General features: G+C 48.6%; 59 protein-coding genes, 1 tRNA gene and 1 pseudogene (1 of these 61 cut by a window edge). 34 read left to right on the forward strand and 27 right to left on the reverse strand.

Translation table 11 applies throughout. The features are described 5' to 3' along the window. Positions 1-384 (reverse strand): RpnC/YadD family protein (locus ACKRDP_RS06150; RefSeq protein ID WP_489685580.1); only part of this gene is annotated, 384 nt, incomplete at its 3' end. Positions 385-469: 85 nt separating this feature from the next. Between ACKRDP_RS06150 and ACKRDP_RS06155 the strand changes: the two genes are divergently transcribed. After that, complete coding sequence (locus ACKRDP_RS06155; protein ID WP_409153899.1) at positions 470-1003, forward strand: thermonuclease family protein; 534 nt, start codon at positions 470-472, stop codon at positions 1001-1003. Between the two features lie 4 nt (positions 1004-1007). Here the strand turns inward: ACKRDP_RS06155 and ACKRDP_RS06160 are convergent, their stop codons facing one another. The 8 genes from ACKRDP_RS06160 to ACKRDP_RS06195 all read right to left on the reverse strand — a co-directional run bounded on the left by ACKRDP_RS06160 (position 1008) and on the right by ACKRDP_RS06195 (position 10092). Beyond that, positions 1008-2174, reverse strand: a complete 1167-nt coding sequence (locus ACKRDP_RS06160) for a hypothetical protein (protein WP_409153900.1) — start codon at positions 2172-2174, stop codon at positions 1008-1010. A 36-nt stretch (positions 2175-2210) separates the two neighbouring features. Further along, on the reverse strand, positions 2211-2639 hold the full coding sequence (locus ACKRDP_RS06165) for a DUF2231 domain-containing protein (RefSeq protein WP_409153901.1): 429 nt from the start codon (positions 2637-2639) through the stop codon (positions 2211-2213). Next, on the reverse strand, positions 2626-5673 hold the full coding sequence (locus ACKRDP_RS06170; protein ID WP_409153902.1) for an efflux RND transporter permease subunit: 3048 nt from the start codon (positions 5671-5673) through the stop codon (positions 2626-2628). Before ACKRDP_RS06170 ends, ACKRDP_RS06165 begins: the two co-directional genes overlap by 14 nt. Then, a complete protein-coding gene (locus tag ACKRDP_RS06175) occupies positions 5670-6677 on the reverse strand; it encodes an efflux RND transporter periplasmic adaptor subunit (protein WP_409153903.1) in 1008 nt (335 codons plus the stop codon). Before ACKRDP_RS06175 ends, ACKRDP_RS06170 begins: the two co-directional genes overlap by 4 nt. Further along, positions 6659-7843 (reverse strand): TolC family protein, encoded by a 1185-nt coding sequence (locus ACKRDP_RS06180; RefSeq protein ID WP_409153904.1) that lies wholly within the window; start codon positions 7841-7843, stop codon positions 6659-6661. The genes ACKRDP_RS06175 and ACKRDP_RS06180 overlap by 19 nt, the downstream gene beginning before the upstream one ends. A gap of 88 nt (positions 7844-7931) precedes the next feature. Further along, positions 7932-9140 (reverse strand): sensor histidine kinase, encoded by a 1209-nt coding sequence (locus ACKRDP_RS06185; protein ID WP_409153905.1) that lies wholly within the window; start codon positions 9138-9140, stop codon positions 7932-7934. After that, positions 9137-9787, reverse strand: coding sequence for a response regulator transcription factor (locus ACKRDP_RS06190; protein WP_409153906.1), 651 nt, complete (start codon positions 9785-9787; stop codon positions 9137-9139). The genes ACKRDP_RS06185 and ACKRDP_RS06190 overlap by 4 nt, the downstream gene beginning before the upstream one ends. Further along, positions 9784-10092, reverse strand: a complete 309-nt coding sequence (locus tag ACKRDP_RS06195) for a hypothetical protein (RefSeq protein WP_409153907.1) — start codon at positions 10090-10092, stop codon at positions 9784-9786. Before ACKRDP_RS06195 ends, ACKRDP_RS06190 begins: the two co-directional genes overlap by 4 nt. 76 nt (positions 10093-10168) lie before the next feature. Here ACKRDP_RS06195 and ACKRDP_RS06200 point away from each other — a divergent pair, with 76 nt between their 5' ends. Genes ACKRDP_RS06200 through ACKRDP_RS06210 form a run of 3 tightly spaced genes read left to right on the forward strand, consistent with a single transcriptional unit; the run spans position 10169 to position 16144 of the window. Further along, positions 10169-10456 carry a hypothetical protein gene (locus ACKRDP_RS06200; protein WP_409153908.1) on the forward strand — a complete coding sequence of 96 codons (288 nt, stop codon included), beginning with the start codon at positions 10169-10171 and terminating at the stop codon, positions 10454-10456. 56 nt (positions 10457-10512) lie between these two features. Beyond that, positions 10513-15003 (forward strand): glutamate synthase large subunit, encoded by a 4491-nt coding sequence (gene gltB / locus ACKRDP_RS06205; protein WP_409153909.1) that lies wholly within the window; start codon positions 10513-10515, stop codon positions 15001-15003. 1 nt (position 15004) lies between these two features. Further along, positions 15005-16144: an MFS transporter gene (locus ACKRDP_RS06210; RefSeq protein WP_409153910.1), complete on the forward strand. Its 1140-nt coding sequence runs from the start codon at positions 15005-15007 to the stop codon at positions 16142-16144. On the opposite strand, the gene ACKRDP_RS06215 is transcribed toward ACKRDP_RS06210, so the two are convergent. Then, a complete protein-coding gene (locus tag ACKRDP_RS06215; RefSeq protein WP_409153911.1) occupies positions 16112-16687 on the reverse strand; it encodes a tRNA threonylcarbamoyladenosine biosynthesis protein TsaB in 576 nt (191 codons plus the stop codon). The genes ACKRDP_RS06210 and ACKRDP_RS06215 overlap by 33 nt on opposite strands. Before the next feature lie 14 nt (positions 16688-16701). Between ACKRDP_RS06215 and ACKRDP_RS06220 the strand changes: the two genes are divergently transcribed. Both ACKRDP_RS06220 and ACKRDP_RS06225 read left to right on the forward strand, forming a co-directional pair. Beyond that, complete coding sequence (locus tag ACKRDP_RS06220) at positions 16702-17262, forward strand: flavin reductase family protein (protein ID WP_409153912.1); 561 nt, start codon at positions 16702-16704, stop codon at positions 17260-17262. 25 nt (positions 17263-17287) lie between these two features. Beyond that, complete coding sequence (locus tag ACKRDP_RS06225; RefSeq protein ID WP_409153913.1) at positions 17288-17575, forward strand: 2Fe-2S iron-sulfur cluster-binding protein; 288 nt, start codon at positions 17288-17290, stop codon at positions 17573-17575. Here the strand turns inward: ACKRDP_RS06225 and ACKRDP_RS06230 are convergent. Then, positions 17572-17772 (reverse strand): YgaP family membrane protein, encoded by a 201-nt coding sequence (locus ACKRDP_RS06230; RefSeq protein ID WP_409153914.1) that lies wholly within the window; start codon positions 17770-17772, stop codon positions 17572-17574. The two genes, ACKRDP_RS06225 and ACKRDP_RS06230, sit on opposite strands and share 4 nt — an antisense overlap. A gap of 110 nt (positions 17773-17882) precedes the next feature. Here ACKRDP_RS06230 and ACKRDP_RS06235 point away from each other — a divergent pair, with 110 nt between their 5' ends. The 3 genes from ACKRDP_RS06235 to kdsB are packed head-to-tail and all read left to right on the forward strand — an operon-like array spanning position 17883 to position 19701. Further along, positions 17883-18650, forward strand: coding sequence for an iron-sulfur cluster-binding protein (locus ACKRDP_RS06235; RefSeq protein ID WP_409153915.1), 768 nt, complete (start codon positions 17883-17885; stop codon positions 18648-18650). Positions 18651-18667: 17 nt separating this feature from the next. Beyond that, on the forward strand, positions 18668-18985 hold the full coding sequence (locus ACKRDP_RS06240; RefSeq protein ID WP_409153916.1) for a hypothetical protein: 318 nt from the start codon (positions 18668-18670) through the stop codon (positions 18983-18985). Continuing rightward, positions 18982-19701, forward strand: coding sequence for a 3-deoxy-manno-octulosonate cytidylyltransferase (gene kdsB, locus ACKRDP_RS06245; protein WP_409153917.1), 720 nt, complete (start codon positions 18982-18984; stop codon positions 19699-19701). Before ACKRDP_RS06240 ends, kdsB begins: the two co-directional genes overlap by 4 nt. Here the strand turns inward: kdsB and lpxC are convergent. Then, on the reverse strand, positions 19626-20465 hold the full coding sequence (gene lpxC / locus ACKRDP_RS06250) for a UDP-3-O-acyl-N-acetylglucosamine deacetylase (RefSeq protein WP_409153918.1): 840 nt from the start codon (positions 20463-20465) through the stop codon (positions 19626-19628). The two genes, kdsB and lpxC, sit on opposite strands and share 76 nt — an antisense overlap. A 37-nt stretch (positions 20466-20502) precedes the next feature. Next, positions 20503-21201, reverse strand: coding sequence for a uroporphyrinogen-III synthase (locus tag ACKRDP_RS06255; protein ID WP_409153919.1), 699 nt, complete (start codon positions 21199-21201; stop codon positions 20503-20505). 21 nt (positions 21202-21222) lie between these two features. Here ACKRDP_RS06255 and dnaG point away from each other — a divergent pair, with 21 nt between their 5' ends. From dnaG to ACKRDP_RS06285, 6 genes are read left to right on the forward strand one after another with little or no spacing between them, the layout of a single operon-like run. Further along, a complete protein-coding gene (dnaG, locus tag ACKRDP_RS06260; protein WP_409153920.1) occupies positions 21223-22758 on the forward strand; it encodes a DNA primase in 1536 nt (511 codons plus the stop codon). Between the two features lie 13 nt (positions 22759-22771). After that, entirely contained in the window at positions 22772-24355 is a 1584-nt protein-coding gene (gene cimA, locus ACKRDP_RS06265; protein ID WP_409153921.1) for a citramalate synthase, read from the forward strand. Between the two features lie 4 nt (positions 24356-24359). Next, positions 24360-24737, forward strand: a complete 378-nt coding sequence (locus ACKRDP_RS06270) for a hypothetical protein (protein WP_409153922.1) — start codon at positions 24360-24362, stop codon at positions 24735-24737. A gap of 2 nt (positions 24738-24739) precedes the next feature. After that, positions 24740-25978: a S41 family peptidase gene (locus ACKRDP_RS06275; protein WP_409153923.1), complete on the forward strand. Its 1239-nt coding sequence runs from the start codon at positions 24740-24742 to the stop codon at positions 25976-25978. Continuing rightward, positions 25959-26963: a tRNA (adenosine(37)-N6)-threonylcarbamoyltransferase complex transferase subunit TsaD gene (tsaD, locus tag ACKRDP_RS06280; RefSeq protein ID WP_409153924.1), complete on the forward strand. Its 1005-nt coding sequence runs from the start codon at positions 25959-25961 to the stop codon at positions 26961-26963. The genes ACKRDP_RS06275 and tsaD overlap by 20 nt, the downstream gene beginning before the upstream one ends. Positions 26964-26989: 26 nt before the next feature. Further along, a complete protein-coding gene (locus tag ACKRDP_RS06285) occupies positions 26990-27757 on the forward strand; it encodes a hypothetical protein (RefSeq protein WP_409153925.1) in 768 nt (255 codons plus the stop codon). 2 nt (positions 27758-27759) lie between these two features. Here ACKRDP_RS06285 and fmt read toward each other — a convergent pair whose 3' ends face one another. Genes fmt through ACKRDP_RS06305 form a run of 4 tightly spaced genes read right to left on the reverse strand, consistent with a single transcriptional unit; the run spans position 27760 to position 30435 of the window. After that, on the reverse strand, positions 27760-28656 hold the full coding sequence (gene fmt / locus ACKRDP_RS06290; protein WP_409153926.1) for a methionyl-tRNA formyltransferase: 897 nt from the start codon (positions 28654-28656) through the stop codon (positions 27760-27762). Further along, a complete protein-coding gene (gene ribD, locus ACKRDP_RS06295; RefSeq protein ID WP_409153927.1) occupies positions 28653-29729 on the reverse strand; it encodes a bifunctional diaminohydroxyphosphoribosylaminopyrimidine deaminase/5-amino-6-(5-phosphoribosylamino)uracil reductase RibD in 1077 nt (358 codons plus the stop codon). The genes fmt and ribD overlap by 4 nt, the downstream gene beginning before the upstream one ends. Continuing rightward, positions 29729-30001 carry a TFIIB-type zinc ribbon-containing protein gene (locus ACKRDP_RS06300; protein WP_409153928.1) on the reverse strand — a complete coding sequence of 91 codons (273 nt, stop codon included), beginning with the start codon at positions 29999-30001 and terminating at the stop codon, positions 29729-29731. Before ACKRDP_RS06300 ends, ribD begins: the two co-directional genes overlap by 1 nt. Further along, a complete protein-coding gene (locus ACKRDP_RS06305) occupies positions 29998-30435 on the reverse strand; it encodes a hypothetical protein (protein WP_409153929.1) in 438 nt (145 codons plus the stop codon). The genes ACKRDP_RS06300 and ACKRDP_RS06305 overlap by 4 nt, the downstream gene beginning before the upstream one ends. A gap of 29 nt (positions 30436-30464) precedes the next feature. Here ACKRDP_RS06305 and ACKRDP_RS06310 point away from each other — a divergent pair, with 29 nt between their 5' ends. The 15 genes from ACKRDP_RS06310 to ACKRDP_RS06380 are packed head-to-tail and all read left to right on the forward strand — an operon-like array spanning position 30465 to position 42520. After that, positions 30465-30911, forward strand: a complete 447-nt coding sequence (locus ACKRDP_RS06310; protein ID WP_409153930.1) for a Na+/H+ antiporter subunit E — start codon at positions 30465-30467, stop codon at positions 30909-30911. After that, the gene (locus ACKRDP_RS06315) at positions 30908-31171 is read left to right on the forward strand and encodes a hypothetical protein (RefSeq protein ID WP_409153931.1); all 264 of its coding nucleotides are present in this window, start codon (positions 30908-30910) and stop codon (positions 31169-31171) included. The genes ACKRDP_RS06310 and ACKRDP_RS06315 overlap by 4 nt, the downstream gene beginning before the upstream one ends. Next, the gene (locus ACKRDP_RS06320) at positions 31158-31445 is read left to right on the forward strand and encodes a cation:proton antiporter (protein ID WP_409153932.1); all 288 of its coding nucleotides are present in this window, start codon (positions 31158-31160) and stop codon (positions 31443-31445) included. The genes ACKRDP_RS06315 and ACKRDP_RS06320 overlap by 14 nt, the downstream gene beginning before the upstream one ends. Continuing rightward, the gene (locus ACKRDP_RS06325) at positions 31438-32301 is read left to right on the forward strand and encodes a hydrogenase subunit MbhD domain-containing protein (RefSeq protein ID WP_409153933.1); all 864 of its coding nucleotides are present in this window, start codon (positions 31438-31440) and stop codon (positions 32299-32301) included. The genes ACKRDP_RS06320 and ACKRDP_RS06325 overlap by 8 nt, the downstream gene beginning before the upstream one ends. Then, the gene (locus tag ACKRDP_RS06330; protein WP_409153934.1) at positions 32298-32573 is read left to right on the forward strand and encodes a cation:proton antiporter subunit C; all 276 of its coding nucleotides are present in this window, start codon (positions 32298-32300) and stop codon (positions 32571-32573) included. Before ACKRDP_RS06325 ends, ACKRDP_RS06330 begins: the two co-directional genes overlap by 4 nt. Next, entirely contained in the window at positions 32573-34021 is a 1449-nt protein-coding gene (locus ACKRDP_RS06335) for a complex I subunit 5 family protein (RefSeq protein WP_409153935.1), read from the forward strand. Before ACKRDP_RS06330 ends, ACKRDP_RS06335 begins: the two co-directional genes overlap by 1 nt. Position 34022: 1 nt before the next feature. Continuing rightward, entirely contained in the window at positions 34023-35516 is a 1494-nt protein-coding gene (locus ACKRDP_RS06340; protein ID WP_409153936.1) for a proton-conducting transporter transmembrane domain-containing protein, read from the forward strand. Positions 35517-35537: 21 nt separating this feature from the next. Beyond that, positions 35538-36821 (forward strand): phosphopyruvate hydratase, encoded by a 1284-nt coding sequence (eno, locus tag ACKRDP_RS06345; protein WP_409153937.1) that lies wholly within the window; start codon positions 35538-35540, stop codon positions 36819-36821. After that, positions 36772-37092 carry a hypothetical protein gene (locus ACKRDP_RS06350; RefSeq protein WP_409153938.1) on the forward strand — a complete coding sequence of 107 codons (321 nt, stop codon included), beginning with the start codon at positions 36772-36774 and terminating at the stop codon, positions 37090-37092. Before eno ends, ACKRDP_RS06350 begins: the two co-directional genes overlap by 50 nt. 18 nt (positions 37093-37110) lie before the next feature. After that, complete coding sequence (locus tag ACKRDP_RS06355) at positions 37111-37857, forward strand: tetratricopeptide repeat protein (RefSeq protein WP_409153939.1); 747 nt, start codon at positions 37111-37113, stop codon at positions 37855-37857. 1 nt (position 37858) lies between these two features. Then, positions 37859-38539, forward strand: coding sequence for a polyprenyl diphosphate synthase (gene uppS / locus ACKRDP_RS06360; RefSeq protein ID WP_409153940.1), 681 nt, complete (start codon positions 37859-37861; stop codon positions 38537-38539). After that, on the forward strand, positions 38523-39239 hold the full coding sequence (locus ACKRDP_RS06365) for a phosphatidate cytidylyltransferase (protein ID WP_409153941.1): 717 nt from the start codon (positions 38523-38525) through the stop codon (positions 39237-39239). The genes uppS and ACKRDP_RS06365 overlap by 17 nt, the downstream gene beginning before the upstream one ends. 2 nt (positions 39240-39241) lie before the next feature. After that, on the forward strand, positions 39242-40558 hold the full coding sequence (locus ACKRDP_RS06370; RefSeq protein ID WP_409153942.1) for a TldD/PmbA family protein: 1317 nt from the start codon (positions 39242-39244) through the stop codon (positions 40556-40558). Between the two features lies 1 nt (position 40559). Continuing rightward, positions 40560-41174: a hypothetical protein gene (locus ACKRDP_RS06375; RefSeq protein ID WP_409153943.1), complete on the forward strand. Its 615-nt coding sequence runs from the start codon at positions 40560-40562 to the stop codon at positions 41172-41174. After that, complete coding sequence (locus ACKRDP_RS06380) at positions 41171-42520, forward strand: hypothetical protein (protein WP_409153944.1); 1350 nt, start codon at positions 41171-41173, stop codon at positions 42518-42520. Before ACKRDP_RS06375 ends, ACKRDP_RS06380 begins: the two co-directional genes overlap by 4 nt. Here ACKRDP_RS06380 and ACKRDP_RS06385 read toward each other — a convergent pair. From ACKRDP_RS06385 to ispE, 9 genes are all read right to left on the reverse strand, one after another. Then, a complete protein-coding gene (locus tag ACKRDP_RS06385; protein ID WP_409153945.1) occupies positions 42513-44252 on the reverse strand; it encodes an ABC transporter substrate-binding protein in 1740 nt (579 codons plus the stop codon). The genes ACKRDP_RS06380 and ACKRDP_RS06385 overlap by 8 nt on opposite strands. After that, positions 44249-45382 (reverse strand): 1-deoxy-D-xylulose-5-phosphate reductoisomerase, encoded by a 1134-nt coding sequence (gene dxr, locus ACKRDP_RS06390; protein ID WP_409153946.1) that lies wholly within the window; start codon positions 45380-45382, stop codon positions 44249-44251. The genes ACKRDP_RS06385 and dxr overlap by 4 nt, the downstream gene beginning before the upstream one ends. Beyond that, complete coding sequence (locus tag ACKRDP_RS06395; RefSeq protein WP_409153947.1) at positions 45379-46341, reverse strand: KpsF/GutQ family sugar-phosphate isomerase; 963 nt, start codon at positions 46339-46341, stop codon at positions 45379-45381. Before ACKRDP_RS06395 ends, dxr begins: the two co-directional genes overlap by 4 nt. After that, complete coding sequence (gene ppa, locus ACKRDP_RS06400; protein WP_409153948.1) at positions 46341-46865, reverse strand: inorganic diphosphatase; 525 nt, start codon at positions 46863-46865, stop codon at positions 46341-46343. The genes ACKRDP_RS06395 and ppa overlap by 1 nt, the downstream gene beginning before the upstream one ends. Before the next feature lie 21 nt (positions 46866-46886). Further along, entirely contained in the window at positions 46887-47456 is a 570-nt protein-coding gene (gene pth / locus ACKRDP_RS06405) for an aminoacyl-tRNA hydrolase (RefSeq protein WP_409153949.1), read from the reverse strand. Continuing rightward, positions 47453-48022, reverse strand: a complete 570-nt coding sequence (locus ACKRDP_RS06410) for a 50S ribosomal protein L25/general stress protein Ctc (protein WP_409153950.1) — start codon at positions 48020-48022, stop codon at positions 47453-47455. The genes pth and ACKRDP_RS06410 overlap by 4 nt, the downstream gene beginning before the upstream one ends. Positions 48023-48034: 12 nt before the next feature. Next, positions 48035-48970 (reverse strand): ribose-phosphate diphosphokinase, encoded by a 936-nt coding sequence (locus tag ACKRDP_RS06415; protein WP_409153951.1) that lies wholly within the window; start codon positions 48968-48970, stop codon positions 48035-48037. A gap of 27 nt (positions 48971-48997) precedes the next feature. Next, a tRNA-Gln gene (locus tag ACKRDP_RS06420) sits at positions 48998-49070 on the reverse strand. Next, the gene (ispE, locus tag ACKRDP_RS06425) at positions 49061-49873 is read right to left on the reverse strand and encodes a 4-(cytidine 5'-diphospho)-2-C-methyl-D-erythritol kinase (protein WP_409153952.1); all 813 of its coding nucleotides are present in this window, start codon (positions 49871-49873) and stop codon (positions 49061-49063) included. The genes ACKRDP_RS06420 and ispE overlap by 10 nt, the downstream gene beginning before the upstream one ends. A gap of 169 nt (positions 49874-50042) precedes the next feature. Between ispE and groES the strand changes: the two genes are divergently transcribed. Beyond that, the gene (gene groES, locus ACKRDP_RS06430) at positions 50043-50336 is read left to right on the forward strand and encodes a co-chaperone GroES (protein ID WP_409153953.1); all 294 of its coding nucleotides are present in this window, start codon (positions 50043-50045) and stop codon (positions 50334-50336) included. 24 nt (positions 50337-50360) lie between these two features. Further along, a complete protein-coding gene (gene groL, locus ACKRDP_RS06435) occupies positions 50361-51998 on the forward strand; it encodes a chaperonin GroEL (RefSeq protein WP_409153954.1) in 1638 nt (545 codons plus the stop codon). Between the two features lie 25 nt (positions 51999-52023). Here groL and ACKRDP_RS06440 read toward each other — a convergent pair. Continuing rightward, a pseudogene (locus ACKRDP_RS06440) lies at positions 52024-54054 on the reverse strand (SulP family inorganic anion transporter); the annotation flags it as partial. Between the two features lie 94 nt (positions 54055-54148). On the opposite strand from ACKRDP_RS06440, the gene ACKRDP_RS06445 reads away from it, so the two are divergent. Together ACKRDP_RS06445 and pyrG are read left to right on the forward strand one after the other, a co-directional pair. Next, a complete protein-coding gene (locus tag ACKRDP_RS06445; RefSeq protein WP_409153955.1) occupies positions 54149-54886 on the forward strand; it encodes a carbon-nitrogen hydrolase family protein in 738 nt (245 codons plus the stop codon). A 28-nt stretch (positions 54887-54914) separates the two neighbouring features. After that, positions 54915-54964, forward strand: partial view of a CTP synthase gene (gene pyrG, locus ACKRDP_RS06450; RefSeq protein WP_409153956.1) — the 5' end (the start) only. 1528 nt of this gene lie beyond the right edge of the window; 50 of the gene's 1578 nt are visible here — the first part of the coding sequence; the start codon lies at positions 54915-54917; its stop codon lies off the right edge, out of view.

Genomic DNA, 54964 nt, shown 5'->3' on the forward strand with positions numbered 1-54964 from the left:
CAGAAGCTCCCTGCAGTCTATCTGCCTTATGTCAAGCATGTCATACCTGAAGGTGAGGTTCTCAAGCTCCAGAGTGTTTTTCATGCTTAGCCTTTCGTTGCCCACATAGACAAGTAGTTGTTTTATGTTCTTTGTCTTATACCTCTCTGCTATGGATGTGTAGTATCGTAGCATTCTCCATGGCATGTCTGGGTCATTAAAAGACTGAAACTCCATGTGGAAGATGGTCTGGTTTTGGAGTTTTGCGAGGAAGTCCAGTCTGAGTTCAGAGGAGGGCAGGGTGGTAGGGAGTAGCTCTGTGATGGGAGCAGGGGATAGTATGTGGCTCAGTCTGAGGGGGAGCTCGTCAAAGATGCTTCTTAGGGTTTTGTCTTTTGAGGACATGGGAGGATTATAGCACTGGATGGATTTGACGCTTACAACTCCCCGAGGGTCAGATAAAAATGCATACAGTTTAAAATATCAACCTATGCGGAATAGCTTTTTGAGCCTTCTACTTGCTCTCCTGTTCTTATTTTCCTGCGGTAAGAGCCAACCCTCTAAGCCTCCAGTGGAAAACACCACGCCCTGTAAGGTAGCTTATGTGGTGGATGGTGATACCTTTCACTGCACGCTGGGCTCTGGTGAGGAGGTTAAGGTGAGGCTCATAGGGGTGGACACGCCTGAAAGCAGGGAAAACCCAAAGGCAAGAAGGGATGCAGAAAGGACGGGTCAGAGCCTCGAGGAAATAGTCAAGATGGGTAAGCTGTCCGCAGAATTCACAAAGAAGATGCTCCCGAAGGGTGAAACCGTTTATCTCGAGTTTGATGTGCAGAAAACAGACCGCTACGGGAGGCTTTTAGCTTATGTGTGGCTGTCTGATGGCAGGATGCTCAATGAGGTTCTTGTAAAAGAGGGCTACGCCATGGTCTACACCATACCCCCCAACGTGAAGTATCAGGAGAGATTTCTGCAGGCGCAGAGGTATGCAAGGGAGAACAGGAAGGGTCTCTGGGGCATGTAAAACCCTACAGGGAAAGAAGAGACCTGACTATATCCTCTTCGAAGGCCCTAAAGCCTGAGTGCATCTGGATAAGTCTCTCAAGTAGCTCCGAGTTAAGCCTCACATCTTTACCTACCACTCTGAACAGGTCAAATTTCTGGGCGAAGGCATCAATCTCCTCGTAGTAGCCAGGATTTCTGTAGAGGTAAAACACCTCCGGAAAGTATTTGGAGAGCGCCAGGATAATATCTTCCACAGATACGACCCTTCCCTCTATCTGCACGTCTATGTAGCCTTTTTCCTCCTTTATTAGCACATTATTTCCTCTTTTTTCAACAAGCATGAGTGAGGCCATTATAATAGCCACAAGGGTTGTCAGGTCTATCTCCTGAAAGTTATCCCCCAGTAGGTCCTTCTTACCGCTATAACTGACAGTTCCATCTCTGTCAAGGAAATAAACATGGTTCAGCCCCTCGGCAAAGCTAATATAATGGGCATCCTCCACGTGGGCATACCTTTTGCCCGTCTTCCCGTAAACTCCAAAATTTCTGTCTGTAAGAAGGAGAGTGTGATAGGCTCCATGCTCAGCCTTTACAAACTCACCTTCAAAGCTTCCACTGGAGAGAACCTCAAGGTCCTCTGTAAAGTAGAGGAGCTCCCCCTTCCTTATGATCACACATCCATCGTAGTGGGGGAGGACCTTAAGACCATCTGTGAGCGTCCTCTGGAATAAGAGTTCTCCATCTATGCTTACTCTGCAGATGAAGTTTCCAGCAAGAATATAGAGGTTTTTCCCCGCAAGAGCAAGAGACCTGAGAGGTTTATCTAAAAGGTCTGACACAGGCATTCTCACAACTTCTGCATCCGCAAACCTCTCTGCAGACACCCTGTAGAGGCCTTCCGCCGTGAGGAAGAAGACATTTCTGAGGTTGCTGGCCACATCCTTTATCTCATTTCCTGCCTCCAGCTCCACGCTCTCCCCGCTTCTTCTGTCCATCCTGAACAGCTTTGAGCCACCTGCGCCTAAAAGATGGTATCTTGTGCTGGTGAGTATCTTAGGAGTTTCAGAAAGCTTATTTGACTGCCATACAACCTCATACCTGGAGCTTTCCAGCAGTTCCTTCTTTGAAAATCCTTCAACTCTGTAGTTTCTTGAAAGGTAGACCCTTTCTCCATCGCAGTAAAGCTCCATATTCCACCTCCCGCCTTTAAATTCTAACACACAGAATCATTGCTTTTCAAGCCATGGCCTTACCATATGGTCATAAACTATTGAACCCCCCAGGTTTCCCTGAAAGAAAAGAAGAGAAACCCCCAGAAGGAGCATAAGGGTAAAGAGGTTTCTCATTAAGGGCTTTTTTGAAAGGACCAGCCTCACAACAAAGAGAAAGATAAAGTAAACTGCCAGCAAAAGCCCCATATTCTTGTGGGTTGAGAAGATGTTTATCTCATAGAGCTTTTCCTCTATGGGCTCGTAGGCTATCATTCCACTCACCGCAGCAGAAAGCACGGAGAGGCTGGCTATAAAACTAAAGAGCATGTGAAGGCTGTCCGGTTCCTTTCTGTTTATCCGGTAATAGAGGTCAATAACCAGAAGGGCAAGGGGCATGGCTATGGCAAAATGCGTAAAGGGTGGATGCAGTTTAATGAGCTCCATCTTTCTTCCTCCCAGCCACCAGCTCATAGACCAGTGGCAGAACTATAAGGGTAAGCATAGTAGAAGTAAATATGCCCCCTATGACCACTACTGCAAGGGGCTTTTGAACCTCTGAGCCTATGTCTCTGCTCAGTAGCATGGGAAGGAGTCCAAGGGAAGCGGCGGTGGCGGTGATAAGTATGGGTCTTAGCCTTCTTGAACCTGCCTGAAGGAGGGCTTCTCGCACGGGCACACCCTCTTCTATGAGGCTCTTTGCATAGGATATAAGCACCACTCCGTTCAGGGTTGCAATGCCAAAGACTGCTATAAAGCCCACTGCCGAAGGCACAGAAAGACTGTAACCAGAAAAATAGAGAGCAAAGACACCCCCAACCACCGCAAAGGGCACGTTCAGCATCACCACGAGGGCATCTCTGATGGAAGCGTAGTTAACATAAAGAAGCAGGAATATGAGGCCTATTGCCAGAGGCACTGCCACCGCAAGCCTTTTCATTGCCCTTTCCTGGTTCTCAAACTGCCCTCCAAAGGCTATGTAGTAGCCCTCAGGGAGCTTTATGTTCTTTTCTATCTTTGTTCTTATATCCTGCACAAAGCCTCCGAGGTCTCTTCCAGACAGGTTGCTCTGCACAAGGGCATACCTCATGCCGTTCTCTCTTCTTATCTTGTTATAGCCCTCCGCAATGTAGACCTCTGTCACATCCGAGAGCTTAAGCAAACTCCCATCCTGCATAAGCACGGGCAGAGCCTTTACCTCCTCAAGGGTCTTTTCCTTCAGGCTAAGAACCACCGGGAAGAGTATAGTTTCCTCCTGGAGCTGTGCAACCTCTGCACCGCCAAGGTAGTAGGAAATTACCTTCATTATGTCCTGAGTTGTAAGGTCGTATTTCTGGAGCATATCCTTTCTGGGAACTATCCTGAGCTGTAGCTTTCCTGCCTGAGCCTCCGTTTCCACGTCCACCGCACCCATTGTATGCGCCACAAGCTCTTCTATCTTTCCAGCCAGCTCGTTTATCTTCTGGAGGTCCTCCCCAAATATCTTTATGGCAAGGGTTGCCTTTACTCCTGAAAGAAGCTCGTCAATTCTCATCTGTATGGGCTGGGTAAAGCTGAACTCCACGCCGGGCACATTCTTGAGTTCTTCACGGAGGAGCTCCTCAAACTCCTGCCTGCTTTTAAAGCTCTGCCACTGGCTGGCAGGCTTGAGGATTATAAAGGTCTCTATGTAGCTCACATCCTCTGGCTCTCCCACCTCAGCCCTTCCTATGTTGGAAAAGGTGTGAACTACCTCGGGGTATTTCAGGGCTGTGCTCTCCACAAGGCTTGCCACTCTCTTTGCCTCTTCAAGGGAAACGTTGGAGTCAAGGAAGGACTTTACCAGCAGCGCCCCCTCCTCAAGGGGTGGGGCAAATTCTTTGCCAGTTCTCCATAGGAGAAAAAGGGAAAAGATAAAGGAAGCCAGAGTAAGAAGTAGCACTGCAGGTCTCACTCTAAAAGCCAGGGAAAGAAGGGAAACATACTTTTTGCGTAAGAAAGCAAAGAGAGCATTTTCCTCTTTTCCCCCTCTCAGAAGCCAGTAAGAGAGCACGGGCATAAAGAGGAGAGCCACTGCAAGGGAGGAGAGCAAGGCAAGTATTATGGTAAGGGCTAAGGGCTTGTAGTATTTGCCTTCCACTGACTCAAAGGTAAAGATGGGTAGAAAGACCACAGCAATGATGAGAATGGCAAAGGTCAGGGGTTTTATTATCTCCTGCACAGACTCTATTACAAGAGTGGTCTTTGAAGCCTGCCTGTTTTCTGAAAGGTGCCTGTAAATGTTCTCCACCACCACCACGCTGGCATCTGCAAAGAGGCCAAGCCCTATGGCAAGCCCTCCCATAGTCATCAGGTTTGCGGAGATGCCAAGGTTTTTCAGGAGGGAAAAGGTTATAAGAAGGGTAAAGGGAATGGACAGGACCACAAGCAGTGCAACCCTGAGGTTCCACAGATAAAGGGCTATGGCTATGGTTATGAGCACCATACCTTCTATAAGCGCCCTCTCTACGGTTCCTACTGCCTTCTGCGTGAGATAGGCCTGGTCGTATATGACCCTTATGTCCACACCCTGCGGTAGCACCTTTTTTGCCTCTTCGATGGCTCCCTTGAGCCTTTCCACCAGTTCCATGGTGTTTGTGCTGACCCTTTTAAGCACTATGTTGCCCTGCACCTCCTGTCCGTTAAAGGTGAAAGCGCCCCTTCTGTTGGGAAGCTCTCCCGGCTCCACGTCTGCCACATCCCGCAGAAGCACATAAGTATTCTCTGTTTTCTTTACTGGCACCCTGAGGAGGTCCTCCACACTTCTGAACCTTCCAAGACCACGGACCACCAGGTCCCCCTCTGGAGACTGAAGGAAGCCACCACCAGCTATCTGCCCGTATTCCTCAAGGGCCTTAATTATGTCCTGCAGGCTTAGGTTGTGCTGAAGCAGTTTCTGTGTGTCCACCTTTACCAGATATACCTTATCCGGTCCCCACTGAGATATTTCTTCAACGCCGTCAACTGCTTTTATGATGGGTTTGACTCTCCATTCCTGAAGGGTTTTAAGGTCTTCTAAGCTGTATATGCCTGTGGTATCCTGCAGGATGTAGAACATGACGTTTCCAAGACCTGAGGTGTTGGGACCCATTCGTGGAGCCATACCCTGAGGCAAGAGCCCCTGAACCTCCGAGAGCTTTTGAGAAACCAGATTTCTGGCAAAGTATATATCTGTGCCATCTCTGAAAAAGACAGTCACGTAGGAAAGCCCTGGCAGGCTTATGCTACGCACCAGCTGTGCATCCTTTATGCCAGAAAGAGCGGACTCTATGGGTTTTGTGACCAGAACCTCTGTCTCCTCTGCAGACAGGCCCGGAGTTTCCGTGTATATTACCACCTGAGTGGGAGTTGGGTCTGGAAAGGTGTCTACGGGTATTTTTAGGAAGCTGTAAACTCCATACACTACCACCACAAGAGCAAGAAGAAGCACAAAAAGCCTGTATACCAGGAGCTGTCTAATCATTTTTCTGCCTGTGCTCTGAGGAATATGACTCCGCTCACCGCCACCTCCTCTCCGTCAGAAATACCCTCCACCAGCACCTTCTCACCGGAGGAGAGAATAACCCTCACCTTTCTGACCTCAAAGCCATCCTGAACCCTCACAAAGACCACATGCTCTCCTCTTACCTTCTGCAAGGCGCTGGCAGGAAGCCAGACACCTTTCTGCTCCTTTCCCCTCAGGATTATCTGTGCCTTGAGGCCTTCCTTTAGCTTCCCGTCTGTGTTTTCCACCACAAAGCGAAGAACCTGTTTTCCCGTAGCAGGGTCAAGCCTCGGAGAGACCCACTCAAGAACTGCAGGATAAAGCTTGCCCTCGTATTCTAAATAGCTCCTGCCCTCTACCCTGAGACCTGGCTCTGCGTAGGCGTAAGCCCAGAGCCTTGAAAAGTCCTGAACCTTAAACAGAGGGCTCCCGAGGCCTACAGAGGAGCCAAGCACTGCCTTCTGCTCCACCATCACGCCAGCCCCCGGACTTCTCACAAGCAGGTTATCCCCCCTTGTTTCTCCAAGTGAATCCCTGCTCTGCAAGAGAGCTCTGTATTCAGCAAGAGCTCTGTCGTATTCCACCTTTGCGGAGAAATACCTTGCGTATGGAATTACCTCCTCTTTGTAGAGAAGCTCCTCTCTCTTGAGGGCCTCTTCTGCGGTCTGAAGCCTTACCTGTGCCATACGAATCTGTGCACTAAGCTCTGCAATCCTCGGGGAGTAAACCTCTGCAAGAAGTTGACCCCTTCTGACCCTGTCTCCTTCCCTTACATAAAGCCTTTTAACCACACCCTCAAGGGGCGAGTATACCTCCACGCTCTTACCCATATCTGCCTTTAACTGTGCTGGTGCTCGTGTTTCCGGGCTGTGGCTTTCTACCCTTACCTTCTGCGTCCTTATTCCCAGCTTCTGCACCGTCGCCTGGTCTACCCTCATGACCTGAGCCAGCACCATAAAGGGAATCAATAACAACCACACCATTTTGACCCTCCGTAGGTAATTCCCTTTGCGTATTCTGTATGTGCCTGAAGCATGAGCTCAAGCCTTCTTTTGAGAAGCTCATAGTAGCTCCTTCTTGTCTGGGACAGCTCCAGAAGGGTAATAGTCCGGAGCTTGTAGCTTTTTATGGCAAGTTCCAGCTCCTTCTGAGCTTCTGGAAGCAGTTCTTTTTCTATCTTTTCTACCTCTCTTCTTATCTGCTCAAACTGGGTCTTTGCAGACCTGAGCTGAGCCAGGGCTTTCTGCTTTTGAGTTTCCGCCTCTGCAGAGAGAAGATTTTGCTGAGCCATAAGTTCAAGCATCTCACCCTGCCTTCTGTAAAGGAGGGGAAGGTTTACCACCAGACCTGCCCGAAGGCCGTATTCTCTGTCCGCCACTTTTTCTGCAGTAATGCTCACAGAATAAGAGGGTTTTGAAAGCACCCTCTCCACCTCCATCTGTTTTGACAGACTCTGAATACCTGCCCTGTAGTAGGCAAAAAGGGGCGTCTCTTCAAGGTCCATGTGCGCCCACTGGGGAAGGCTCAGTTCGCCTTCCACATCCATCACATCTCTGTCGGTTAGCGTAGAAAGCTCCCCGAGCAGGGCTCTGTATTTAGACTCTACAAGACGCCTATCGCCCTCAAGTAGCTCCAGTTCCCTCTGAGCACGAAGTAGTTCAAGCCTGGTGGTCTCTCCAAGCCTGAAGCTTCTCTCTACAAAATCCCTTATCTCCCTCTGAAGCCTTAGCTCCTCTTCTGCCACCTTTAAAAGCTCCTTTGTATACAGAGCCTGATAGAAGAGCAGGTATACATCCTGAGCGAGCCTGTTCTTCTCAGACTCTATGCGATGCTGTAGGGCTATGCTCTGAAGTCTGTAGACTTCACCAGCGCTTCTGAAGAGGGCTGGATAGGATAGAGGTTGCGTATAAGTTATGCCGTATATGGGTGCTTTTGAAAAGCCCTCCTTTGAGGTGCCAAAGTTACCAGCCTCCACGGAAAGACTGGGATTTAGCCCAGAGCGGTAGCTGAGCCTTTTTCCTTCGTAGATAAGCCCCTCTGAGGGAAGACCCTTTATGTAGGGGCTGTTTTCTATGGCGGAGTTTATGGCACTTTTCAGGTCAAGGGCAAGAGATACACCAGCGTAAAGCAACAAAAAGACAAGGAGCATCACAGCCAGATTATATCATGTCCTACCTTAACTGTAGATTAACCACATGTAAATGTTCCTTAAAAGGTGTTTTAATTCTTAAATAAAATCATGAACTTTTACTGCTACTGCAGAAGTTTATCATAAAAACTACTCTATAAAGGCTGCCTTCTTCCCTCTGTCTCAGGCTAATAGACCACCCCAGCACTTCACATAATCTTTTTGCAATGTATAGCCCCACACCACCGAGCCTTTTGCTCTCTGGCTTTTCAAGAAGGTTTTCGTCCACAGGCTTTGAGGATAGGTTTTCCACGCTCAGAGTGCATCCCTCAAGCCTTATAAAAACCTCCCCCTCTCCATGCCTTATGGCGTTGTCCACCAGCACATCAAAGACCTCCATGGCAAGCTCCGGGTCGCACTGCAGGATGACCTCCTGCATATCCATCCTTATCCTTTCTTGAGGGTAGAGGAGAAGAACCTTCTGCAAAAGCTCTCTCAGATTACACTGTTCAAAAGAAGGGCTGTAGAGCTGTGCCTCCAGCTTTGAAAGCCTCAGAAAAGCCTTAGAGCTCTTTTCTATCCTCTGGAGCTCTTTTCTAATATCGCTAAAGTCCACTTCCCTGTGTCTTCTCTGCAAAAGCTCCAGCCTCAGGTATAGCCTACCCAGCGGGGTTTTCAGAGAGTGGCTCAGAGCCATAAGAAGGTCTCTGTAGTGATGGGACTGCTCTTTTATCTCCCTGAGCCTTTCCCGGAGACTTTTTACGAGAGGTTCAATCTCCCTGTAAACCTTTACCTCTCTGCCCTCAAGGCTTTCTCTGACAGCACCCTCAAGCTCAACAAGGCTTCTTTTTACAAAAAGCCAGTAGAAAAACACAAGAAGCAACAGGAAAAAGAGCCATCCAGAGAGTAGTGCTGTCTTCAAAAGCCCGAAGAATTCCATCGCCTGACTTATATCAATGCCATACTGCAGGTAAAAGCCCCTTGAGCTTTTTGTGGTTATAAAGCGGTAGGTTTTTTCGCCAAAAGAGAGGTTCTCCGTGTAGGGCATTTCTCTGTTTTTGAGGGGAGGAATGAATTCAAGGTTGCTGGCGTCCACCACAAGTCCCTGGGGGTTTCTCAGCACGTAGGGCTCACTTCTCCCAAACTCTTCCCCCTCAGTGTAGAGCTTTTCAAGCTCAAGCACATCTTTCATGAGATGGCTGTCCAGCAGAAGATAATAGGACCTCTCTACGCTCCAGTAAATGCCCCCGAGAAATACACTGCTTGCAAGGGCAACCACCAGAAAAAAGAGAAAAAACTGCCTTCTGAGAGAGTTCATTCTATCCTGTAGCCAAGCCCTTTCTGTGTTCTTATTATATCCCTGCCCAGCTTTTTCCTGAGCCTGTGGATGAGCACCTCCACCGTGTTGCTTTCTGCCTCATAGCTCCCTAGAGCCTTTTCAAGCAGCTCCTCCCTGGAGACAGACCTGCCCCTGTTGAGGAGAAGATACTCAAGCAATGAAAACTCACCGACAGTGAGGCTCACATCTTTCCCCTCCACAGAGACCTTCTTCTGCTGCAGGTTTATATGCAGGGGTCCGAGCCTTATTTCAGAACTTTCAAGCCCTGCGTATCTCCTTCTCACTGCAACTATCCTTGCCATCAACTCTTCAAAGTGAAAGGGTTTGGTAATGTAGTCGTCTGCACCCATCTGGAAAAAGTCCACCTTACTCTTTACATCCGACACCACCGTGAGGGCTATAACTGGCACCTTTGAGCCTTCTTCTCTGAGCCTTTTTAAGAATTCCCTGCCGTCCAGACCCGGCAGAAAGTAATCCAGCAGTATAAGGTCAAAATCTTCAGAGAGGGCAAGGTCGAGCCCCCGCCTTCCGTCGAGGGCAAGCCTCACCCTGAAGCCCTCCTGCTCCAGGAGACCCTTGAGAGAGTTTGCAAGCTCCCTGTCATCTTCCACAAGAAGCAACCTCACTTGCCGGCACCCTCCATAAACCTCTGCCTGAGCTCAGACATCTCCTTCTTGGTCTGCACCTTTGCCTGAGCCCTGCACTCTTCAAAAGCCCAGAAGTCCTTTGCCTTCTGCAGGCAATCTCTTTCTCTGGCTATGCTCCTTTCTTTTATCTTCAGGGCTTCATCCCTGAATTGCCTGCACTTTTCCCAGTTCTGCTGACACCAGAGCTTATGCTCCTTCTTGCCCATGGAATGTCCCACAGGCTGTGCCAGGGCAACCGCCCCAAGCGTGCCAAGGGCAGTGAGAACTGCAAGCGCCTTTCTCATGATAGCACCTCCTTTAAGGTTTGATGAATATACGATAGACATTAACCAAGAATTAACGAGCATATATTTTCCAGATATGAGGTTTTTGCTTTTGGACCTCCTCAAAAAGAGGCTGAACCCATACAGCCTTGTTCTGAAGATACTTTCTAAGTTAATACTCTGGGCGCTTGCCTCAGAAAAAAGAAGAAGGAGAGCCTTATCTCTCCTAAAGCCCGCATTGAGGCTCTACGGAAAGCTCCTGCTTCGCACTACGAGAGGGCTGTATGGAGTAGTGCTTGTGCTCCTTGCATATCTGGTGTCTTATCTTCTGAAGAGTTCTATCGGGAGAGCTGGCGGGGTGAAGCATAAAAAGCAGCCCTCATAACATCCTTTTTCCTATATTAAAATATTAACCCATTTACCCTTTTGTGAGGTGAAGAGATGGAGCTTTTGGAATACGACTCCTGCGGTGTAGGCTTTGTATGCAGTGTAAGGGGTGAAAAAAGCCACCAGATCGTTCGCTGGGGCATAGAGGCGGTGAAAAACCTCACCCACAGAGGTGCCGTTGGCGGTGATGGAAAGACCGGAGATGGCGCTGGTGTTCTCATAGAAATTCCCAGAAGGTTCTTTATAGAATGGCTTTCCGAGGAAGGTTATGAGGTTTCTGACATAAACAACCTTGCGGTGGGTGCAGTCTTCCTGTATGAGGATGTAAGAGCTCAGATAGAGGAACATGTAAGAAAATCACCCTTCTCTCTCCTTGCCTGGAGAGAGGTTCCTGTCAGCAAGTCTGCAGTGGGAGAATCTGCCCTCAAGGTTATGCCAAAGATATTCCACCTTCTACTGGATGCAGGAAAAGTTCCGGAGGAAAGGCGAGAGCTGGAGCTCTACATTCTCAGAAGACGAATTGAAACGGACAGGAAACTCAGAGATAAGGTCTACTTTGCCTCACTGTCTTCAAGAACCCTGGTATACAAGGGTATGCTGGTGGCACCCCAGCTGGATGTGTTCTATCCTGAGCTAAACGACCAGCGGATAGAGTCAGCCTTCTGTCTATTTCATCAGAGATATTCCACAAACACCTTCCCCAACTGGAAGCTGGCTCAGCCCTTCAGGTATCTTGCTCACAACGGAGAAATAAACACCATTCTGGGAAACAGAAACTGGATGAGGGCAATAGAGCACGAGCTTGAGCATGAGCTCTTTGGTGAGAACATAAAGCTCATAAGACCACTGGTTTCTTACGAGGAGAGCGATTCTGCATCCCTTGACAGGGTCTTTGAACTTCTGCTTCTTGTAGGCTACAGCCCTGAGCATGCCATAAACATGCTCATTCCTCCTGCCTGGGAGGGCGTGCCATGGCTTCCGGAGGAGGTAAAGGAGTTTTTTGAATACCAGTCCCTTCTCATGAAGCCCTGGGATGGACCTGCGAGCATAGCCTTTACTGACGGAAGAAAAATAGGGGCTCATCTTGACAGAAATGGTCTGAGACCTGCCAGGTATGTGCTCACGGAGGATGGTGTTCTTGTGCTTGGCTCAGAGGTGGGTATGGTGGACCTTGAAGGTAGAAAGGTTCTCAAGAAGGGAAGGCTGGGACCGGGGGATACGCTTGTTGTTGACCTTTCAACGGGTGAGGTAAAAGAGACGGAGGAGATACTTAGAGACCTATCTTCTCAAAAGCCATACGGTGAGTGGCTTAGAAAGCACCTTGTGAGGTTGGGCAGTATAATAAAGGATTACAGGCTTCCTGAGCCTTCTGAAGACCCGGATAGAATAAGAAAACTGGTTGCCTTTGGTTATACACAGGAAGAGATAAAGCACGTTCTTGCACCCATGGCGGAAGAAGGCAAAGAAATAACCTTCTCCATGGGAGATGATACACCCATACCACCCCTTTCAGAAAAGCCAGTGCTGCTCTTCAGATACTTCAAACAACGCTTTGCTCAGGTAACAAACCCTCCCATAGACCCCATAAGGGAAAAAGCGGTCATGTCCCTCAGAATGAACCTGGGACACAAAAGAAACTTTCTGAGGGAAGAAGAGGAGCATGCAAGGAGGTTTCAGATAGACAGCCCCATACTCCTGCCCTACCAGTTCAGAGCTCTCATGGAGCAGGAGCACTTCAAGGTAGCATGGGTGCCTATAACCTATCCCAAGGAAAGAAGCTACTGCGTGGTAGAGCTTCAGGACCTGGCAGGCGAGAGAAGAATAACGGACATACTCTACGATGCCATGTATGAGGGCATTACCATATGCGACCTCAGGCTGGGCGTGGAAATAGTCTGCAGAAGAGTTGAAGAGGCTGTAAGAGAGGGTGCAAACATAGTGGTCTTATCGGACAGAAATATATCCAGATACAGGCTTGCTGTGCCAAGTCTTCTGGCAGTGTCTGCCGTCTTCAGGTGGCTCTCAGAGAGGGGGCTTGCCAACAGAGTGTCCATAGTGATAGAAACGGGTGAAGCAAGAGATACCCATCACATGGCATGCCTCATAGGCTATGGTGCCTCCGCTGTGTATCCATACCTGGTGTATGAGCTTATAGGTGAACTCTGTCAGAAGGGGGAGATAAAGGCTCCTTACGAGCAGGCAGTTTTTAACTATAAAAAAGCCCTTGAGGATGGGCTACTCAAAATCATGTCCAAGATGGGTATTTCTACCCTCAACTCCTATCAGGGTGCGAGAATCTTTGATACGGTTTGCCTCAGCAGAGATTTTGTGGAGGAATACTTCCCCGGCACTCCCGTGACTCTTGAATCGGACGGCATATTTGAGGTTCAGGACAGTTTGCTGGCAAGGCATGATGCGGCATATGATGTGGAAAATCCACAGCTTGACTACGGTGGGGACATGAAGTTCAGAAAGGGTGGGCAGTATCACGCATGGTCCCCCTTTGTGGTCCGGGCTCTCCACAAGTTTTTGGAGACAAAGGAATACGAGGATTATAAGGAGTTTTCACGCATAGCCAACGAAGAGCACCCCGCCTTCATAAGACATCTTTTAGACTACAAAAAAGCGGAAAAGCCCATCCCCGTAGAGGAGGTGGAGCCCGTAGAGAACATTCTCAGGAGGTTTGTCACGGGTGGTATGTCTCTGGGAGCACTTTCCCCCGAGGCCCATGAGGTGCTGGCAGAAGCCTGCAACAGGCTCGGCATGAAGAGCAACTCTGGGGAAGGAGGGGAAGACCCTGCCAGATACTGGACCATAAAGAACTCTGCCATAAAACAGGTTGCCTCCGGACGCTTCGGAGTCACACCCACCTATCTTGCCTCAGCAAAGGATATAGAGATAAAAATCGCTCAGGGCGCAAAGCCCGGAGAAGGAGGGCAGCTACCCGGTAAGAAGGTAAACGAGTACATAGCAAGGCTCAGGCACGCACAGCCGGGAGTCACCCTCATATCTCCACCACCCCACCATGACATATACTCCATAGAGGACCTTGCCCAGCTTATAAACGACCTTAAAGAGTCCAACCCACAGGCAAAGGTGTGTGTCAAGCTGGTGGCTGAAACAGGTGTGGGAACCATAGCGGCGGGGGTGGCAAAGGCTTATGCGGACATTGTCCAGATAAGCGGTGCAGAAGGCGGAACGGGCGCAAGCCCCTACTCTTCCATAAAAAATGCGGGCAACTACTGGGAAATAGGGCTTTCGGAGACGCAGAGGGTGCTTATGGAAAATGGCTTGCGGGACAAAGTCAGGCTCAGGGTGGATGGAGGTATGAGGACAGGCAGGGATGTGGTTCTTGCAGCCCTTCTGGGAGCGGAGGAGTTTGGCTTTGGCACTGCGGCCATGATAGCTGAGGGATGCGTGATGGCAAGGCTGTGCCATACAAACCAGTGCCCCACGGGCGTAGCCACGCAGGACCCCAAATACAGGGAGAAGTTCAAGGGAAGGGTGGAGAATGTGATGGCTTACTTCAGAGCAGTGGCTCAGGAGGTCAGAGAAATCCTTGCCCAGATGGGTGTCAGGTCTCTTGATGAGATAATAGGTAAGAGGGACCTGCTTGAAGTGAGGACCTATGACCATATCCCCGGCTCCAAGAGGGTAAAGCTGGAGGAATTCCTGAAGGAAGGATATCCTGAAGGTAGACCCCTAAGATGTCTGCAGGAGAGAAACGACAACCCCAGAAGGAGCGAGCTGGCAAAGAGGCTGGAAGAAGAGGTTCTACCCTATATAGAAAAGGGTCAGCCCTTCTACGGAGAATACTCCATCAGGAATGTGGACAGGAGCGTGCCCACAAGGCTTGCCTACCACATTGCGGTAAGATACAGGGATGAAGGACTTCCAGAGGATACCATACAACTTCTTTTTAGAGGCACTGCAGGGCAGAGCTTTGGAGCCTTTAATCACAGGGGCATGTTTCTTACTCTCATTGGCGATGCCAACGATTATGTGGGCAAGGGTATGTATGGAGGAAGGATTGTGATAAAGCCCGACGGGCTCAAAGACCCGCACAACCATGTGATAATGGGAAACACATGCCTCTATGGTGCAACGGGCGGTGAGCTCTACGCAGCGGGCAGGGCCGGAGAAAGGTTTGCTGTCAGGAACAGTGGAGCTCTGGCAGTGGTAGAGGGTGCAGGCATGCACTGCTGTGAATACATGACAGGAGGGCTTGTGGTGGTGCTTGGAAAGGTGGGTGTAAACCTGGGAGCTGGCATGACTGGAGGCTACGCCTACGTGCTGGATGAAGAGGTGCAGGATAAGATAAACACAGGCTACGTGATGGTAAGAGCACTCAAAGATGAAGAGAAAGATGAGCTAAGGACTTTGATTGAAAAACACTTCAGCTACACCGAAAGCCCACTGGCGGAGGAGATTCTCCAGAATTGGGAAATGTATGCGGAAAGGTTCAGAAAGGTGGTGCCCTTAGAGCAGTGCAGGAGAGACCCTTATGGTGTGTCAGACCAGTGCGAGGTAGAAGTAAAGAAATAGTGTGAAAAGAAAATTTAAACTTCTTTCCTTTGCCCTCTACGATTCTGGGGAGACTGTGCTGGGGGCCCTTTTATTTTCCACCTTATATCCTCTATACATTACCCAGCATGTGGATGTTAAGACCTACTCGGTGCTATATGGGATTGCCTTTTTTATCTCCTTCCTTGTTGCCCTTCAGCTTGGCAGGATCGCTGACCATAGGGGATTGAGAAAAGGCTTTTTCACACTTTTCAGCCTGTGCGTCCCTCTTTTATGCCTTACTCTCTTCATATCCTTCAACAGGGCAGAGCTCAACTTTGTCCTCTATCTTCTTTTGGCAATATTTCACCAGCAGGCACTGGTCTTCTATAACTCCCTTCTGAAATCTTTTGAGACAAAAGGGTTTGCCTCTGGCTTTGGTGTGGCTCTGGGCTATGCGGGGTCTGCCCTGTCCCTTATCTTTCTTGCGCCGGTGCTTACCCTCCCCTCTGCCTTTGTATGGGTTGGTCTTATATTTTTCCTGCTCTCCCTGCCTTCTGTAGTAAGTCTGTCTGAGCCGGAGGAAAGGCAGAAGGTTGTTCTCAGAGAACTTTTCAGAGACAGAGGCTTCCTCCTTACCATGGCCTCCATGCTTCTTCTCATGGAGCTTGCCCATACCATGATAGCCATGATGGGCGTCTATCTCAGGGAAGTTTACGGGCTTTCAGAGAGGGATATATACAGAACTATAGGCTTCTCAGCCCTTGGGGGCATCTCCGGAGGTCTCCTGTTTGGAAGGCTTACCGACAGGATTTCCGCCCAGAGGCTTTTCCCTCTGGGCTTTCTCCTGTGGAGTGCCTTTCTGCTTTTACTCTACATTACACCCAGAGATTTTTTGCTTCCACTTGGCTTTTTTGCAGGTCTATGTTTGGCGCATCTATGGACCACTTCAAGGATTTTGCTCCTTGAGAGGTTTACCCGTGGAGATGTGGCTGTGAGGTTTTCCTTCTATTCTCTCAGCGAGCGTATAGCCTCAAGCCTTGGGCTTATATTCTGGTCTTTTTTCCTGCTCATAACCGGGGAAAACTACAGGCTGTCTGCCCTTCTTATGCTTATCTTTCCATCTATGGGAGCATTGCTTTACCTTCTCTCAAACAGGAGGTTTGAGGTAAAGCGGCTCTAAAAGCATAGGGTTGTCGCCCTCGTAGCCTTCGGAAAGTTTCCTATAAGCCCACAGTCCACCATAAAGGGAAAAGGGAAAGTATTCAAGCTGGATGTCTCCAATCCCCTGGGATGCAAGACCTACCAGCGGGACTTCGGGCAGCCTGTCCTTCAACACCTCAATTTCACCCATCTGCTGACCTTTGCAGATTCTGTAGAAGATATTGCTGCTTACCCTGAGAGCAACAGCCCTTTCTTCCTTACTCTTTACAAAAAGACACATCATATGCAGGTTTTCATAGCCCACTATGGGCTTGCCTCTCAGGTAGGCCAGCGTTTTCATAAAGGTTATGCCAATCCTCAGCGATGTTAGATAACCAACGCCAAGGGAAACAGCAAAGGCATCCATATTCTCTGCTTCTATCTTTAGCTCCTCCAGCACCATCGGCAGATGCTGAAGGGTTTTCTTACCGTCGTCCACATAGTGATGGAGCACCACCCTGCCATCCTCTACAACCGTAAGGTTTATGGGAGAAAAGGATGTGTCCAGGGAAAGAAGCCTCATTTATACTATGATACATGCTCTTTGATATGGAAAGTCCTCAGGGGTTTGACCCCTACGAGGTGCTTACAAAGCTGGTTGTTCCAAGACCCATAGCATGGGTCTCCACACTGAGTCCGGAGGGCATTCCGAACCTTGCACCCTTCAGCTTTTATAACGCAGTATGCGACGAGCCACCAATTGTGCTCCTCTCCATAAGCAGAAAAGAGGATGGAAGCAGAAAGGATACAGCAAGAAACATACTGAGCACTGGTGAATTTGTGATAAACTTCCTCTCAGAGGAATTTCTGTCGGCGGTAAAGATTACCTCTGAAGAGTTCCCACCTGAAGTGAGCGAGTTTGAAATGGCAGGGCTCAAACCGGTGCAATCTTACAGGGTAAAGGCGCCGAGGGTGGAAGGTGTAAGAGCCTGGCTTGAATGCAGACTTTTCAGACATGAGGAACTCTTTAACTACGACCTGCTATTTGGAAAAGTTGCCCTCGCCGGTGCGGAGAGCCTTGACCCCAGCCACCTGAAACCTCTCGGGAGGCTCTCTGGAAAGTTCTGCAGAATCATTGAGATAAATCAAAGCCCATAGAATCTTTGTGGCTAAAATATTTCTCATGGCTAAGGTTAAGATAAACAAGAAGGTGCTTGAAATCCCCGCAGGTGAAAAGTTTGGTGACCACCATCATGAGATAGAAAAGGCGGGTGTGGAGTTTGGATGCACCGACGGTCAATGTGGTGTGTGCGTATGCACAGTGCTAAAAGGGCTTGAGTGCCTGGCGGAGCCCTCCGAGCAAGAAGAAGAAACCCTCTGGAGAATAGGAGAGTATGAGGAAAACAGGAGGCTCACCTGCCAGCTGGTGATAGAAAAGGAAGGCTGCGAGATAGAGTTAGAGACCGATTAGCATGTGCACTCTTTAACTCCCAGCCTTCTGTAAAGGCTTATCACAGGGCACCAGCCAGTAAAGGCAGACTGTATCTGGTTGAGAGCCATAAAGACTATGAAAGCCTTCCAGAACCAGTGTATTTCTGAAGGCAGTATGGCGATAAGAAATACCAGCAAAAGCACACCACCAGAGGTAAGCCTCAAAGCTCTATCCATAGTCATCTTCAACCTCCTTAAATAAGTTTATAAGAATATTCTAATAAACTTTATTCACTTGTCAAGCAGGAAGTGCCAGTTTATAACTACTCTGTGAGATAATCTTAAACATGCACAGGATTCTTGAGAAGAAGAGGCTTTCGGAGGATGCCTGTATTTTAAAGGTTCATGCACCCCATGTATCAGCGGCACAGCCCGGGCAGTTTGTAATGGTTCAGCATACAGAGCTTTCCGAGCTAATACCCCTTTCCATACTTGACACCTTTGAGGAGGGCTTTACCTGCCTTGTTAAGGCTGTGGGAAGGTCAAGCCTTGAGATTCTTGAGGAGGCTGAGAGCTTTCAGTATGTGGCAGGACCACTGGGCAAGCCCTTTCCGGTAAATCAATACGGAAAGATAGTCTTCTACGCCTATTCATGGGGTATTGCACCAATTCTCAATGTGGCAAGGGCGCTGAAGGCTGCAGGTAATAGACTCCTCTTACAGGTAGTTTCTGAGGATTTTTATCTCAGAGAAAGGGCTGAGGAGCTCTTTGAGGAAGTAAGGCACTCTGAGGACATTATCGTCTTTGATGCAGACCTTGTAGTCTCAGCGGGAGAAAACGGACTATCCTATAGACTTACAGAGATTTACAGGAATACCCCGATTGTTAGTATGGTAAGCGTTCACATGCTGGACGCAGTAGGTCTTTGTCTTGTTTGTAGAGTGATGGTGGATGGAAAGCAGCTACTGGCATGCACTGAAGGTCCATGGTTTGAAGCCCACAAGGTTAACTGGAAAAACCTTATCGATAGAGAAAGCCTCTACAAAGAACAGGAGAGCCTTGCCCTTGAAGAATACAGAAAAATCCTCAGGAGAAAGAGCCTCAGGAGCGAATGAACTTATAATTCTTACTGATGCAGGAGCAATACGATAAATTCAGAGAGTATGTAGAGGAACTGGAAAAGTGCAGAAAAGAGCTGGAAAACCTAAAGTTTGAAAATAACTCCATACATGAAAAGCTCTATAGGCTTGAAATGGAAAAAACATCCCTCAAGGAAAAAGTTGAGAAGCTGACAGAATACATACAGAACATAGAACAGGTTTCAAGAAGTAAGGATGAAATGATACTGTCCCTTTCAAGGGACATAAACAGCTACAGAAAACTTCTCATGACGCTTGTTATTCTTCTTTTTCTGCTTCTTATGGTAATAGTTTACCTGTCCATGCGATGAAAAGGCTGATCGTAATACCAGCGAGGCTCGGCTCCACAAGGCTAAATGAAAAGCCTCTTGTTTCTTTACTTGGCAAGCCCCTTATAAGGTGGGTGGTGGAGGGTTGTCTGAAAACTGGTGAAAGGGTAGTCCTTGCTACGGACAGCGAGAAGATTTACCACAGCGTAAAAGACCTCCCTGTAGAAGTAAGGTTTACCCCTTCAGAGCTTCCCTCGGGAAGCGACAGGGTTGCTCATGTGATAAGGGATGAGCATGTGGACTGCGTGATTAACTATCAGGGGGATGAGCCCTTTGTTTACAAAGAAGACATTTGCAGGCTCTTTGAAGCCCTACTTGAGCACCCAGTGGCAACCCTTGCCCTGAGAGACACTCAGGCTTACGAAGACCCAAACTCGGTAAAGGTTGTCCTTGCAAGGGACCACACAGCCCTCTACTTCTCAAGGTCCGCCATTCCCCACATGAAAAAAAGCTCAGACCTCTACCCTCTCAAGCATGTGGGTATATACGCCTTCAGGAAGGAGACCTTGCTGGAGTTTACCTCTATGGGAAGGGGCCTTCTTGAGGAGCTTGAAGGGCTGGAACAGCTCAGGCTCTTAGAAGCTGGCTACAGAATAAGGGTTATAATCTCAGAGAATTACTATCACGGAGTGGACACAGAAGAGGACATAAGACTCGTAGAGAGAGAGCTTTCAGCAAGGCTTTTCACGAAATCATAGTTGAGGCTATGACCCCCCAGGTAAGAAAAGACTTTCCCTCTAAGCCTCATACCAAGCAGGCTCAGGTCTCCAAGAAGGTCAAGAAGCTTGTGCCTTATGGGCTCGTCCTTTGACCTCATTCCCTCAGGGTTGTAAACAAAACCGTCTCCTATAACAACTGCGTTTTTGAGGTTCCCCCCCTTTGCAAGACCCTTCTGAAGCAAGAACTCCACCTCCTCCTCGTAGCAAAAGGTTCTTGCAAAGACCACTTCCCTTGCATTTCCACAATACTGGGCTGTGCCTTCTTCAAGAAGACCCCTCACATAGCCCCTGTATGCTGCGCAGAAGCCCTCATAAGGCTCCGCCCTAATGTAGCCTTTACAGTTTTTCACTTCAAAGTTTTCTGTTAGCTCAAAAACTCTCGCTTCCTCCTCAAGCTCAGTGGTCAGATTTTTCAGTAGCTTGTAGAAGTGATAACCACTTCCGTCAAGTATGGGAACCTCACACCCACTTAAAAACTCTACTGTAAGGTTATCCACTCCAAGCATGTAAAGAACCGCAAGCAGATGCTCCACAGTGCTTACTCTGACACCATCTTTTCCAAGAACTGTGGCATGGTCAGTGCCAAGCACATACCTGTAGCTGGCAGGGATGTATGTGCCCTTAATAAAAAACCTTACTCCAGTGTTTTCCCTCTCAGGGTGCAGAACGATCCTTGAAACCTCACCGCTGTGAATGCCCACGCCTTCAAACTCCACTTCCCTAAGGAGGGTTTTCTGCCTCATCTCACATCTCATTAATGCAAATTTTATAATGCAAATTTTATACCATGCTTTTCAAAAGCTCCGCCACCTTTTCAACTGAAGGTTTTTCAGGCACGAGGCACTCCAGGTTTACCTCACTTTCAAAAAATTCCTTTGTGGTTTTGCCAATACAGAGGACTTTAAGGGGCTTCAGAGACCTTTCTGCTTCTTCCTTTTGCAAGTTTGCAAGAAGACCCCTTACTGCAGAAGGGCTGGCAAAGAGGATAGCATCTGCCCGAGAGAGGACTTCAAGAATTTCCTCCTTTCTGTAAAGCCTTGTCTTTACACTGTAGACGTCAAGGGCATACACCTCAAAGCCAAGAGCCCTGAGCCCCTCCACCACTTCATCCCTGCCTATAGCAGATTTTGGAACCAGCACTTTCCCTTTCAGGCCATGAAAAAGTTTCAAAACCTCCTGTCCGTAGTAGTTTGCAGGCATTGCCCATACATTGTAGCCGTAGTCTTCAACCGCATTTCTGGTCTTTTCTCCCACCACCACAATCTTTTCCTTCTCAAGTCTGCACTTGGAAAAAAAGGCTCTTACTGCCCTCGGGCTCTGAAAGACCACAAAGTCAAAGCTTTCCTGCGGAGGCTCAAAGTCAATGGGCTCTTCCTCTATCAGGGGCATGGGTATGACTTCAAAGCCAGCTCTCTCAAAGATTATTCTGTCCCTCTCTATGTCCTCCTGACTTCTGGTTAGGATAACTTTCAGAGGCATCCAGGGAATATAATTTACTCCATGCCTTCCCCCAGAGAACTCCTTGGAAAGATTGACATAGTGGATGTTATATCCTCCTACATAGAGCTCAAAAGGGTTGGAAACAGCTATGTGGCAAGGTGCCCCTTCCATCCCGATGATACCCCTTCCTTCTATGTATCTCCCTCAAAGGGTATTTTTAAGTGCTTTGGTTGTGGAGTGGGGGGTGATGCGGTAAAGTTTGTGAGCCTGTATGAGAATGTGGACTACTGGGAGGCTCTTGAGAGGCTGGCAAAGAGATATGGTATAAGGGTAAGCGTAAGAAAAAGGGAAAAGGACAGTCAGCTTTTGCTTGCTCTTCAGAGGGTTACGGACTTCTACCATGAGGAGCTCAAAAAGAGCAGGACAGCGCTTGAATACCTGCAGAGCAGGGGAATAGGCTCAAAGACCATAAGCAGGTTTTCTCTCGGCTTTGGTGGAAACACAGAGGCGTTGGTAAAGAGGCTGATGGAAGAGGGGCTTCTGGGGGTATACGAAAAAAGCTCAAATCTCACAAGGTTAGACTCTGGAGTATACAGAGACCTTTTCAGAAACAGGCTTGTAATTCCCATAAGGGACATAAAGGGTAATGTGGTGGCCTTCGGTGGAAGAAGCCTTGATGGAAGCCATCCCAAGTATGTGAACTCCCCTGAGTCTGAGGTTTTCAGAAAGAGGGCTACACTCTTTGGTCTTTTTGAGTCAAAGGATTACATAAGAGAATCGGGGCAGGTGGTGGTGGTGGAAGGATACTTTGACCTTATGAGCCTGTGGCAAGAAGGCATAAGAAACTGCGTTGCACCACTTGGAACAGCACTCACGGAAGAGCATGCAGGTATACTTTCCAGAATGGCAAAGACAGCCATACTCCTCTACGACGGGGACAGTGCAGGCAGAAGGGCTGTCAGGTCTTCTGTGCCATACCTGATCGGCGCCGGGATGGAGGTGAAGGTTGTATACCTGCCTGAGGGGGAAGACCCCGACTCCTTCGTAAAGAAGGACCCAGAAGGTCTAAGGAAGATGATAAGTTCAGCTCCTACAGTGGAAGAAGAGCTCCTTAGGGATATAGAGAAGGGAAACAGGTCTGCCCTTGAGGACCTTCTTTACTTCTGCGGCTTTATACCGGATGGCCTCAGGAAGTTCGAACTTCTCAGGGAAATATCATCCGCCACTGGTCTTCCCATAACAAACCTTCAGGAGAGGCTTCCAAAGGTAGAAAGGAAAGCAAAGGGAGAAAGGGTGGACCTCAGCTACCACGAAGCCGTCTTGCTGGCAGGGCTTTACAGGTTTGGTCTTGAGGGTGTGGACCTCAACAGCCTCAGACTCTCTCCTCAGGCAATGGAGCTTATAGAAGCCCTGCAGAGGGAGGAATACCACCTCCTTCCCGATTACATAAAGAACCTAAGAATTTTCAACCTTGAAAGGGCTTTTCAGGAGAGCATTAGAGCACTTGGCCTTCCCGAGGAAAGACCGGCTCTTGACTTTGACCAGCTCAGAAAAGAAAGCAGAGAACAGCCCAGAAAGCTCAGACTCAGGAAGTGATATATTTTATATTATGGAAAAGGTTTTCATTTATGACACTACTCTGAGAGACGGCTCTCAGGCGGAAGGCGTGAACTTCTCCCTGGAGGATAAACTACGAATACTGCATAAACTTGATGAGTTTGGCATTGACTACATAGAGTGTGGATGGCCGGGGGCAAACCCCAAAGATACTATTCTCTTTGAGAGACTAAGAAAATACAGACCCCATCATGCAAAGCTTGTTGCCTTTGGCTCCACAAGAAGGCCCGGCAAGAGAGCAGAGGAAGACCCACAGTTAGAGAACCTTATAAAGTCTGGTGCAAGGGTGATAACCATCTTTGGCAAGAGCTGGGACTTTCATGTGACAGAGGCGCTCAAAACAAGCCTTGAAGAAAACCTTTCCATGGTCTACGAATCGGTGAGTTTCCTGAAAAAACATGTGGAGGAAGTGGTTTTTGACGCAGAGCACTTTTTTGATGGATACAAGAATAACCCCGAGTATGCCCTTGAGGTGCTACGGTCTGCTCTTTATGGGGGTGCAGACTGGCTTGTGCTCTGCGACACAAACGGTGGCTGTCTTCCCCACGAGGTTTACGAGATAACAAAGAAGGTAAAGGAGGCCTTTCCACAGGCAAAGATAGGCATACATGCCCACAATGACTCTGAAACTGGTGTTGCCAATTCCCTCATGGCAGTGCTTGCAGGCGCAAGGCAGGTGCATGGCACCATAAACGGCATAGGAGAGAGAACGGGAAATGCAAACCTCTGCTCCATAATCCCAAACCTGCAGCTCAAGATGGGCTTTCTGGCAATGCCAGAAGATAGCCTGAGAAAACTTACAGAGCTCAGCCACTTTATATCAGAGCTTTCCAACATGCCTCTGCCAAAGAACATGCCCTATGTGGGTGAAAGCGCCTTTGCTCACAAGGCCGGCGTGCATGCCTCTGCAGTCATGAAACATGCCAGCACATACGAACACATAGACCCTGCTCTTGTAGGCAACAGGAGAAAGGTAACAGTATCAGACCTTTCCGGCAGGAGCAACATACTTTATAAACTGAAAGAGATGGGCATTGAGGTAGAGGAGAGGTCTCCAGAGCTTCTGAAGCTGGTTGAAAAAATTAAGGAGCTTGAAAAGGAAGGATACCACTTTGAAGCGGCGGAGGCCTCCTTTGAGCTTCTGTGTAAAAGGCACTTCGGGCTTGTGAGAGACTACTTCAACCTTGACGCATACAGGGTTCTCATAGCCAAGAGAAGCACAGACCACCTGCCAGTTTCTGAAGCGACGGTGAGACTCTTTGTGGAGGATATAAAACAGCACACAGCTGCCCTCGGGAACGGACCAGTCAGTGCCCTTGACAGAGCTCTTAGAAAAGCCCTTGAGGAGTTCTACCCCAACCTCAAGGAGGTTCAGCTTATAGATTACAAAGTGAGGATAGTGAACGAACTGGAGGGAACCAGTGCAAAGGTGAGGGTTCTTATAGAATCTACCGATGGTAAAAGGAAGTGGGGAACGGTGGGAGTCTCCGAGAACATAATAGAGGCCTCCTGGATAGCCCTCACAGACAGTCTGGTTTACAAACTGCATAAGGATGAAGAAGAGGGTATAATTTAGGTCTATGAAGAGGTGGCTCATACTACTGCCCCTTATCCTCTCCATGGCTGAGCCTCCAAGGGACAACAGACTCAGGATTGAGCTGGAGGACAGGGAAGGTTTAAAGCACAGCCTCAGAGGGCTTTCATGCAACGGCAGGGGATACCTGAGAGTGAGAGAGGGAGGTCTTGAATATGCCATAAACTTCTCAGTCCTCAGGTCTCTGGAGGTTATAAGTCAGGATGGACAGCAACTCAAAGTCAGGCTTTCCCTTAAGGATGGAACCTCAAAGGAATACTACCTTCCTGCAAACACATACTGCAAAGGAGGCTCTCAGGTGGGTGAGGCAGGCTTTTACCTGAAAGACATAAAGAATATATTTATCAGAATGGAGGAGAAGTGAAAATGAGCAGGTTTAAACTTTTTGGCCTTTTCCTTATAACCTTTGCGGTGGGCTTTGTGCTTGGAAGTGCCGGCGCGTCTCAGGGCAACAGACAGGAGGATGAATACAGATACTTCAGGATGTTCACCGATGTCTTCCGCACCGTAAAGGAGAACTATGTGGGTGAAACCAACACAAAGGACCTTATATACGGTGCCCTCAATGGCATGCTTAAGTCCCTTGACCCCTTCTCAGCCTTTTTCACCCCTGAGCAATACAGAGAGTTCAGGCAGGAGACAGAGGGAGAATTCGGCGGTGTGGGAATAGAGATAGGCATGGATAAGGGAAGACCCATAGTCATATCACCCATAGAGGGGACGCCTGCCTTCAGGGCGGGTATCAGGTCCGGAGACATTATCCTTGAGATAGACGGCGAGGATACCTCCAACATGAACCTTATGGATGTGGTCAGAAGGATAAGAGGAAAGCCTGGAACAAAAGTAAACCTGACCATAATGAGAAGGGGAGCAGACAGACCCATTAAAGTTGAATTGGAAAGGGCAGTTATAAAAGTGGAAAGTGTAAAGTGGACAAAGCTTCAGGATGTGGGCTACATAAGGCTGTCCCAGTTTACGGATGGTGCAGGAAAAGAGGTGGAAAAGGCAATAAGAAATTTAACATCTCAGGGCGTAAAGGGGATAGTGCTTGACCTCAGAAACGACCCTGGCGGGCTTCTGACGGAGGCTATAAACGTATCTGAGCTTTTCCTGAAGGAGGGCAAGCTTGTAGTCTACACAAAAACGAAGAATGGAGAGGTAAACAGGTATTTCTCAAGGAAAAAGCCAGTTCTTCCGGAGAATGTTCCCCTCGTTGTTCTCATAAACAGGGGCTCTGCCAGCGCATCGGAGATAGTGGCGGGTGCATTGCAGGACCATAAAAGGGCAGTTCTAGTGGGAGAGAGGAGCTTTGGAAAGGCCTCTGTTCAGAACATAATACCCCTTGAGGATGGCTCGGCCATCAAGCTGACGGTTGCCCATTACTACACACCACTGGGGAGGCTTATTGACAAAAAGGGTATACAGCCAGACATCGAAGTAAAGGTCTCTGAGGAGCAAGAAGAAAAACTCCAGGAAACCATAAGACAGAGGAGACTTCAGGGTGCTTCTGGACTCATACTTGAACCTGAACTTGACCCCCAGCTAAAGAAGGCTGTTGAGGTCATAAGGTCAGGCACCAAGGGCTATGCACACACTGGCGGTTGAGACCTCCTGCGACGAGACTGCCCTGTGTATATACTCAGACAGTGAGGGGGTAATAGGGGATATAATTCTGTCTCAGGCAAAGGTGCACTTTCCCTATGGAGGGATTGTTCCCGAACTTTCCGCAAGAGAGCACACAAGAAATCTTCTTCCCTTGCTGGACAGACTTATCAATGAGACGGGCTTTGACATAAGGAAGGTTGACTTCATATCCTTTACACTTACTCCCGGGCTCATCCTCTCCCTTGTGGTGGGTGTTAGCTTCGCCAAGGCAATGGCTTACATGCTCAAAAAGCCCCTTGTCCCAGTCCACCACCTTGAGGGGCATATATACTCCGTCTTTCTGGAAAAGCCGGTTGCATATCCCTTTCTTGCTCTCATAGTCTCGGGTGGCCATACAGACCTGTATCTTGTAGAAGGCTTTGGGAGGTATGTATTCCTTGGGGGAACCCTTGACGATGCAGTGGGAGAGAGCTACGACAAGGTTGCCAAACTTATGAACCTTGGATATCCGGGAGGACCAGTAGTAGACAGGCTGGCAAAGGAAGGAAAGCCAGTATACAGCCTGCCAAGACCAATGATGGAGGATGAAAGCCTTAACATGTCCTTCAGCGGGCTCAAGACTGCAGTTAGAAAGCTCGTGGAATCCGGCAGTTATTCAAAAGAAGACCTTTCTGCCTCCTTCCAGAAAGCTGTGGTGGATGTTCTTGAAAGAAAGACGCTTCTTGCCATGGAAAAAACTGGAGTCAGGAGGCTTGCCATAGTGGGGGGCGTCTCTGCCAATTCTGAACTGAGAGAACGTTTTAGAGAGCTCTCAGAAAGGCTTGGCTTTGAGCTACACATTCCCCATCCCAGACTTTCAACGGACAATGCCCAGATGATAGCCTACGCAGGCATGGAAAGGTTCAAAAGAGGAATAATCGCACCAGAGGATATAAACCCAGAGCCAAACACTCCGCTGGAGGTTTTTGGAAAGAGGTGGAGTTGACCATGATATAATTGCTCTAATTATAAATGGCAAGAAAGGGGCAGAAGCAAGAGGAAATATACAAAGTTGCTCTACAGGTAATAAAAGAGAAACAAAACGGAATAAGGTATTCAGATTTACACGGGGAAATAAAGCATAGACTTCCAGAAGCAAACCCGAACACCATTCACGGCACCCTGCACAAACTGAGGCAAAGTATCTTAGAAGGCAAAGAGAAAAATGTATCCATGCCAGAGAGAGGTCTGTTTGTATGGAGCTCCCAGAGGATAGGTAAGCAGCCTGCCCAGCTTCCACCCAGAAACCTTAAAGAAGAGGATTTTTATAAGCCCTTCGCCAGCTTCCTAGTAGAGGAACTGAGTGAATGCACGAAGGCAGTTGTTCTTGGGGGAAACGTCTTTCAGGACAAGTGGGGCACGCCGGATGTGATAGGTGTATACAAATTTTCTGATATTGACCCCATAAAGCCACCTCCTGAGCTTATAACAGCCGAAGTTAAGATTGCAACGGAAGGCTCCGCTCTAATAACAGCCTTTGGTCAGGCTTGTAGCTACAAGCTCTTTAGCCACAAGGTTTATGTAGCAGTGCCAAAGCAGGCAGGCCAGGAAACTATAAGCAGGCTTGAATCGCTTTGCATGCTATTTGGAATAGGGCTTATTCTCTTTAACTGCGAAAAGCAGGAGGACCCGCAGTTTGAAATAAGAACAAGAGCCCAGAGAAGCGAGCCAGACTACTATTATCTGAACCAGTATTTGAGGAAACTGCCTGAAGAGAAAAAGAGAGAGCTCTTTGGCTAGTTTTAAATCAATCTTTTTAGCCTATAACCCCTCATAAACTCCTCTCCGCTCATGAGCTTTCCCTTGGGAGATATTAGCTCCAGCACCTCCACTGCCCCCTCGCCACAGGCTACCACGAGCCTTTTCCTATCAATAACCTCCCCTGGCGCTCCTTCACCCTCCACAACCCTTACCTTCAGAATCTTGAGCCTTTCGCCCCTTTCTGTAAGTGTGTAGCAATCGGGGTAAAGTCCTCTAATTCTGTCTTTCACGCTTTCCGCATCTGCTTTCCAGCAAATTCTTAGCTCTTCCTTCTGAATGGGTGGTGCGTAGGTTGCTCCTCTGTTGTCCTGAGGGATGGGCTTGACATTTCCTTCAATCCATTCTCTGAGAGTTCTAACAAGCAGGTCTGCTCCCTTTATTGCAAGTCTCTGGGAGAGGGCTTTGAGGTTGTCTTCCTCAAGTATGGGTTCTTCCTCCTGAGAGAGTATGTCCCCTGTGTCCATGCCTTCGTCCATGAGCATAACAGTGTTTCCCGTCTTCTTTTCTCCCGCCATGATGGCTCTCTGTATGGGTGCAGAGCCTCTGTAGGCGGGAAGAAGGCTTGCGTGAAGGTTTATACAGCCATAGGCAGGGTAGCGTATTACCTCTGGTGGGAGTATTTTGCCGTAGGCAACCACTACTATGCATTCAGGCTTCAGACTTTCAACGATGGGTATGAGCTCCTTTCTTTTTTCAGGCTGGAAAACATCAAGCCCAAGCTCCTGAGCCAGAACTTTGACAGGTGGTGGTGTGAGCTTCTGACCCCTTCCTGCGGGTCTGTCTGGTTGGCAGACAACTCCGGCAATTTCAAATTCTTCGTGCAGTCTTTTCAGTGAAGGTGTGGCAAACTCAGGAGTGCCAAAGAAAAGTATTTTCATGTTCTCACATACTCCAGAGCCACATCATCCCCGAAGGATTTTATCTCTCTTAGCCTCAATCTTTGAGCTTCCCTGAGAAGGGCTACACCTATATCTCCAAGCCTTTTACCCTCACCTATAAGGACGGGACCTAAAAAAACCCACAGGCGGTCAAAAAGCCCTTCTTTTAGGAAGGAAGTCAGCGTTATCGCTCCACCCTCTACAAGGAGATGCATAACCTCCAGAAAGTATAGCTCTCTCAGCACTTCCTTCAGGTCAAGCTTCTTGCCCTCCGCGGGCGCCATAAGGACCTTTACACCCCTGTCCTCAAGCCTCTTTATTTTCTCCCTGTCCTCGCTTACGGTAAAGATTATGGTCTGGCTTTCTCTTTCCTGCACAAGATGGCAGCTTTCTGGGATTCTCAGCTGAGGGTCAAGAACTACCCTTATGGGTTGCCTTTCCCATTCAAAGGCTCTGACGGTGAGCTTCGGGTTGTCCCTCAGCACTGTGTTGATGCCCACGAGCACGGCTGTGGCTTCAGACCTGAGCCTGTGGGCAAAGGCTCTTGACTCTTCCGAGGTTATCCACTGACTATCTCCAGTCCTCGTTGCAAGAGACCCATCCACGCTCTGCGCCCACTTGAGGGTTATGTAGGGTCTTTTCTGAGTTATGTAGGTAAAAAAGTCCTCGTTTAGCCTCTTTGCCTCTTCCTCAAGCACACCCACCTGCACCTCTATTCCTGCATTCCTTAGCCTTTCCACACCCCTGCCAGAAACCAGAGGGTTTGGGTCAAGGGTTGCGACAACCACCCTTTTTATGCCTGCCTTTATTATGGCATCGGTGCAAGGTGGGGTTCTCCCAAAGTGCGTGCAGGGCTCAAGGGTGACATAAAGGGTGGCGTCCTTTGCCCTTTCGCCTGCCCTCTCAAGGGCGACCACCTCCGCATGGGGCATACCAGCTCTTTCGTGGTATCCCTCCGCAACTATTTCCCCTTCCTTAACTATCACACAACCAACGGCGGGGTTGGGATGAGTAAGACCCTTTCGCAGGAGAGCAAGCTCAAGAGCCCTCTTCATAAACTTCAAGTCATCCATCAGTCAAAGATATCAAAAAGCTCACCAAAAATAGACTTTCTCTTTTTTTTATACTTGTATTCCTCGTATTTTCTGTAAACCTCCGGATATTCTCTCGTTATTCCTCTCAGCTCTTCATCAAGACTGCCCTCCGCCCTGCGTATAGCTTCAATTATCTTTGAAAGCTCGCCCTTGTCCAGCCACATACCACCACAGGATGGGCATACATCCACCACAACACCATACCTGTTTACTTCAAGGAGGTCCACATGGACACATCTGGGACATTTCATTTTCCTTCCTCACTTCTTTTTATAAACTCAAGCATCTCTATGTAGATTATACCAAAAGCATCCTCTATAGCACCTCTTCTCGGAAGATCTCCAAAACTGCCATCGGGCTGAGAGTAGGGAACAACCGTGGAAAAACTTTGCCCTTTGCCGTTGACGGTGAGGCTCACTCTGAGTTCAAGGTTGTAGGCGCTCACTCTTTGCTGTGGGGTGAAGGCTATGGGGGTTTCCTTCAGGAGCTCAACCTTTGGTATTATCTCCTGAGAACCCTCTTTGCAGACTATTGTGTTTCCAGTTTCAAGGATTGCCCTTTCCAGCCTTTTTCTGAAGGTAAAATCCAGATAAGGCTCTGGGTAGGGGTTTTCAACCCTTTTTATACAAAAGTCAGCACCAACAGCACTGGAAATAAAAAAGAAGAGCCCCACTAAAGCCAGCATAATCTATAATATAGGGCATGAAGCGGCCTATGTTTATTCTTGCCCTTTTCTACTCCCTCCTGTGGCTGCTTATCTCGGGTGTAGAAGCAAAATCTCTCTTCTTTGGCTCTATATCCCTTTTCACAGCTCTTCTGTTTCACAAACTCCTGAGGGTCTACCTTCCCAGACTCAACTTTTTTGCCCTTTTATCCTTTTTCATAACCTTTCTGGGACAGTCTTTTCTTAGCGGTATTGATGTAACCAGAAGAGTAATTGGTCCCAGGCTTCTTGTAAACCCTGGCTTTGTTACTTATAATCTCACCACACACAAACAGCCTGCGAGGTTTCTGCTCTGTATGGTGATAAACCTGACTCCCGGAACTCTTAGTGTGGAGCTCTCAGGAGACAGAATTCTTATACACACCCTTGATATAAAGGACTTTAGCGAGGAAAAGCTCAGAGAGCTTGAAAGGCTGGTAGACAGGGTGTTTTCATGAAAGAGCTCTATCATATACTCTTTGCGCTTCTTGGTTTAAACCTTTTGCTTGGTCTTGTGAGGGTGCTCAGGGGTCCAAGCCTTGTGGACAGTATGCTGGCTTCTTTACTTCTGGGCACTGGAGGAACCGCGCTCATTCTTGCTATACACAGTTATGCGGAGCAGGGTTCACTCCTCAATGTAGCTCTTGCCTTTGCACTTCTTGCTGGTATGGGTGGCATAGCCTTTGCTATAATACTCCTGCGAGATGACAATTCTTGAAGTTCTGTCCTTGAGCCTTATGTTCGTTGGAGCCTTTTTTCTTCTTGCGGGTAGTATGGGTCTTCTGAGACTGAGAGATACTTACAGCAGACTGCATGCCCTTACGAAGGCAGACCTTCTTGGGTTTGGCTTTGTGGTTCTGGGTGTTATGGTGTCTGCAAAGAGTCTTTCTGAGGTGCTAAAGCTTATCATAATATGGCTCTTTGTCATAGTTTACAGCTCGCTGGTTGGCTACGCCATAGCCCATCAGAAGAGGAAAAGAGGCGATGCTTGACCTCCTGCTCGGAACCCTTCTCCTACTCTCTGCACTTGCTTCTATGCACAGCAGAGATACTCTCAGAAGCGGTGTTTTCTTTCTGAGCTTTGGGCTGATAAGCGGTCTAGTGTGGGTCAGGCTCTCTGCGCCCGATGTGGCTATGGTGGAGATAATACTGGGGGCAGGTATAACGGGCGTTCTCATATTCAAGCTTATGAAGGGTGTAAACATAAAAAGTGTAAGAGTCCCCGCCTACAGGAAGCTCTGGGCCGGTGTGGTCAGCTTCCTCTTCTTTCTCTGGATGCTGCCCTACATAAGAAATATACCTGTTGAAGTAAGGGTTTCAGCCCTTGTCTCTGAAAATCTGCCCCTGAGTGGAGTTGAAAGTCCAGTAACTGCAGTACTTCTGAACTTCAGGGGCTACGACACCCTGCTTGAGGTTGGTGTAATAACCCTTGCTACCTTTGGAGTTCTGGCTATAGGGACAAGAAGAGAGGTCTACCTCTGGAAAGACCCCATACTTCAGAGCGTCTCCAGGCATTTCTTCCCACTTGTTGCCTTTTTTTCCCTTTACATAACCTATCTGGGTGCCTTTTCAGTGGGTGGTGCCTTTCAGGGTGGTGCTCTGCTGGCTGGTGGTCTGGTTCTGCTGGCTCTGTCCGGACAGGCAATCAACTTTGGCAGAATATCAGGTCTCCTTCTTCTCCTCAGCCTTGTTATCTTTCTGGGCATAGGGACGCTCTATGCTATCACAGGCAATGGCTTTCTTACATTCCCCATAGATCTGGCAACACCTTCCATAATTCTCATAGAACTTTCCATATGGCTCTCTACTGCTGTGCTCCTTTATACCGCCTACAGGGGGAGGCTATGACTGACTTTTATTACCTCCTTTCCCTGATTCTTATTCTGGTAAGCACCTACTATTTCCTCACGGCAGAGAACAATGCAAAACGTCTAATCACGGTTAACATACTTGGCTCTGGCGTATTTCTTTTCTTCATAAGCACGGCCAAAAGGGTGCCAGGGGGAAATCCTGACCCTGTCCCTCATGCCCTCGTGCTTACGGGCATAGTGGTTGCAGTAAGCGCCACAGCCCTTGCTGTCTCTCTGCTTCTGCGTATGAGCAGAGATGAGGAGGAGTGATGGTAGGCTTTGACCTTGCGTATCTGATAGTTGTTCCTCTTACAGGCTCCATGCTGTCCCTTCTGGGTCTGTTCAGGTCCTACATTGCGCTGGGCTTCAGTGTGCTGTCCCTGTTTTCATCCCTTTACGCCTTCCACCTTACCCTGAAAGGAGGGGAGCCAGTCTATCAGTGGATTGGCGGCTGGGTTGCTCCTCTGGGTATAGGTCTTCGGCTTGACGGTCTTACGGGTTTTTTCCTTCTTATGACTGCCCTTGTGAGTTTTTCTGTGAGCGTATATGCCATAAGTTTTTTCAAAGGTGGATATGAAAGAGAAGGAAGGTTTTTCTGGTTCTTCTTCTTTTTTCTCTGGGCAGGCCTGAATGCCTTTTTTCTTTCTGAGGACCTTTTTAACCTCTATGTAGCCCTTGAAGTTCTCTCCCTTACCGCGGTGGTGCTCGTTGCCCTCCCGGGTTATAGAAAGGCCATAAAGGCGGCGGTTAATTACCTGATTCTTTCCCTGCTTGCCTCTATGTTCTACCTCTTTGGCGTGGCAATGCTCTATGCAAGCTACGGGACTCTGAGTATGAACCTTCTGTCAGAAAGGCTTACGGGCACTGAGGAATTCATCTACACCCTCTTCCCTCTGAGCATAGCCCTTGCCATAAAGGCCGCCCTCTTTCCTTTTCACTTCTGGCTCCCCCCAGCCCATTCAAGCACGGTGGCACCCGCCAGTGCACTTCTTTCGGGGCTGGTAGTAAAGCCCCCAGCCTACCTCATACTCAGGCTGTGGCTTGAGGTATTCCCGGAGAATAAGAGCCTTGAATACCTTAGCTGGGTTCTGGGCACCCTCGGTGCTCTCGCCGTGGTCTTAGGTTCCTATTACGCCATAAGGCAGAAAACCATAAAGATGCTCCTGGCTTATTCCACCGTGGCACAGATGGGTTACCTTTTCCTGATGGTCCCCATATACTATCAGGCTCAAGTCCTCCATGTAAAGACCATGGTCCTGGAAGGTTTTGCTCTTCAAGCTCTATCTCATGCCCTTGCAAAGGCAAGCATGTTTCTCTCTTCAGGAAACGCCATATATGTGGCAAGGAGGGATGAACTCTCCTACATGCCTGGCTTTGCCCACAGCCACCCCTTTACCTTCTTTGCCCTCTTCTTTTCCGGAGCAACCCTCATAGGTCTGCCTCTGAGTGGAGGCTTCGTGGCCAAGTTTTTGCTTCTAAAAGCTTCAATACAGACAGGCTTTGTATTTCAGGGTGTTATATTCCTTATTGGAAGTTTGCTTGCAGCCATGTATGTTTACCCCATATGGAAGGAGAGCTTTTCCTCTCACCCAAAAAAGCTGTATGACCAGCCCATTCCCCGCCTCATGGAACTCTCAGCCTTTATCCTGGGATTTGTAGCCTTCTCCATAGGCCTGGTCTCGGGCTTTTTACTTCAGGGCATTGCAGGGAAGGACTGACATGGACCAGTTTATGGTGCTCAGCCTGCTTTTCAGCTCCTTTGTGGCAAGCCTCATAATAGCCTTCCTCAAGGAGGAATGGTATACGCTGAGAACTCTGGTAAACATAGGCGCTGCGTCATATAAGCTCCTTGTGATAGGATATCTTCTCTGGGCAGTCTACAATGGCAGGGTCTTTGAGATAAGCTACCCCATGGTTTCTTTTGCTGACTTTTATCTCAAAATTGACCCCCTCGGGCTTCTTTTTGTGAGCCTTTCCTCTTTCCTGTGGCTTCTGACAACCCTTTATGCGGTGGGCTATCTTGAGGGTTCGCCCAACCGCAGGAGGTTTTTCACTTTCTTCAATCTTGCAGTCACTTCCACCATGGGCATTGCCCTTGCGGGCAACATGTTTACCTTTTTCCTCTTTTATGAGCTTCTTACGCTCAGCACCTATCCCCTCGTGGTTCACAGAGGCACAGAAAAGGCTCTCAAAGCAGGAGGTTTCTACCTCCTGTATACAGTCTCTGGGGGAACACTTTTTCTCGTATGTCTTGTTTTCCTTTACATAGCTGTGGGCAATGGTGATTTTCATGTGGGCGGTAATCCCCACTTGAGAGCCTGGGCTAAAGAACACCCACAGCCTGCCGTGTTGCTCTTCTACGGGCTCTTCTTTGGGATGGCAGTAAAGGCTGCAGTCTTTCCCCTTCATGGATGGCTCACCAGGGCCATGGTTGCACCAGCCCCAGTGAGCGCCCTTCTGCATGCGGTGGCAGTTGTAAAGGCTGGCGCCTTCGGCGTTGTGAGGCTCGTCTATGACCTCTACGGCGTCCAGCTGGTGCAGTCTATGAATCTATGGCAGTTCCTTGCATACCTTGCAGGCTTCACCATAGCCTTCGGCTCTCTGATGGCGGTTTTCCAGAGTGAATTAAAGAAGAGGCTTGCCTATTCCACCATAAGCCATCTGTCTTACATAATCCTTGGCATACTCATACCCGGACCTGTGGCCACCATGGGAGCTCTTCTGCATCTTGTAAACCATGGCATCATGAAGATAACCCTCTTCATGTGCGTAGGAAATTATTCAGAGGCTTACGGGATTCACAGAGTTGAAGAAGTAAATGGTGTGGGTAGAAGGATGCCCCTTACCACCCTTGCTTTTACATTGGCCTCCCTGGGGCTTATAGGTGTCCCCCTTACAGCCGGCTATCTTACCAAGAAATACCTGGAAGAGGGAGCGAGGTTTGCAGGACAGGAATGGGCGGTGTATGTGCTGTATCTCAGCTCCTTTCTGAGCGTTCTTTACCTAATCCCCATAGCCTTCAGAGCATGGTTTGGTGAGGTAAAGTTGAAGGAAAAAAGACTCAGAAGGTTTGAAGTAGGTCTTATGATGCTCGTTCCTCCTCTAATAACTGGAATACTTACCCTCCTGATAGGCCTTTCTGCAGAATTTACCCTCAACCCCTTAGCCTGGGTCAGGTTTATAGCAAGGATAGAGTATGGGGAAATAGAGTAGGCTGTGCTATAATTCTTAGCCATGTCATCCATAGTGAGCGTCAAGGCAAGGGAAGTGCTTGATTCCAGGGGGAATCCAACCCTTGAGGTGGAAGTGGTGCTCTCTTCGGGTGCAAAGGGAAGGGCCATGGTGCCAAGCGGTGCCTCCACAGGGGAAAAGGAAGCAATAGAGCTCAGAGACCACGACCCAAGAAGATTTTTAGGCAAGGGCGTTCTGAAGGCTGTGGACAACGTGAACTCGGTAATAGCCAGAGAGATAGTGGGTCTTGATGCAGGCCAGCAGGCTCATATAGACAGAGTGCTCATTGAGCTTGATGGCACTCCAAACAAGAGCAGGCTTGGGGCAAACGCCATACTAGGCGTTAGCATGGCTGTGGCAAGGGCAATGGCCCATGAGTTCGGTGTGAGCTTATACAGGTATCTTGGCGGTCTGAGAGCAAAGAAGCTTCCGGTGCCTCTGATGAACGTGATAAACGGTGGTGTTCATGCGGACAACCCCCTTGACATACAGGAGTTTATGATAGTTCCCGTGTGTGGGGGCAGGTTTTCAGAGGCCCTGAGGGCAGGCGTGGAGGTTTTTCATCATCTTAAGGCCCTCCTCAAGGAGAAGGGATACTCCACCAATGTGGGGGATGAGGGTGGCTTTGCACCAAACCTGCAGAGCACAGAAGAGGCCCTTGACATGCTCATGCTTTCCATAGAAAAGGCTGGCTACAGGCCCGGAGAGGATGTCTTTCTCGCCCTTGACTGCGCATCCTCTGAGCTCTTCTATGAGGATGAACTATACCACCTTGAGGGAAAAAAGCTGAGCTCGGAGGAACTCTGCGGCTTTTACTCTAAACTTTTAGAAAAGTATCCGATAGTATCCATAGAAGACCCCATGGCGGAGGATGACCTGGAAGGATGGAAACTCATTACGAGAGAGCTTGGAAGCAAGGTTCAGCTTGTGGGTGATGACCTCTTTGTGACAAACCCCTCCATATTTCAGGAGGGCATAAAGGAGGGCCTTGCCAATGCCATACTCATAAAGCTGAACCAGGTGGGGACTCTCACCGAAACCCTCCAGACAATAGATATGGCTCAGGAAAATGGCTATGGGACAATAATATCCCACAGGTCTGGAGAAACGGAGGACACTTTCATTGCACACCTTGCTGTAGGAACCAGTGCAGGGCAGATAAAGACAGGTTCTGCCTCTCGCACGGACAGGGTTGCCAAGTATAACGAACTCTTGAGGATAGAGGAGGAGCTTGACCATGAGGCGGAGTTCGGAGGGAAGAGGGAATTTTCAGGCTTTAGCTTCTGACAGGCTTTTTAAGATTTTCTTCTTCCTTATGTTTTTTTACACCCTTTACAATCTCTTTCTGAGCCAGTATAGTATATTCAGGGTCTTTGAGCTAAAAAAGGCTGGCATTGAGCTGGATACCCAGATTGCCCGTCAGAGGGCTGAAAACAACAAAAGGGAACAGCTTCTTGAGCTTATAAGAGAGAACCCTGAACACTTCAAGGAGAGATTTGCCCGTGAATACATGCAGCTACAGAGGGATGGAGAATATATACTCCTTTTCAGGCGTTGATGGTATAATTTAAGAACCATGAGAAGCATCCCGAGTTTCCTGTCATTGTTCTCTTTAGTATTTCTTGCATCTTGCGGAGGCATAACTAAGGAAGAATTTGACAGAAGACTCTCTGGACTTGAGGGCAGGATATCACAGCTTGAGGAAAGGCAGAAGACGCTGGAGGAAAGGAACCTGAGAACTGAAGCCAGGGTTGATACACTTTCTGAGAACCTTGCAAGAACAAGGCTTGAACTGGAAAGACTCAGGATTGAAAGACAGAGCGCAGGTCAGGCAACAAGACTGCCAGAGCCGGTAAAGGAAGCGCCGCCCACTCAGAACCCATCCGAAAGAACACCTGAAGTTTCAAGAACTTCCCAGAACGTCCCTCAGCAGGCATCGGAGGAATATCAGAAGGATTACGAGGAGGCCATAAGGCTCTATAACCTGAGACAGCTAAATCAGGCAAGAGACAGGCTTATAGAGTTTATAAAGAAGTATCCCGGAACGCCACTTACCGACAACGCATATCTGTGGCTTGGGGTTGTTTATAGAGACCTGGGAGAATTAAACAAGGCTGAGGCTGTCTGGCTCACCCTGGTGGAAAGGTGTCAGAGAAAGGAGATGGTGGACTGCAACAAGGCACCCTCTGCCCTCCTTCAGCTGGCAAGGCTTTACGAGCAGAGGGGTGAAGGTCAGAAGGCAAGGGAATACTATGAGGCCATAATAAGAGATTATCCACTCTCTGAGGAAGCTGCAACGGCAAAGACAAAGCTTGGAAGGTAGCATGAGGATACCAAGGCATCTGGCGGTTATAATGGACGGAAACGGAAGATGGGCGAGGGAAAGGGGGCTGCCGAGAATAGCCGGCCACTACGAGGGTGTAAAGAGAGCAGAAGAGCTTGTGGACGCGTGTATGGAACTGGGTATAAGATGGCTCACCCTCTTTACCTTTTCCACAGAAAACTGGAAAAGGCCAGAGATTGAAGTAAAGGGTCTTATGAGACTTCTTGAAGGATATCTCAGAGAAAAAACCCAGTTGCTCTTTGAAAAAGGCATAAGGGTTTCCTTTATAGGAAGACGGGACAGGTTGCCACTCAGTCTTCTGAAGGAAATGGAAAGGGTTGAAAGGCTGAGGCCAGCAGAGGAGAAGCTTCATGTATTTCTTGCCCTTGACTATGGAGGCAGGGATGAGATACTCAGGACATTAAAAAAAGTCATGGATATGGGTTTAGAACCCACGGAAAAGAGCTTTAAATTACTTTCAGACCTGCCCCATGTTCCAGACCCAGACCTTCTAATAAGAACGGGTGGAGAGAAAAGAATATCCAACTTTCTCCTCTGGCATCTTGCATACACGGAGCTTTATTTTACAGATACTTACTGGCCAGACTTTCGGAAAGAGGAACTCATGAGAGCCCTTGGAGATTTTTCAAAGAGGGAGAGAAGATTTGGAGCACTTCTTTAAAAGTAGAGAGTTTATAGGTATACTGGTAGGTCTTCTGGCCATAGTGGTCAGCCTTTCTCCCTATCCTGTTTTCTACGCAGGTATCCTTGCCCTTTCCTTTCTCATAAGCAATGAAGTCTCAAGGGCTGTTGGGTTTAAGTTCTTCTACCTGGCACCTCTTACCTTCCTCGTAGGTTCCCTTTCTATTGAGCTTGGTTTCGTCTCTGCCCTGCTATTTTCCCTCTATGCAGGGTGGAAGCCATGGTCCATGGATAGCTTTCTAAAATCCCTTCTAATCTGCCTGTATGCCGGGCTACTTCCCTTTTTCCTGCTAAAACTGAAAACGGAGGATACCCATGCTCTCATAAAGCTTCTGATTTTTGTCTGGGCTGTAGACATATTTTCCTACTACGTGGGCAAGAGCCTTGGCAGAAGGCCTCTTTCTCCCAGACTATCTCCTAAGAAAACATGGGAAGGTTTTGCAGGTGGTGCGATTGCCGGGACTCTTACCATGCTTTTCTTTCATGGATTCAGGGGAGTTCTGTGGTCTCCTTTTCTTGTAGTGATAGCCCTTATGGGAGACCTCTTCAAGAGTTTTATAAAAAGACAGGTCGGTATAAAGGATTTTTCAAACCTTCTTGGAGAACATGGTGGATTTACCGACAGGTTTGATTCCCTTCTTTTCACAGCACCGGTTTACCTGTTTCTTTTAAAATTTTGAGCATGGAAAAGATTAAGAACTGGATAGAAGAGGTCATACCCTCAGGCTATGATTATGAAGTTTACATGGAGCGGAGAAAAAAGATAACCCTGGAAAGCGCTGAAGAAAAGCTTGAAAATCTACTGAGGGCTGAAGAGGCGGGAGTGGGTATAAGGGTTCTAAGGGGGAAAAGGATGGGCTTTTCATACACCACAGACCTTGAGGAAGCATCTGTAAAGGAGTGTGCAAAGGTGGCCATGCAGGTGTGTGATATAACCCCTGAGGACGAGGGCTTTGCTCTGGGTGCATGCGGGACTCACGGAGAGCTGAAAACCTTCTATGACGAGGAGGGCTTGAAACGGCCTATTGAGGAGAAGATAGAGCTTATAATAGACCTGGAAAGGAGGGCAAAGGAGCTTGATGGAAGGGTCAGGGGCGTAAGGAAGGTCAGCCTCAAAGAAAATGAGCTTGAGGTTCTTTGCTTGAGCTCCTGCGGTCTTTATTACCACTACAGGGGCACATGGTACACCCTCATGATGGCAGTGCTTGCGGAGGAAGATGGAGACTCCTCCATATCTTACGAGTTTTCCGGTGCAAGAGCTCTTGCTGACCTGCCTTTTGACAGTGTAGTGGAGGATGTGGTCTTCAAGGCGACGGCAACCCTCAAGCCCTCAGAAATAGGAACCACGAAAGTGCCAGCGGTTTTCTTCAGAGAGGCATCCGCCATGATACTTGAAGCCTTCAGCCCCATATTCCTTGGTGAAACGCTGGTAAAGGGTAAAACCTTCCTGAAGGGGAAGGAAGGGGAAGGGGTCTTCTCTCAAAAGCTTACCATCCTTGACGACGGCACTCTAAAAGGTGGTTTTATGAGCCTTCCTGTGGATGCAGAGGGTTATCCCATGCGTAAAAAGGCGGTGGTGGAAGAGGGCGTATTCAGAGGCTTTCTCCACAGCACATACACTGCCCTCAAGTCAAAGGCTGAACCCACTGGTAACTCGGTGAGAGAGGGCTTTAGAAGTCTGCCGCTTTCAGGAATAACAAATCTCTTTATAAAGCCGGGAGAAAAAAGCCTGCAGGAGCTCCTACAGGGGGATGTTTTCCTTATCACAGACCTCATGGGCCTGCATACTGTTGACCCCGTATCTGGAGACTTCTCCCTTGGTGCTTCTGGTATAATATACAGGGAAGGAAGGAGGCAAAAAAGCGTGAGGGGGGTTGTTATAGGAGGAAACATAAGGGACATATGGAGCTCAGTGGTGGATGTGGGCAGCGACCTGAAGTTCTACGGGAACGTGGGCTCACCTTCCCTCCTTATTGAAAACATAACTGTGGGAGGTTGACATGAACAGAGCCTTTGCCCCTATCCTTATGGTGCTTGGGGTCATACTTTTCCTCGCTGGGCAGTGGATAGCCTTTGAAATATACGCAAACACGAAGCTCTCAAGGGTAAGCCACAATATGGCTCAATTCATCCATCATCTTTATTCTGGAGATACGCTCATAAAGCTAAACAGAGCAGATGAAAATGTCTTTATCCTCAGGACGGCAACAGGCAGGGTTATTACAACAGACAACGCCATAGGACCGCTGAAGGCAGATGATTTTATAGCGGCAAGCTACAACAGGGACGGAAACCTGGCATACACCTACACAAAGAGGGTTTCTCTGTCTGAGTATCTGAACACTTTCACTGAAAAACCCTTTGCCCTTGGAATTTCCCTTTCAGGTGCTATTGTATTTCTTTCCGGGTTGACTCTGTTAATCAGAGAAGTTAGAGGAACAGAACAGAGGGAGAGAAAGACAAGGGGGGGGAGTATGCTGCAGGAGGAACTCACGAGGAGGCTGAAGGCTCTGAGAGTGGCCTTTGCCATGAGTGGAGTTATACCCGGAGAGAGTCTGTCTGAAGCCAAGAAGATACTGGACGATATAATTAAGAGAATGGAGGGCAAGTCATGAACGTGCTTATAGTCTCCTTTGATAAAAACCTGGTGAACAGACTTAGGGAGGTCCTTGGTGAACACAACGTGGTGGACGTAAAAAATGGTGAGGAGGCCATAAACACAGTCTCCTCTTACATGGACGTGGTGATATATGATGCGGTTTCTGGCTCCATATCAGAAGAAGACATAAACAACATGTTCAGGCAGAAGTTCAAAGACTCAAAATACATAGTCCTTGTGGATGACCTTTTCCCCGTTGACATGAACAACATAATGCCTCCAAGAAAGATAAAGGTGATGAGAGACGAGGCGGTGGAGAAGATTCCCACCGCCCTGTTTGAAGAGGCGGGGGAGGAAAAACCTGAAAGCCTTATATCAGAAGAAGAGGCAGCGCTGCTTCTTCCTGAGAGTGTGGTATCCTTTGAAGAAAAAGGGGCAACGCAAGAAGCGGGTATGGAAGAAGTTTTTGGCTTCAGGGAACTGGAACTGAGCACTTCCAGAAAAAAACTGCTTCTCGTTTCCTTTGATACATCCCTTATAAACAACATTAAAGAGGCTCTCTCGGATAGGGTGGATATAGTTGAGGCAAAGAACGTAAAGGAGGCCATTGAAAAGGCAAGGGAGGCGGACATAATCCTCTTTGACACCATATCCGGAATGCTTGCCTACAGAACTCTCTCAGACATGGCAAAGGATGATTTTCTGGCAAGAAAGCCTTATGTTCTCCTTATTGATGAACTCTTCACCATAGATGTGGGAAGCATTCCCCTTGAAAGGAAGTTCACCTTTGCAAGGGAAGCTGAACTGAGTAAGGCGCTGGAGAAGATTGCAGAGCTTCTGGAAGAAGCTCCTGCAGAGTACCCCGCGGAGGCAGTGCAGGAGACACCTCTTCTTGAGGAAAGGCTGCCCACAGACCTTCAGCCTGCAACCTTACAGGAAGAGGATAGAAGTATAATGAGTCTGCTTGAAGAGATAATAGGTGCGGGTTTTGAAGAAACAGGGGAGCAGGAGAAAATGTCCCTCTCTCCAGAAGAAGAAAAAACTCCAGAAGTGGCCATTACAGAAGAGGCTCCAGTCTCCCAGAGTATGCCTTACATGGAGAATGTGGCAGAAAGCCTTGCAATGGCTATAAGGGAAGTGATTAGAGAGGAGCTATCCCAGGAAAAGGTCTACTCTGCCCTTTCTCATATACTGAGCCCAGAGGAAATAGGCAGACAGCTGTCTACTGTTCTTGAAAGAAAGCTGGAGCAAATCCTCAGGGAAAAGGTCAGCGAGGTTCTTTCAGGGATTGATGTGAGCAAGATAGTAAGGGAGGAAGCTTACAGGGTTATGAAGGAGAGGCTTAGCGAGCTCATCACCTAAAAAATAGAGCCTCTTCTCTATACCATCCCCAGACGGTGGGGAAGAGGTTTTCAAACCCCTTCTTTGCTGCAAGCATGCTCTTGGGAGTTGTAAGGAATATCATGGGTTGCTCCATGGATATTATTCTGTAAGCTTCCCTGTAAAGGGCAACCCTTTTCTCTGGGTTTATCTCAGTTGCGCCCCTGTCAAAGAGTTCGTCAACCCTCTTCTCCCATTCTGTCTGCGGGCTTTTCTGCCTTGGGTTCCACATGTGAAGAGTTCCCGAGGAATGCCAGACGTTCCTTCCAAAGTGAGGGTCCATGGATCCCGTTAGCCCGATTATTACCGCATCCCAGTCGTAGGGTGGGGATGTAAGCCTGCTCACCAGGCTGTTAAAGTCTATTGGTCTGAAGACAACCTTTACTCCTATTTTCTCCAGGTCCTCCTTTATCATGTTCCCCATCGCTTCCCTTTCCTTATTGCCAGCATTGGTAAGAAGGACGAACTCAAGAGTGTTTCCTTCAGGGTCTTCCAGCCACCCATCCCCATTTCTGTCCTTAAAGCCAAGGCTCTGGAGTATATCTCTTGCCTTTTTGAGGTTGTATTCATACACAGGGAAGAGTCCCTCCGTATAGTAGGGTCTGTTTGCCGGCGTGACAGGACCATACAGTGGTTCAGCCAACCCATTGTAAACAAGATAGCACATGCCTTCCCTGTCTATGGCGTGGGATATTGCCCTCCTGAATTCTCTGTTCTGAAACCACTTGAGCTTATACTCTGGAATTCCAGAGCTAGGGTTCTGGTTGAAGACAAGAAAGGTGGTGGAAGGCGTCGGTCCAAGGTCAAAGAGTGTAGTTTCCTTTACCCTGCTCATAAAAAGCACATCCTGAGGCCTCACACCCATATAATCAATTTCTCCTAGAGAGTATTTCAAAAGGGCAGTATCCGGGTCCTGTATTATGTAGCCCACCTTTCTTTTTATGTAGGGAAGCTTCCTGCCAAGGCTGTCATGCTCGTAATAATAGGGGTTTGCTTCATACTCTACCATAACGCCCTTTATATACCTTTTGAGTCTGTATGGACCTGTCCCAACTATCTCCCTCGGGTCAGTGCTTACGTTCCATGCGGTCATAAAGTTTCCTTCCCTTACATACTTTTCCAATTTGTGTTTTGGCAGTATGGGTGCAGAGAGGGCATTTAGAAAGGGTGCAAAGGGCTGTGGAAGTCTAAACTCCAAAGTGTAATCGTCCAGCTTCCTTACAAAGCTTTTCACATCCTCCTGGCTTTTAAGAATACCCCTAAACATGTCTCCTGTAGAGTTGGGTATGTTGGGGTTGAGGTATATGTCCCTGTAAGTGAAGACCACATCATCTGCAGAAAATGGCTCTCCGTCGCTCCACAGCACACCTCTTCTCAGATGGAACAGGTAAACCTTCCCGCCTTCTCTTTCTTCCCAGCTCTGTGCCAGGTCTGGAACAACCTGCATTGTTTTCAGGTCTATCTTTGTAAGGCCTGTGAAAAGGTCAGAAAGCACCGCAGTGGAGGAGGTTTCCTGGGCTATGGCAGGATTCAGGGTTCTGGGGTCTGAACTCAGCACAAACCTGAGCTCACCACCTTCTTTACCCTCCTTTACATGAAAGTCTTCTGGGTCTATCCTTACGAAGGACACGTTCCCACCTCTTGGAGAGGAGGTGAGGTAAAAGGGAAGAAATATCAGGAATATAAAGCCAAGGGCAAAAACAAAAGACCTCATCCTGTCACCCCCAGAAGCTCCATGCCCCTTCTGTATGCCCAGTCTATGGCTAGAAGCACATCTTCCAGGCTCTGCGGGTCCCTCAGACTTACAGAGCTCAGCACCTCCTCCACGAGGTTGACTATGTCCAGAAAACCTATCTTACCCTGAAGGAATAGCTCAACGGCCACCTGGTCTGCACCCACCAGCACCGCCGGATATACACCACCCATGATAGCAGCCCACCTGCAGAGAGATATACTTCTGAACTTTTCCGTATCAACCCTTTCAAAGGTTATGGGAGAAAGCTCCAGGAGACTTTTCCTTTCAAAGGGAAAGGTCTTTCTTTCCGGATAGTAGAGGCTATGCAGTATGGGAATCCTCATGTCTGTCTGTGAGGTATGAAAAAGAAAACTGCCATCCATGAGTTCCACAACCCCATGCACCACGCTCTGAGGATGGACAACCACATCAAGCCTCTCCACATCAAGGTCAAAGAGGTTTATGGCTTCTATAAGTTCCATACCCTTGTTCATCAGGGTGGCAGAGTCAACGGTAATCTTTGCTCCCATCCTCCATGTGGGATGCCTCAGGGCATCCTCAACACCCACATGCCTCAGTTCTTCAAGGCTTTTTTCCCTGAAGGGTCCACCAGAAGCGGTAAGATAAACCTTCCTTATCTCTTCAGGCTTGAGACCCTGAAGTATCTGAAAAAGGGCATTGTGTTCGCTGTCCACGGGCACAATCCTGCCCCTGTTTTCTCTTACCAGTTCCCTGAGACATATGAGGGACTCTTTGTTGGAAGCCAGGAGCTTTTTGCCCTCTTGAAGCACGAGATAAGTAGGCAGGATACCATCCACGCCCGATATGGCGTTCATTACCATATCCGAGCCTTCCACTATGGCATAGAGACCTTCCTCACCCTTGAGAAAGTCTGTTCCCTCTGGCAATCTGGAGAGCCACTCCCTTGAAGGCTCCTCATAGCAGGCTACGTATTTGGGCCTTAATTCTATAGCCTGAAGTAATAACCTCTCTGATGCCCTTTTTGCCAGAAGTCCGATTAGCTCAAAATCCTCCCTGTATGCCCTCACCACATCAAGCGTCTGACTTCCCACAGAGCCGGTAGAACCGAGAACTCCGAGCCTTTTCATAGTATGCCTGCCCTGAGTATGTCGTGCATGTGTATTATGCCAACAGGTCTTTTTTCCTCATCAACAACAGGAAGAACGGTTATCTTATAGTCCTCCATCCTCTTCAGGGCCTCGGCAGCAAGCTCTTCCATGGCTGCAGTCTTGGGGTCTGGGGTCATAACGTCCCTGGCAAGGCTTGTGTCAAAGTTTCCTCCCCTGTTTACGAATCTCCTGAGGTCCCCGTCTGTTATTATACCCACCAGCCTTCCCTCTGCGTTTACTACAGCAGTAGCACCAAAGCCCTTGCTGGTCATTTCAATTATGGCTTCTTTCATGGGAGTATTTTCCCTTACCACTGGAACCTCTTCTCCCCTGTGGCAGAGGTCTCCAACCTGCCTTAACCTTCTGCCGAGAGAACCCGCAGGATGTCTGAGAGCAAAGTCTTCTCTGCTAAAGCCCTTTAGCTCCAGCAGAACCATGGCAAGGGCATCTCCAAGCACAAGAGAAGCGGTAGAAGAGCTTGTAGGTGCAAGCTGCAGAGGGCAGGCTTCTCTTTCCACAGAAAGGAATATATGCACATCAGAGTGCTTTGCCAGAGTGGATTGGGGGTTGTTTGTTATAGATATCAGTGGAACACCCAGGAGTTTTATGTAGGGTATGAGGGAGTTTACCTCGGGAGATTCACCGCTGCTGGAAAAGGCAAGCACTATGTCTTCCTTGTCTATCACTCCAAGGTCTCCGTGAAGGGCCTCCGCCGGGTGGAGAAAGTGTGCCGGCGTGCCAGTGCTGGAAAGGGTTGAGGCAACCTTGCGTGCTATATGTCCCGATTTACCCACACCCGTGGTCAGGACCTTCCCTTCACATTTGAGAATGAGATTTACAGCCTCCAGAAACTCACTACCAAGGCTGTCCCTGAGCCTCTCCAGCGTATGAATCTCTATATCAAAGACCCTTCTCGCCTTCTGTAGGATTTCATCCATCACTTTCTGTAATTCTCAATCCCCCTCCTTATCTCCTCATAGGCAAAATCCACCCCCTTGAGGCCTTCCACCTTTACCCACTTACCCGGTTCAAGCTCCTTGTAATGCTCAAAGAAGTGTTTTATCCTGCTGAGGGTTATCTCAGGCAGGTCCTCAGGGGACTTTATAGAATCATAGGTGGGGTCCAGCTTGGAATGGGGGACAGCAAGAAGCTTTGTATCTACACCTTCCTCGTCCCTCATCTGCAGTGCGCCTATTGGCCTGCACCTGAGAACGCTTCCTGGTGCAACAGGATAGCGAGATATGACCAGCACATCCACAGGGTCTCCATCGTCGGCCAGTGTCTGGGGGACAAAGCCGTAGTTAAAGGGATAGTGCATTGCTGTAAACAGAAACCTGTCCACAAAGACCGCTCCGCTATCCTTGTGTAGCTCATACTTTATGGGGCTGTCCTGGGGTATTTCCACCACCACATAAATGTCTTCTGGCGGGTTCTTTCCTGGGGGTATGTTTTTCAGGTCCATGTTTGCACCTCCTCTTTTATTTTAAACCTGAGCGTTGCAGAAGTTCATGCTCTCCTCTGTGCCAAATTCAACACATCTATGTAAACATTCACCAGCCCTCTTTAGCACCTTTGCAAGCAACACTTCCTCCTCCTCGCTGAAAGGAGAGAGCACGTAGTCCACAACCCTGTTCCTGTCCCTTGGTCTGCCTATACCAACTCTTAGCCTTGGAAACTTTTCTGTCTTTATCTCTCTTATTATTGACTCCATACCATGATGACCTCCACTGCTTCCTTCTGTTCTCAGCCTTAGCCTGCCCAGGGGAAGGTCAAGGTCATCGTAGACAACAAGCATTTCCTCAGGGTTTATGTGATATTCTTCAAGGAGGTTCACCACCGCAAGACCAGAGTTGTTCATGTAGGTCTGTGGTTTTGCCACGAGAACCTCTCTGCCGTCAACTCTGACCCTGTAGAGGTGAGATAGGCACTCTTCCGAGTAATCCTGAACCCTCAACCTTCTCAGAAACTCCTCCACAACCATAAAGCCCACATTGTGGCGTGTTTTTTCATACCTCTTACCCGGATTTCCAAGACCCACAAGAAGCCTTATCATTCAGCAGGTGCGGTCTCCTCCACTTCAGGCTCCAGCACAACAGCCACCGTCTCTTCTGGAGAGTCCATGATTATACAGCCCTCCGGTGGGACAATGTCCCTAACATGAAGTGCATCCCCAAGCCCTAAACCGCTCACATCAACGCTTATTTTGTCAGGAAGTCTGTCCACCCTCGCCTTCACAGTAAGGCTGTGCATGAGAGGTTCAAAGGTTCCACCAAAACCCACACCTGCAGGGGTGCCGATAAATTCTATGGGCACTTCCACCTCAATCTCGCTCACATGTGTTATATCCTGCAGGTCCACGTGTATGGGGTTGTCCCCAAGCCAGCCCATCTGCATCTCCCTAAGGAGACATACCCTTCTATCTCCATCAATCTCCGCCTCAATGAGAAAGGTTTCACCCTGTGGAAAGGCCTTTAGGTCTCTTATGCTTATGTATGCATGTATGTTCTCCACATCTTTGCCGTATACCTCCACAGGAACGTAGCCTTCTCTCCTGAACCTCTTTACCTCGCTCTTTTTGCCTAAAGCTCTTGGTATTAGCTTGACCTGAACCCTTTTCATCCTTTACCTCCTTTATACAAAAAGTGAGCTTATGGATTCACCCTCATGGGCACGTTTTATAGCTTCTGCTATGAGCGGAGCTATGGAAACAACCTTTAGCTTCTCAAGCCCTTTCCCCTCCATGCTAAGGGTGTTGGTCACTATAACCTCTTCCACTGGAGACTCCCTCAGTCTGTCTATTGCAGGACCTGAAAAGATACCATGGGTTGCGGCCACCCACACACCCTTTGCTCCCTTTGATAAGAGCATGTTAGTGGCGGCAACTACAGTGCCGGCGGTGTCTATTATGTCATCAACTATTATCGCCTTTTTACCCTTAACATCGCCTATGAGGTCAAGCACTTCCGCCACGTTGGGCTCAGGTCTTCTCTTATATATAATGGCAATGCTACAGCCCAGCTTGTTGGCAAGGAGCCTTGCCCTCTCTACCCCGCCTGCATCTGGTGAGACCACCACCATATCCCCATCCATATAGTTCTTTATGTATTCGTATAGCACATTCAGGGCGTAAAGGTTATCCACAGGTATGTTGAAAAAGCCCTGAATCTGGGGAGAGTGAAGGTCAACTATTATGAGCCTCTGGGCTCCTGCAACCGTTATGAGGTCAGCCAGAAGCCTTGCACTTATAGGAACTCTAGGTTTGTCCTTTCTGTCCTGCCTTGCATAGGCATAGTAAGGGATTACAGCGGTTATTCTTCCAGCAGAGGCCCTTTTGAGAGCATCAAGCATGAGAAGAAGCTCCATTATGCTCTCGTTAACGGGATATCCAAGAGACTGAATCACGAAAACATCTTCCCCTCTCATGGATTCGTTTATCTTCACTCTCACCTCACCGTCGCTGAACCTTCCCACTATAACATCGGACAGTGGGATGCCAAGATATTCAGAAACTTCCTGTGCAAGCCTGGGATTGCTGGTGCCTGTCAGAAGTTTTATAGAGCCAAACATTGCACACCTCTTCAGTTTTATGGAAAGCTGGGGTGCCTGGATTCGAACCAGGAGCCCCCGGATCCAAAGTCCGGTGCTCTGCCAGTTGAGCTACACCCCATAACTTTCCACTCTGTAAAGCCTCCAGCCTCTTGCCCTGCAGGCAAGCTCTACCTCAACGGTAGGCTCACCTACATAAAAAACGCTTGAGCCACTACCACTCACCAGGGCTGACATGCCCAGGCCTCTCAGAAACCTAAGCACTTCGCCCACCTCAGGGTAAAGCTCTCCAGCCAGCTCACCCAGCCTGTTCTGGAGCACGCTGAAGTCTCCAGCCCTCAGGCAATCTATTATTTTATCACCCTCTAACTTTTCTGTCAACATCTCTTCTCTTACCATGCTGTATACATGGGCTGTTGAAGACCTGATTCCCGGATGTATGAGGGTAAAGGTCATCCTGGGCAGCTCTAGTCTTTCAAGAATCTCACCCCTGCCCCTTCCTATAGCAGCTCCACCGAGGAGAAAGAAGGGAGCATCAGAGGATATCCGACCTGCTATTAGATATAGCTCTTCTTCACTCAGCGGATTACCCATGAGCTCGTTTACGGCCCTTAAAACCGTGGCAACATTTGAAGAGCCACCCCCAAGACCGCCGCCCTCGGGTATGTTTTTCTGGATAAAGATTCTCAGGCTAATTTCCTTCCCGAGAAGTCCCTCCATCACCCTGAGGGCCTTGTAAACCAGGTTTTGTTCCATGGGTATCCCCGTGCTGGTTTCAACGCTGAGGGGACCTTCCTCTATAAGCACCTCGTCAAAGAGGTCTACAGCCTGATAGATGGTGAAAACCTCGTGGTATCCATCAGCCCTCTTTCCAAGAAGCCAGAGACCCAGGTTCACCTTTGCGGGGGACAGAAGCCTCAGCATAGGTATAATCATAGCTCTTTGATTTATCCGCTGCAAGCCATGTTTATTAACTTTTCAGGCTAAATAAATATTAGTGATTTATACTAAGAATTTTCTCAAAAACCTCTTGACAAACTTTCCGGGTGTTAATATAATATCTACCCGTAAAATTCCTTGAAGGAGGTGGAACATGGCAAAGCTCAGACCCCTTTATGACAAGATTGTGGTCAGGAGACTCGAAGAACAGGAACAGAGAACAGCCTCTGGCATCATCATACCAGACACCGCCAAAGAGAAGCCTCAGGTGGGTGAGGTGGTGGCGGTGGGAGAAGGAAAGCTCCTGCAGAACGGTCAGCAAGTTCCACCAAAGGTAAAGCCCGGGGACAGGGTTGTTTTTAACAAGTATGCGGGCACCGAGGTAGAGCTTGACGGTGAAAAGTTCCTTATCATGTCTGAGGACGAAGTCCTTGCCATAGTTGAGTAAAAAACTTTTAAAGGAGGTGGTAGCATGGCAGCAAAGAAGGTTATCTACGGAGAAGATGCAAGGGCAAGGCTCAAGGCAGGCGTTGACAGGCTTGCCAACGCGGTAAAGGTCACCCTTGGACCAAGGGGTAGAGAGGTGATAATTGAGAAGAAGTGGGGAACGCCCCTTGTCACAAAGGACGGCGTGACCGTTGCCAAAGAGATTGAGCTCAAAGACCCCTATGAGAACATGGGAGCTCAGCTGGTAAAGGAAGTCGCCTCCAAGACCGCAGACGTTGCCGGTGACGGAACTACCACGGCAACTGTTCTTGCTCAGGCAATCTTCACCGAGGGACTCAAGGCAATAGCCTCCGGCGCAAACCCCATGGACCTTAAGAGGGGCATAGACAAGGCTGTGGAAAAGGTTGTTGAGGAGATAAAGGCACAGTCCATACAGGTGGGTGGAAGGAAGGAAATAGAACAGGTTGCCACCATATCCGCCAACAACGACCCCGAGATAGGAAAGATAATAGCGGACGCAATGGAAGCCGTGGGTAAGGATGGTGTTATAACCGTTGAAGAGTCCAAGTCCGCCCAGACCACCCTTGAAACCGTCCAGGGTATGCAGTTTGACAGGGGATATCTGTCTCCCTACTTCGTGACCAACCCTGACAAGATGGAGGCAGTGCTTGAAGACCCATACATACTCATATATGAGAAGAAGATTTCCAATGTAAAAGACCTTCTGCCAGTTCTTGAGCAGGTGGTAAGGGCTGGAAAGCCAATCCTGATAATCGCCGAGGATGTGGAAGCGGAAGCCCTTGCAACCCTGGTGGTCAACCATATAAAGGGCGTAATTAGGGCATGCGCAGTAAAGGCACCGGGCTTTGGTCAGAGGAGGAAGGACTACCTGCAGGACATAGCTATACTAACGGGTGGAACCGCCATAACTGAAGAGCTGGGTATAAAGCTTGAAAGCGTTGGGCTTGACATGCTGGGAAGGGCGGACAAGGTGATAGTGGACAAGGACAACACCACCATAGTGGGTGGAAAGGGCTCTAAAGAAGCCATAAACGCGAGGATAGAGCAGATCAAAAAGCAAATCGTGGAGACAACCTCCGACTACGACAGGGAAAAGCTCCAGGAAAGGCTTGCCAAGCTGGCTGGCGGTGTTGCTATAATAAGGGTCGGTGCAGCCACAGAGGCAGAGCTTAAAGAAAAGAAGGCAAGGGTTGAGGACGCGGTGCATGCCACCAAGGCTGCGGTGGAAGAAGGTATAGTGCCCGGTGGTGGTGTGGCACTGGTGAGAGCTTCAGAGGCTCTTGAAAACCTCAAGGTGGAAAACCCTGACCAGCAGGTGGGTGTGGACATAGTGAAGAAGGCCTGCAGGACGCCGCTCAGACAAATTGCCAGCAACGCAGGCTTTGAAGGATATGTGGTGCTTGAAAAGGTTCTCCAGCTCGGAAAAGAGAAGGGCAAGAACTGGGGCTTTGATGCCTCTGTGGGAGACTACAAGGACATGGTAGAAGCCGGAATAATTGACCCCACAAAGGTGGTGAGGACCGCCATACAAAACGCTGCCTCAGTGGCGGGAACCATGCTTACCGCAGAAGCCCTCGTGGCTGAAATACCAGAGGAGAAAAAGGAGAAAGCACCAGCCCCAGAAATGCCCGAGCTTGACTAAAAACCTGCCCCCGCAAGGGGGCTCTTTATTTCAATATCTTAAGCAGACTTTCCACAACCTCCCCTGTATTGGTTCCCAGATAGATAAAGCCGTTTTTCATCTGGCATCCCTTTGTGGCACACAGTCCACCAAAGGAAAGAACCTCACCGTTGTGTTTTATTAGCTTTGTGGAGGGCACATAAAGACCTTTTCCATCTGTATAAAAGTCCTCAGCCCTGAGCTCTATCTCCCTGCCATCCGACCTGAGCAGAAGGGTTCTGTATGCCTTTCCTGCATAAACATCCAGACCTTCATAGGCTGAAAATCCCTCGTACATATCCCTTATGGGGTTCTCTGCCTGTTCAAACTTCACATAATCCTTTACCGTATAGCATTCCTTAAAGAGAGCATAGGGGCAGAGCTTTGCACAGTAGTCATGGTCTATGCTCTTGAAGAGTTCACCCAGTGCATAACCCTTGGAGGGAAGTATGTTCTCCTTTCCCAGTTTCTGGAGAAAGCCTGACCTTCGCATAACCTCCTCAACTGGTGCCTTTGCGTTCACGAAGACCAGGTTCACCCCCTTCTTCCTCAAATCATCTAGAAAATCACCAAGGGCGTCAAGGGCGGTTCCATCCATGTAGTTCACGGACTCGCAGTCTATAACAAGATGTTTCAGGGCTGGCTTTTGCTCCACTATCTCCCTTATTTCCTCAAGTATGTTCTCCGTGTTGGCATAGTAAAAGGATGCCTCTGGTCGAACCATTTCAATCTGAGGGCATGTGGGCAGGTTGTTGCTTTCTGCGTTGACAAAGGTTTTGCTTACAGGGTCTCTTGACAGCCTCACAATCCTGGGATACAGACTCCTCCAGAGGAAGAGGGAAAGGGAAAGAAACATACCTATGAATATGGCGTAGTCTGGCTTCATTATGAAGGAGAGGGCAAAGGTAGTTATGGCAGACATTCCATCGTAGCGGTTTGTCCTCCAGAGGTGCACAAAGTAAGCAGGCTTTACCAGGTTTATTACCGCTGTTATAACAATCGCAGAGAGCACTGCCCTTGGCAGGTAATACAGAAGAGGTGCTACAAAGAGTATGGTGGCTATGACAAAGCTTGCACTTATTATGTTTGCCATGCCAGTTTTTGCACCCGCCTGAAAGTTTACCGCAGAGCGGGAAAAGGAACCGCTGACAGGAAAGCTCTTGAAGAAAGAACCCACAAGGTTTGCAAGCCCCTGACCCACAAGCTCCTGATTGACGTCTATCCTCTGCTTTGTCTGACTTGCTATGAACTTGGCTATGGCGTATGCTTCCATAAAGCCAACAAGGGCTATGATAAAAGCTTTACCCAGTATCCTGTCAAGAAGGTCCCAGTCTACAGACGGTAAGGAAGGAAGAGGAATTCCTCTGGGTATATCACCCACCACCCTTATACCATAGCTTTCAAAGGCGAAGAAGTAAGACAGTGAGGTAAAAAGGGCCACCGTAAGCAGTGCGGATGGAAAGTTTCTGTTTATCCTTCTCAGACCTATTATCAGGGCTATGGATACCAGGCCCACTAGAAGGGTATATGGGTTTGTCTGTGGAAGGCTCTTTGCTATCTCGTATAGGTTCTGGAATATGAGCTCCTTCTGCTCCACCTTTATGCCGAGAAGGGCAGGAACCTGCGTCGTCATGATTATTATGGCCGCTGCGTTTGTAAATCCTATTATCACCGAGTGGGAGACAAAGTTTACAAGAAATCCTAGCCTGAAAAGCCCGATGGCGAGCTGTATGATGCCTACAAGAAAGGCCATCAGTATGGCGAGCTCTATAAACTTCTCATCGCCGGGCTTTGCGTAGCTTGTGAGAGAGACAAAGGTTAGAAAGGCAACTATGGCAACAGGACCTGTGGCCAACTGGGCGGAGCTTCCAAAGAGGGCGGCTATTATGACGGGTATGGATGCGGCGTAAAGTCCGTAAACGGGTGGAAGACCGGCAATCAGGGCGTAAGCCATGGACTGGGGGACAAGAACCACAGCCACGGTAAGACCGGCAATAAAGTCAGAGCTGAGGGTTTTCCTGTCATAACCCCTGAACCACCTAAGAAAGGGGAAAACCTCTCCATAGCTTTAAAAATACTAACATAAATCATAAAAGTCCATGTTCCTTTATCCGCTTATAATCTTATAAGCCATGCTTAATCTCGCGGTCCTCCAGTTCAGACCAGTTCTTGGAAGGGTGGAGGAAAACCTGAGGAGAGTTATGGAAATGCTCATGTCTGTTAAAGATGGTTCGCTGGTGGCTCTGCCGGAGATGTGGCAGTGCGGCTTTGATTATGAGAGACTTGACAGGCATGCGGATGCCACCGGTGAAGTTCTGGAGGAGTTAAAGAAGGTATCCGCTGAAAAAGGTCTGACATTAATCGGCACATACCCAACGAAAAAAGAAAAGGGCATATACAACTCCGCCATTATCCTTGAGAGAGGGCAAATACGGGGCTTCAGGCACAAGATAAAGCTCTTCCCCCTCTATGAGGAGCCCAGGCACTTCCTGCCCGGTGCTGAAAACCCTGTTTTTGAACTTTCTGGATTGAAGGTGGGCATACTCATATGCTTTGAGCTCAGGTTTCCTGAAATTTCACAGAGTCTTAGAGAAGCTGAGCTTCTTGTGGTCCCTTCCATGTGGGGTGAAGGCAGAAAAGAGCATCTGAGAATTCTCTCAAGGGCGAGAGCCATAGAAAATCAGTGTTTTCTCATGCTGTCCAGTGCTTGGGGGGAGGTTGGGGGTGAGAGGTTTGCAGGATGCTCTGGCATATATGGACCCTGGGGTGAAGTTCTCGCCTTTTCTGAAAAGGGAGACAGCCTTATTCAGGTAGAGGTGGACTTAGAAGAGGTAGAGAGGGTAAGAAGACTTATTCCAGTCCAGTTATAAATCCTGAGCTGTTGTAAAATATCCCTACATGACCCGCTACATATTCGTCACGGGTGGTGTTCTCTCTTCTCTCGGAAA

This window comes from Pampinifervens navoyensis (assembly GCF_046159715.1).
Lineage (GTDB): Bacteria > Aquificota > Aquificia > Aquificales > Aquificaceae > Pampinifervens.

Coding starts and splice junctions, on each gene's coding strand:
- ACKRDP_RS06200 (WP_409153908.1), top strand. CDS start 10,169: ATGAGGTTTTTGCTTTTGGACCTCCTCAAAAAGAGGCTGAACCCATAC.
- ACKRDP_RS06175 (WP_409153903.1), bottom strand. CDS start 6,677: ATGGTGTGGTTGTTATTGATTCCCTTTATGGTGCTGGCTCAGGTCATG.
- ACKRDP_RS06380 (WP_409153944.1), top strand. CDS start 41,171: ATGAACGTGCTTATAGTCTCCTTTGATAAAAACCTGGTGAACAGACTT.
- eno (WP_409153937.1), top strand. CDS start 35,538: ATGTCATCCATAGTGAGCGTCAAGGCAAGGGAAGTGCTTGATTCCAGG.
- ACKRDP_RS06370 (WP_409153942.1), top strand. CDS start 39,242: ATGGAAAAGATTAAGAACTGGATAGAAGAGGTCATACCCTCAGGCTAT.
- ACKRDP_RS06180 (WP_409153904.1), bottom strand. CDS start 7,843: ATGCTCCTTGTCTTTTTGTTGCTTTACGCTGGTGTATCTCTTGCCCTT.
- ACKRDP_RS06350 (WP_409153938.1), top strand. CDS start 36,772: ATGAGGCGGAGTTCGGAGGGAAGAGGGAATTTTCAGGCTTTAGCTTCT.
- ACKRDP_RS06315 (WP_409153931.1), top strand. CDS start 30,908: ATGAAAGAGCTCTATCATATACTCTTTGCGCTTCTTGGTTTAAACCTT.
- cimA (WP_409153921.1), top strand. CDS start 22,772: ATGGAAAAGGTTTTCATTTATGACACTACTCTGAGAGACGGCTCTCAG.
- lpxC (WP_409153918.1), bottom strand. CDS start 20,465: ATGAGGCAGAAAACCCTCCTTAGGGAAGTGGAGTTTGAAGGCGTGGGC.
- ACKRDP_RS06445 (WP_409153955.1), top strand. CDS start 54,149: ATGCTTAATCTCGCGGTCCTCCAGTTCAGACCAGTTCTTGGAAGGGTG.
- kdsB (WP_409153917.1), top strand. CDS start 18,982: ATGAAAAGGCTGATCGTAATACCAGCGAGGCTCGGCTCCACAAGGCTA.
- ACKRDP_RS06275 (WP_409153923.1), top strand. CDS start 24,740: ATGAGCAGGTTTAAACTTTTTGGCCTTTTCCTTATAACCTTTGCGGTG.
- ribD (WP_409153927.1), bottom strand. CDS start 29,729: ATGGATGACTTGAAGTTTATGAAGAGGGCTCTTGAGCTTGCTCTCCTG.
- groL (WP_409153954.1), top strand. CDS start 50,361: ATGGCAGCAAAGAAGGTTATCTACGGAGAAGATGCAAGGGCAAGGCTC.
- ppa (WP_409153948.1), bottom strand. CDS start 46,865: ATGGACCTGAAAAACATACCCCCAGGAAAGAACCCGCCAGAAGACATT.
- ACKRDP_RS06335 (WP_409153935.1), top strand. CDS start 32,573: ATGGTAGGCTTTGACCTTGCGTATCTGATAGTTGTTCCTCTTACAGGC.
- ACKRDP_RS06220 (WP_409153912.1), top strand. CDS start 16,702: ATGCTCTTTGATATGGAAAGTCCTCAGGGGTTTGACCCCTACGAGGTG.
- ACKRDP_RS06285 (WP_409153925.1), top strand. CDS start 26,990: ATGGCAAGAAAGGGGCAGAAGCAAGAGGAAATATACAAAGTTGCTCTA.
- uppS (WP_409153940.1), top strand. CDS start 37,859: ATGAGGATACCAAGGCATCTGGCGGTTATAATGGACGGAAACGGAAGA.
- ACKRDP_RS06395 (WP_409153947.1), bottom strand. CDS start 46,341: ATGGATGAAATCCTACAGAAGGCGAGAAGGGTCTTTGATATAGAGATT.
- ACKRDP_RS06195 (WP_409153907.1), bottom strand. CDS start 10,092: ATGAGAAAGGCGCTTGCAGTTCTCACTGCCCTTGGCACGCTTGGGGCG.
- ACKRDP_RS06270 (WP_409153922.1), top strand. CDS start 24,360: ATGAAGAGGTGGCTCATACTACTGCCCCTTATCCTCTCCATGGCTGAG.
- ACKRDP_RS06255 (WP_409153919.1), bottom strand. CDS start 21,201: ATGCCTCTGAAAGTTATCCTAACCAGAAGTCAGGAGGACATAGAGAGG.
- ACKRDP_RS06340 (WP_409153936.1), top strand. CDS start 34,023: ATGGACCAGTTTATGGTGCTCAGCCTGCTTTTCAGCTCCTTTGTGGCA.
- ACKRDP_RS06185 (WP_409153905.1), bottom strand. CDS start 9,140: ATGAACTCTCTCAGAAGGCAGTTTTTTCTCTTTTTTCTGGTGGTTGCC.
- ACKRDP_RS06170 (WP_409153902.1), bottom strand. CDS start 5,673: ATGATTAGACAGCTCCTGGTATACAGGCTTTTTGTGCTTCTTCTTGCT.
- ACKRDP_RS06385 (WP_409153945.1), bottom strand. CDS start 44,252: ATGAGGTCTTTTGTTTTTGCCCTTGGCTTTATATTCCTGATATTTCTT.
- ACKRDP_RS06305 (WP_409153929.1), bottom strand. CDS start 30,435: ATGCTGGCTTTAGTGGGGCTCTTCTTTTTTATTTCCAGTGCTGTTGGT.
- ACKRDP_RS06410 (WP_409153950.1), bottom strand. CDS start 48,022: ATGAAAAGGGTTCAGGTCAAGCTAATACCAAGAGCTTTAGGCAAAAAG.
- pth (WP_409153949.1), bottom strand. CDS start 47,456: ATGATAAGGCTTCTTGTGGGTCTTGGAAATCCGGGTAAGAGGTATGAA.
- groES (WP_409153953.1), top strand. CDS start 50,043: ATGGCAAAGCTCAGACCCCTTTATGACAAGATTGTGGTCAGGAGACTC.
- dxr (WP_409153946.1), bottom strand. CDS start 45,382: ATGAAAAGGCTCGGAGTTCTCGGTTCTACCGGCTCTGTGGGAAGTCAG.
- tsaD (WP_409153924.1), top strand. CDS start 25,959: ATGCACACACTGGCGGTTGAGACCTCCTGCGACGAGACTGCCCTGTGT.
- ACKRDP_RS06415 (WP_409153951.1), bottom strand. CDS start 48,970: ATGTTTGGCTCTATAAAACTTCTGACAGGCACCAGCAATCCCAGGCTT.
- gltB (WP_409153909.1), top strand. CDS start 10,513: ATGGAGCTTTTGGAATACGACTCCTGCGGTGTAGGCTTTGTATGCAGT.
- ACKRDP_RS06240 (WP_409153916.1), top strand. CDS start 18,668: ATGCAGGAGCAATACGATAAATTCAGAGAGTATGTAGAGGAACTGGAA.
- ACKRDP_RS06235 (WP_409153915.1), top strand. CDS start 17,883: ATGCACAGGATTCTTGAGAAGAAGAGGCTTTCGGAGGATGCCTGTATT.
- ACKRDP_RS06160 (WP_409153900.1), bottom strand. CDS start 2,174: ATGGAGCTTTACTGCGATGGAGAAAGGGTCTACCTTTCAAGAAACTAC.
- ACKRDP_RS06330 (WP_409153934.1), top strand. CDS start 32,298: ATGACTGACTTTTATTACCTCCTTTCCCTGATTCTTATTCTGGTAAGC.
- ACKRDP_RS06375 (WP_409153943.1), top strand. CDS start 40,560: ATGAACAGAGCCTTTGCCCCTATCCTTATGGTGCTTGGGGTCATACTT.
- ispE (WP_409153952.1), bottom strand. CDS start 49,873: ATGCTGAGGCTTCTGTCCCCCGCAAAGGTGAACCTGGGTCTCTGGCTT.
- ACKRDP_RS06230 (WP_409153914.1), bottom strand. CDS start 17,772: ATGGATAGAGCTTTGAGGCTTACCTCTGGTGGTGTGCTTTTGCTGGTA.
- ACKRDP_RS06215 (WP_409153911.1), bottom strand. CDS start 16,687: ATGAGGCTTCTTTCCCTGGACACATCCTTTTCTCCCATAAACCTTACG.
- ACKRDP_RS06300 (WP_409153928.1), bottom strand. CDS start 30,001: ATGAAATGTCCCAGATGTGTCCATGTGGACCTCCTTGAAGTAAACAGG.
- ACKRDP_RS06165 (WP_409153901.1), bottom strand. CDS start 2,639: ATGGAGCTCATTAAACTGCATCCACCCTTTACGCATTTTGCCATAGCC.
- dnaG (WP_409153920.1), top strand. CDS start 21,223: ATGCCTTCCCCCAGAGAACTCCTTGGAAAGATTGACATAGTGGATGTT.
- ACKRDP_RS06320 (WP_409153932.1), top strand. CDS start 31,158: ATGACAATTCTTGAAGTTCTGTCCTTGAGCCTTATGTTCGTTGGAGCC.
- ACKRDP_RS06225 (WP_409153913.1), top strand. CDS start 17,288: ATGGCTAAGGTTAAGATAAACAAGAAGGTGCTTGAAATCCCCGCAGGT.
- ACKRDP_RS06155 (WP_409153899.1), top strand. CDS start 470: ATGCGGAATAGCTTTTTGAGCCTTCTACTTGCTCTCCTGTTCTTATTT.
- ACKRDP_RS06325 (WP_409153933.1), top strand. CDS start 31,438: ATGCTTGACCTCCTGCTCGGAACCCTTCTCCTACTCTCTGCACTTGCT.
- fmt (WP_409153926.1), bottom strand. CDS start 28,656: ATGAAAATACTTTTCTTTGGCACTCCTGAGTTTGCCACACCTTCACTG.
- ACKRDP_RS06355 (WP_409153939.1), top strand. CDS start 37,111: ATGAGAAGCATCCCGAGTTTCCTGTCATTGTTCTCTTTAGTATTTCTT.
- ACKRDP_RS06310 (WP_409153930.1), top strand. CDS start 30,465: ATGTTTATTCTTGCCCTTTTCTACTCCCTCCTGTGGCTGCTTATCTCG.